The organism is Coleofasciculus sp. A1-SPW-01, assembly GCF_040217205.1.
Lineage (GTDB): Bacteria > Cyanobacteriota > Cyanobacteriia > Cyanobacteriales > Coleofasciculaceae > Coleofasciculus > Coleofasciculus chthonoplastes_A.
Genome location: NZ_JAVJNP010000063.1, coordinates 1 through 40,997, shown reverse-complemented (window position 1 = coordinate 40,997; position 40,997 = coordinate 1). Strand labels below are relative to the sequence as shown.

At 44.9% G+C, this 40,997-nt stretch carries 27 protein-coding genes; 15 read left to right on the top strand and 12 right to left on the bottom strand.

What is annotated here, in order from left to right; translation table 11 throughout:
* Nucleotides 1–137: 137 nt before the first annotated feature.
* Nucleotides 138–1,499 (bottom strand): DUF3370 domain-containing protein, encoded by a 1,362-nt coding sequence (locus RH949_RS10560; RefSeq protein WP_446352963.1) that lies wholly within the window; start codon nucleotides 1,497–1,499, stop codon nucleotides 138–140.
* A 137-nt stretch (nucleotides 1,500–1,636) separates the two neighbouring features.
* Here RH949_RS10560 and RH949_RS10555 point away from each other — a divergent pair, with 137 nt between their 5' ends.
* From RH949_RS10555 to RH949_RS10545, 3 genes are all read left to right on the top strand, one after another.
* Entirely contained in the window at nucleotides 1,637–5,365 is a 3,729-nt protein-coding gene (locus RH949_RS10555; RefSeq protein WP_446352961.1) for a two-partner secretion domain-containing protein, read from the top strand.
* 262 nt (nucleotides 5,366–5,627) lie between these two features.
* The gene (locus RH949_RS10550; protein ID WP_006106296.1) at nucleotides 5,628–6,533 is read left to right on the top strand and encodes a DNA adenine methylase; all 906 of its coding nucleotides are present in this window, start codon (nucleotides 5,628–5,630) and stop codon (nucleotides 6,531–6,533) included.
* Nucleotides 6,534–6,751: 218 nt separating this feature from the next.
* On the top strand, nucleotides 6,752–6,964 hold the full coding sequence (locus tag RH949_RS10545; RefSeq protein WP_446352959.1) for a hypothetical protein: 213 nt from the start codon (nucleotides 6,752–6,754) through the stop codon (nucleotides 6,962–6,964).
* Between the two features lie 6 nt (nucleotides 6,965–6,970).
* Here the strand turns inward: RH949_RS10545 and RH949_RS10540 are convergent, their stop codons facing one another.
* Nucleotides 6,971–8,017 carry a M28 family peptidase gene (locus tag RH949_RS10540; RefSeq protein WP_446352957.1) on the bottom strand — a complete coding sequence of 349 codons (1,047 nt, stop codon included), beginning with the start codon at nucleotides 8,015–8,017 and terminating at the stop codon, nucleotides 6,971–6,973.
* 146 nt (nucleotides 8,018–8,163) lie between these two features.
* Complete coding sequence (gene pedR, locus RH949_RS10535; RefSeq protein WP_006106304.1) at nucleotides 8,164–8,448, bottom strand: photosynthetic electron transport-dependent transcriptional regulator PedR; 285 nt, start codon at nucleotides 8,446–8,448, stop codon at nucleotides 8,164–8,166.
* Nucleotides 8,449–8,603: 155 nt separating this feature from the next.
* Here pedR and RH949_RS10530 point away from each other — a divergent pair, with 155 nt between their 5' ends.
* Nucleotides 8,604–9,578, top strand: a complete 975-nt coding sequence (locus RH949_RS10530; protein ID WP_446352954.1) for a carbohydrate kinase family protein — start codon at nucleotides 8,604–8,606, stop codon at nucleotides 9,576–9,578.
* A gap of 14 nt (nucleotides 9,579–9,592) precedes the next feature.
* Here the strand turns inward: RH949_RS10530 and RH949_RS10525 are convergent, their stop codons facing one another.
* The gene (locus RH949_RS10525) at nucleotides 9,593–10,087 is read right to left on the bottom strand and encodes a hypothetical protein (protein WP_006106317.1); all 495 of its coding nucleotides are present in this window, start codon (nucleotides 10,085–10,087) and stop codon (nucleotides 9,593–9,595) included.
* An 87-nt stretch (nucleotides 10,088–10,174) separates the two neighbouring features.
* Between RH949_RS10525 and RH949_RS10520 the strand changes: the two genes are divergently transcribed.
* Nucleotides 10,175–10,432: a hypothetical protein gene (locus RH949_RS10520; protein WP_446352952.1), complete on the top strand. Its 258-nt coding sequence runs from the start codon at nucleotides 10,175–10,177 to the stop codon at nucleotides 10,430–10,432.
* Here the strand turns inward: RH949_RS10520 and RH949_RS10515 are convergent.
* Nucleotides 10,402–11,895, bottom strand: coding sequence for an anthranilate synthase component I (locus RH949_RS10515; protein ID WP_446352948.1), 1,494 nt, complete (start codon nucleotides 11,893–11,895; stop codon nucleotides 10,402–10,404). The genes RH949_RS10520 and RH949_RS10515 overlap by 31 nt on opposite strands.
* Before the next feature lie 218 nt (nucleotides 11,896–12,113).
* Here RH949_RS10515 and RH949_RS10510 point away from each other — a divergent pair, with 218 nt between their 5' ends.
* The 9 genes from RH949_RS10510 to RH949_RS10470 all read left to right on the top strand — a co-directional run bounded on the left by RH949_RS10510 (nucleotide 12,114) and on the right by RH949_RS10470 (nucleotide 28,878).
* Nucleotides 12,114–14,198 (top strand): cation:proton antiporter domain-containing protein, encoded by a 2,085-nt coding sequence (locus tag RH949_RS10510; protein WP_446352940.1) that lies wholly within the window; start codon nucleotides 12,114–12,116, stop codon nucleotides 14,196–14,198.
* A 90-nt stretch (nucleotides 14,199–14,288) separates the two neighbouring features.
* The gene (locus RH949_RS10505) at nucleotides 14,289–15,062 is read left to right on the top strand and encodes a peroxiredoxin-like family protein (protein ID WP_446352938.1); all 774 of its coding nucleotides are present in this window, start codon (nucleotides 14,289–14,291) and stop codon (nucleotides 15,060–15,062) included.
* Between the two features lie 206 nt (nucleotides 15,063–15,268).
* Complete coding sequence (locus RH949_RS10500) at nucleotides 15,269–18,079, top strand: two-partner secretion domain-containing protein (protein WP_446352936.1); 2,811 nt, start codon at nucleotides 15,269–15,271, stop codon at nucleotides 18,077–18,079.
* A 203-nt stretch (nucleotides 18,080–18,282) separates the two neighbouring features.
* The gene (locus RH949_RS10495; RefSeq protein WP_446352934.1) at nucleotides 18,283–21,093 is read left to right on the top strand and encodes a filamentous hemagglutinin N-terminal domain-containing protein; all 2,811 of its coding nucleotides are present in this window, start codon (nucleotides 18,283–18,285) and stop codon (nucleotides 21,091–21,093) included.
* A 164-nt stretch (nucleotides 21,094–21,257) separates the two neighbouring features.
* Nucleotides 21,258–24,056 carry a CHAT domain-containing protein gene (locus tag RH949_RS10490; protein WP_446352965.1) on the top strand — a complete coding sequence of 933 codons (2,799 nt, stop codon included), beginning with the start codon at nucleotides 21,258–21,260 and terminating at the stop codon, nucleotides 24,054–24,056.
* 928 nt (nucleotides 24,057–24,984) lie between these two features.
* Entirely contained in the window at nucleotides 24,985–25,608 is a 624-nt protein-coding gene (locus RH949_RS10485; protein WP_446352932.1) for a DUF928 domain-containing protein, read from the top strand.
* A gap of 777 nt (nucleotides 25,609–26,385) precedes the next feature.
* Nucleotides 26,386–27,120, top strand: a complete 735-nt coding sequence (locus tag RH949_RS10480) for a sterol desaturase family protein (RefSeq protein WP_006106324.1) — start codon at nucleotides 26,386–26,388, stop codon at nucleotides 27,118–27,120.
* Nucleotides 27,121–27,271: 151 nt separating this feature from the next.
* A complete protein-coding gene (locus RH949_RS10475) occupies nucleotides 27,272–28,396 on the top strand; it encodes an AAA family ATPase (RefSeq protein WP_446352930.1) in 1,125 nt (374 codons plus the stop codon).
* Nucleotides 28,393–28,878, top strand: coding sequence for a hypothetical protein (locus tag RH949_RS10470; protein WP_446352928.1), 486 nt, complete (start codon nucleotides 28,393–28,395; stop codon nucleotides 28,876–28,878). Before RH949_RS10475 ends, RH949_RS10470 begins: the two co-directional genes overlap by 4 nt.
* Before the next feature lie 106 nt (nucleotides 28,879–28,984).
* Here the strand turns inward: RH949_RS10470 and RH949_RS10465 are convergent, their stop codons facing one another.
* From RH949_RS10465 to RH949_RS10450, 4 genes are all read right to left on the bottom strand, one after another.
* Nucleotides 28,985–31,039 (bottom strand): response regulator, encoded by a 2,055-nt coding sequence (locus RH949_RS10465; RefSeq protein WP_446352926.1) that lies wholly within the window; start codon nucleotides 31,037–31,039, stop codon nucleotides 28,985–28,987.
* Nucleotides 31,032–34,997, bottom strand: coding sequence for a GAF domain-containing protein (locus tag RH949_RS10460; RefSeq protein WP_446352924.1), 3,966 nt, complete (start codon nucleotides 34,995–34,997; stop codon nucleotides 31,032–31,034). The genes RH949_RS10465 and RH949_RS10460 overlap by 8 nt, the downstream gene beginning before the upstream one ends.
* A gap of 102 nt (nucleotides 34,998–35,099) precedes the next feature.
* Nucleotides 35,100–35,852, bottom strand: a complete 753-nt coding sequence (locus RH949_RS10455; protein WP_446352922.1) for a tetratricopeptide repeat protein — start codon at nucleotides 35,850–35,852, stop codon at nucleotides 35,100–35,102.
* A gap of 278 nt (nucleotides 35,853–36,130) precedes the next feature.
* Complete coding sequence (locus RH949_RS10450; RefSeq protein ID WP_446352920.1) at nucleotides 36,131–37,099, bottom strand: homogentisate phytyltransferase; 969 nt, start codon at nucleotides 37,097–37,099, stop codon at nucleotides 36,131–36,133.
* Between the two features lie 188 nt (nucleotides 37,100–37,287).
* On the opposite strand from RH949_RS10450, the gene RH949_RS10445 reads away from it, so the two are divergent.
* Nucleotides 37,288–37,965: a lecithin retinol acyltransferase family protein gene (locus tag RH949_RS10445; RefSeq protein ID WP_446352918.1), complete on the top strand. Its 678-nt coding sequence runs from the start codon at nucleotides 37,288–37,290 to the stop codon at nucleotides 37,963–37,965.
* A gap of 180 nt (nucleotides 37,966–38,145) precedes the next feature.
* Here the strand turns inward: RH949_RS10445 and RH949_RS10440 are convergent, their stop codons facing one another.
* From RH949_RS10440 to RH949_RS10430, 3 genes are all read right to left on the bottom strand, one after another.
* A complete protein-coding gene (locus tag RH949_RS10440) occupies nucleotides 38,146–38,835 on the bottom strand; it encodes a Bax inhibitor-1/YccA family protein (protein WP_006106279.1) in 690 nt (229 codons plus the stop codon).
* Between the two features lie 99 nt (nucleotides 38,836–38,934).
* Nucleotides 38,935–39,528, bottom strand: a complete 594-nt coding sequence (locus RH949_RS10435) for a hypothetical protein (protein WP_446352916.1) — start codon at nucleotides 39,526–39,528, stop codon at nucleotides 38,935–38,937.
* 535 nt (nucleotides 39,529–40,063) lie between these two features.
* Nucleotides 40,064–40,660 (bottom strand): reverse transcriptase-like protein, encoded by a 597-nt coding sequence (locus RH949_RS10430; protein ID WP_446352914.1) that lies wholly within the window; start codon nucleotides 40,658–40,660, stop codon nucleotides 40,064–40,066.
* Nucleotides 40,661–40,997: the final 337 nt, after the last annotated feature.

Genomic DNA, 40,997 nt, shown 5'->3' with positions numbered 1-40,997 from the left:
GGAGCAAGGGTACATTTTCCCTGAGCAAGGTGATGCCATACTTAGGAAGGATGCTACCCCATTTCCTGGCACTTTATCCACTGTCCATACGCCTCAAAGTATTGATGGATCAGGGTTTCCGGGTTGTGCAGTAAGCCCTACTTAACACCTAACGTTTCCACTGTTAAAACTTGTGGTGGCGTTGCATCGGGTGGATACAAAAAATCGAATTGCACTAATCTTTGACTGGATGGGGGCATTTTTAGCGTCACTAACGGTTCCCCCTCTTGTCCTCGCTGTTGAACTAAATGCCAATATCCTGTTCGCGGTACTCCTGCATCATCGTTATAGCGGAGTCGCACTGTTCCTCGGAAAAAGACTTGGTTGGCTGGAGGTTCTAGAAACCGTAATCCGTCCTCAATTTCTTCTTGTTTTAGAGGCGTTTGTAAGGATACGGTAACTGTTTTTGTCTCCTGAGTTGGATTCACCAACGGTAAGGTTAAACTATATTGCACCCCATAGTTTCCATGGGCAAAATAAGCAGTATCAGGATAACGTACCAGCATCCTCGCACTCTGGCTTTGATCAGTTCCTAAACGTCCACCTGCTAAGGTACTCAATCCATAAGAAAAGGCGTCTTCTGGTTCAGGAATCGTCAAAACCTGGGAACTCGGACTATCAGTTAACTGAGTTTGCCACTGTGATCCTTGAGCCACACCTGCAACCCGCCCATAGATGATTTTACCCGTTGTTGAGTCAGGTGGAGTCGGGGCGCGATCGCGTGGTCCGGCTAATTCCCCTTTATCCAATACCTGCTGCCATTCTACCAGGGTGGGGGCGCGTTCGTTTCCCGCCTCATCGGTGGGTGCATAACGCGCAAGACTGGCTAGATACACTTGTCCATCACTACGTAACCGCATCAACGTGGAACGCCCATTAATCGGCGGTTCTAAGGGTTTCACCGGAATCGGTAAATTGAGTAACAGGCGGCTTGATTGCGGCGGAATTACCACTTGCGGCGGAAACTCGGCTTGGCGATAGCCTCTCAAAATATCACTCATCACCCGACTACCAGGACCCGCATACACTGTACCTTGGGGATTCTCCACTTGAGCAGGTAATTGGATAAACGGTGCATCCGGTTGACTCAAATAACTAGCCGCTTGCAAAATATCAACGGTGACCGATTTTGTACTAGGATTATGTGCAAGTATTCCTAAATAAAGCGTCCGTAAATCATCAGGAGTTGGTGCTTTAGCAACATGATGGGCAAAGATATCAAAACGTCCCTGAAAGGGAAAGTTTAAGTGGGCGTTAGGCGTTGCTTTATTGTTTCCTGGAAACGTAGAGAGTAAAATTCCCTCGGTTTGAACCAGTTCGGGACTATTACTATTAAAAACCGGAACTTGATCCAGTTGTCCTGGTAATGGGCGCACTTCTTGTGGTTGAACAATTTCCACTGGGGGTGGGGGTGTTGGTGTAGCTTGGGCGAGGGGTAAAATAGGGAAAAATGCGAACATATAAGGGATGAGGACTGTTCAGGAATAGGGAACAAAGACAATAAGTATACTTCATATTTTGATAACTGCCAAATAATAGAGTATCGCAATTGGCGATCGCAAACACAAATCTTAACTGAGAGTGCAAAAGCCGAAACATGAACAACAAACGTGCAGCAGCGACAATCCGCCAATCCTGGTGCTGGTGGTTAATTGGGGGTTTTGGGGTGTTGAGTGCGATCGCCTCTTTCCCTGATCCCACCCTTGCTCAGATTACACCCGATGACACATTGGGGGTAGAACGTTCCATTGTGACTCCCTTTGGACAGATTGATATCATTCAAGGCGGTGCTATCCGAGGGATAAATCTCTTTCATAGTTTTGGGGAATTTAATATTGATGTTGACCGAGGCGTCTATTTTTTTAGTCCTGCTGATATCCAAAATATCTTAACACGAGTCACTGACCAAAATCCGTCTTATATTCTGGGTACACTGGGAACCTTTGGCGACTCGACTCCGAATCTATTCTTAATTAATCCCAATGGCATTATCTTTGGACAAGGTGCCAAGCTAGATGTTGGAGGTTCATTTGTCGCTACCACAGCGAATGGGATTGGCTGGGATAATCAGGGACAATTTAGCGCCTCACAACCGGAAACGAGTCAATTACTCACTATCAATCCCAATGCTTTCTTTTTTAACCAACTCTCGAACTCCGCCGAAATTGTTAACCGTTCTACTGGTACAGTTCCTGTCTTCGGGGGATTCTTAAATGGATCGCTACTTGAACAAGGACTTCAGGTTCTAGATGGCAAAAGTTTATTGCTGATTGGTGGTGATGTAAGGTTAGAAGCAGGAGGTCGATTAAATGCGTTGGGAGGTCATATTGAGTTAGGGGGTTTAGCCGTACCGGGAACTATAGACTTGCAAGTTGATGGAGATGTTCTGAGTCTAAACTTTACCCAGGATAGTCGGTTATCTGATGTCAGTTTAGCCGATGATGCCCGTGTGAGTGTGCGGGGTATCGGTGGCGGCGATATTATTGTGAATACTAATAATTTTAGGGCGACAAATGAAGGACGCTTAGTCGCAGGAACGGAAGGGATGGGAGATGGCGGCGATATTACGATTAATGCTAACGCCAGTATTGATTTAAATGGTTCAGGAACTGGCGTTTTTAATCAGGTGATTCAGGAGTCTACAGGGAATGGGGGAAATATTGTTATTAACACCAATTCTTTTTCCGCCACCGATGGTGCATCTGTTTTGGCTGGAGTACAGACGAATACGGCTGGAGATTCCGGTGACGTTTTCATCAAAAGTGATAGATTTACTGCATCATCTGGTGTAGATATTGGTTCAATAGTTTTCGGTGCTGGAGACGCGGGTGATGTCAGGATTAGTGCCAGTGAAGCGATTGAATTAACTGATGCTGATATTGTTGCTTATAAGGGTAGTTCATCTACGGGGAATGCCGGAAATGTTGCGATCAACGCTAAGATGATCCGCTTCTCAGAAGAGAGCGATATTTTTGCAGTTTCTTATGGTATCGGCAATGGTGGTAATGTCACCGTGCTGGCAAGTGAAGCTATCACCTTCTCCGAAAATAGTGATATCTTGGCTAATTCTATAGATATTGGCAATGGTGGTAACGTTACCCTGAATGCAGGTGACACTATCAGCTTTTCGGAAAGTAGCGATATTGTTACTGCTGGTGGTAGTATCGCCAATAGTGGTAATGTTACGATTCAGGCAGGTAATACTATCAGTTTTTCGGGAAATAGTGATATCGATACCGGAGTTTTGGGATTTTCAGAAAATAGCCCTATCTTTACAAATAATGAGTCTATCGAAACTATCGGCAAAAGTGGTAACGTTACGATAAAAGCTGATGGTCAAGTGATTTTTTCCGGAACCAGTGATATTTCAGCCGGTTCTATTATTCGGGGTGATGGTGGTGACATTAACATTACGGCTCATTCACTTTTATTAAGAGATGGCTCTGACTTGCTAACGTTTTCTGGTTCAGCATTGCCAATGGACATTGATTCTATTTTAATAGAAAATGGTTTACGAGGAAATGGTGGCGATATTACCGTGCGAACGACAGAAGTTATTACCTTAGATAATGACAGCCAAATATCTGCATTTAGTGGTGAGGATTCCGGAAATTCAGGTAAGATTTTGATAGAAACGGGTAGGCTAAGTCTCCGTAATGGTTCATCCATTAATGCTGCGGTTTCTGGTGATGAAGCAGCAGGCGATTTAACCATAAACGCGGCTGAGTCAGTGGAAGTCAGTGGTGCGAAGCTTGTGTCAGGTGAAACATCCAATGGTGAAATGTTTTCCTTGTTTTTTCCCAGTAATATAATTACAACTACATTCGGTGCTGGCGATGCTGGCGATTTAACCATTAATACTGACCGATTAATAATCCGAGATGGCGGACGAGTTGATGCTTCTGCATTAGTCGCAGGTCAAGGGGGAATCTTGGAAGTTAATGCTTCAGATTTAGTAGAAGTCAGCGGTTATATACCGACTGGAAGTATTGTTGATGGGATACAGTATAGTTGGTTAGGCACATCCAGTGCAGGAACGGGAATAGCCGGACAGACTCGAATTAACACAGGTCGATTAATTGTCCGAAATGGGGGAAAAGTTCTAGCTTCAACAATTGGCGAAGGTCAAGGAGGAATCTTAGACATTAATGCATCTGAATCTGTGGAAGTAATTGGTACTATTCCTGTCGATAGCACTATTTTTACTGGATTTTTACCCAGTCAGATTAGTACCGAAACATTAGGAACGGGAAGCGCTGGAATGATAACTATTGATACAGGAAAATTAATTGTTCGCGATGGTGCAGAAGTGTCGGTGCGAACCACTGGTGAGGGTCAAGGGGGACGCTTAACTATTAATGCATCTGAACTGGTAGAAGTGAGGGGAACAGCGCTTGATAACCCCCAATTAAGAAGTAAAATCACCAGTGAAACCAGTGGTGACCAAGATGCAGGGAATTTAAGTATACAGACGGGACAACTTATTGTAAGCGATCGCGCTCAAATTACTGCCAGTAGTCGCCAAGGAACCGGGAAAGCTGGAGATATTGAAATTGACGCCAATTCGATTCAACTCAACCAGCAAGGAGAACTGATTACTCAAACTGAATCCGGGGATGGGGGTAATATTCGTCTACAAGTTGATGACCTCTTACTCCTACGGAATAATAGTACAATTTCTACCACCGCTGGACAAGCAGGTGCGGGTGGTGATGGCGGGAATATTACCATTGAGGCGGGTTTTGTTACAGGTATTCCTACCGAAAATAGTGATATTACCGCGAATGCGTTTGAGGGAAGAGGGGGGAGAATTGATATCACCACTCAGCGTATCTTTGGGTTAGAGTTTCGGGAGAATCTGACACCCTTGAGTGATATTACGGCTAGTTCTGAATTTGGCATTGATGGTGACTATAATCTAGAATTATTGACCTCAATTGACCCCAATCAAGGCTTGATTGAGTTACCCACAGGGTTAGTGGATGCTGAAAACTTAATTGACCGTTCCTGTCATGCTGGAGGTGCAGCGTTAGCTAGTAGTTTCACGATTACAGGTCGCGGCGGTATCCCGGCGAGTCCGTTAGATTTCCTCAGTGATGATGTCATGGTTAGTGATTGGGTCACTCTAGATACTGATACTCAAAGTGAACTTAAGGAAGAACCCGTTACATCTACTCCTGTCCAACCTAAACCGATTATAGAAGCACAAGGATGGGTAAAAATGCCCGATGGAACGATAATTCTCACTGCTCAAGCTCCCAGAGCCACACTATCCACTATGCCAGAAATAAATACCTGTAAAATGGGTAAAAGGGTAGAAGACTAGACACAATATAATGACACCTCAACCAAATCTACCCTAACCCCAAATTAAGATATGTAGGGGCGACCCGCTGCACTAATGAAAAATTCCAATCCACTCAATTTGATCGGGTCGCCCTTCCTCAAACCTTGACAAAACTGTTTACTGGAAGTACGAAAATTTGGTACAAGATTGCTTTCATTATTTAGCAATTTGGTATACAATTGGACAGGTTTAATTATCGTATAAGATTTATAAGGTATCTCTCTAGTTAATGAAAAAATCCATGCGAGCCAGACCATTTTTGAAATGGGCAGGTGGGAAAAGCCAACTCATTAAAGAAATTGATAAACTTTTGCCTGAAGAGTTAAATCAGGGAAAAATCAATCGATATATTGAACCCTTTGTCGGTGGTGGCGCAGTATTTCTATATATTGCCCAGTTGGGTAAAATTGAAGAGTTTTTTATTTGTGATATTAATCCTGAACTCATTCTAGCGTATAAGACGATTCAGAAAAATGTAGAAGACTTGATTAAACTTTTGTCAAAACTTCAAGACAAATATTTATCCTTCGATGCTGAGGAACGAAAACAATATTTTTATCAAATTCGCTCTCAATTCAATCTACAGCGTCAACAAATAGACTTCCATACCTATTACCCAGACTGGGTTGAGAGAACCGCTCACCTTATTTTTCTCAACCGCACCTGTTTTAATGGATTGTTCCGAGTCAACTCCAAAGGAGAATTTAATGTTCCAATCGGTCGCTATAAGCAGCCCAAAATTTGTCATGCAGATAACTTGAGAGCGGTGGCTCAAATTCTGAAAAATACTCAGATTCATTACGGAGATTTTACCGCCTCTGAAGCTTTTGTTGATCATCGTTCTTTGGTTTATTTTGATCCTCCCTACAGACCTCTAAATAAAACGGCAAATTTTACATCTTATTCGCAAGAGATCTTTGATGATTCGTCACAATTAAGATTACGAGATTTTTTTCGAGTCCTGGATCACAAGGGGGCTAAGTTGATTTTGAGTAACTCTGACCCCAAAAATGAAAACTTAGAGGATAATTTTTTTGAGGTTGCTTATGCAGAGTATCATATAAAACGAGTAAAGGCACAACGCACTATTAATAGTAAATCAACTAGGCGAGGACGGATTTATGAATTGTTAATCAGGAATTATTAAATGTAGCGGTGTGGCACACCTAATTTGCTAGATTAGCATTGTAGGGGTGTACTGACGTGCGCCCGATTTAACCGTAGAATCTAGGGCTAAAGCCCTTGCTACAAGCCGAATCTAGGGCTAAAGCCCTTACTACAAGCCGAATCTAGGGCTAAAGCCCTTACTACAAGCCGAATCTAGGGCTAAAGCCCTTACTACAAGCCGGCGCGATCGCGGATAAAGTGAGGTGGACGCCACGAGACTGTGAACAACCGCCTGAGTCGGATGGATATGATGTGGTTAATTATAGTCCGGATGAAGTTGCTGATGCGGTTTTCTATGCCCGTCATCCTGAACTAAAAGGACGAAAGATTCGTCCGGGGGAAACGAATCTAGCTAGGGAATGGAGTGCGATTCAGAACCGTCTTCCTGAGTTTATCTGCTATAACCCTTGAATTTTGTTATCTAACTTTATTTCCTGCTAACTCTGTAATTACCTGCTCTAATCCTGCAACAACTCGCGCTAATCGTTCATAGTCTACTTTATCAGGTGTATCTTCGTCAGTATGATAGTAAGGATAACGAAAGGGGGCTGTATCCGTAACCATTACACCCGGATACCCCTGCTGCCAAAATGCCCACTGATCTGACCAACCCACACCCGGAATCTTATGGGGTAACGTCGCGCCCTCAGAGGGAAATTTGGCATGGCGGCGGAAGGATGCAACGACGTTGTGAACGAGTTTTCTTGACCCTAAATTACCAATAAACCCGATAAAATTTCCTTGTAATGGATAAATTCGGTCTAGGGGAAATGGATATTGCTGAGAACCAATTTTATCAGAATAGTAGCCCATGGTTTCTAAACTCAGCATCGCCACAATATTCTCCTTGCGATCGCGGCATTGTTTAGCATAAACTAGACTCCCCATATCATCTGTCTGGAAAAATGGCGGTTCTTCATTCACAAACTCCACAAACCGCAGCGTTCTGGCTGGCTGTTTTCCGGCAAATAAACGCGCTAATTCTAAGGTTGCGGCTGCGCCCGTACCGTTATCATTCGCCGCTGGACTGGTATAAACTGAATCGTAGTGACCGCCAACGACAACGATTTCCTGGGGTTTTTCAGTGCCAATAATTTCAACTTCAAGATTGTAATACGTTTGATTATCAATCTCGTATCCCTGTCGCTTGACTTTATACCCGGCTTGTGATAATTCTCGTTCCAAAAAATCCGTCGCCGCGATTAAACCGTCATAGTACAAATAGTTGCGCCGTCCAATTTCCCCCGCCAGTTTTTCCACATCTTGCTGAAGGGCATTTTGCAATGTGACTTCTTTCTGGGTTAGCGGTGGGAGTTCACCGTGATAACTTTCTCCAGGCATTCGGATCATCAGAAACCATGCGCCAAAAATGACAATCAAGAGAATGATACTCAGTATAGCGAGTCGGATGACTCCGGAGCGATTTAGTAGAGGAATTTTCCACCAGGGTTTGCTCAATAACATTTGTCAGGGAACAGGGAATACAACATAATTTAGACAGGGCGGGTTTAGTGACATCTGGGTGAAAACCTTCCCGTTAATCGTGAAACCCGCCCCTACACATAGATGGGTCATGGCGCGTCTCGTGATGGCTCCCCCGGCTCTCTGTTCTAGGAAACCACCTCATCATTACTATTGGGCTTGGGAGGTAAGGTACAACAGTTAATATCATTCAAACAAACTTTACCCCACTGCAACGCCCAACGCACCAGTGCGACTCGATTATCGGTATGGGTCTTCTGCAAAATATTACTAATATGATTATCGACGGTACGCTTACTGATTTCCAAGTCCTGGGCAATCTCCTGATTGGTTAAACCAGCGGCGACCAGGTCTACAATTTGTAATTCCCGGTCTGAGAGAGAAACAGACTTATCCGACTTGCCACCAGCCATAGGTATTTTGCCCTTGGTAAATCTACTTATGCCTTTTTAATTCTAACGAACTATGGGATACCTACACGCCATAACTCATCCTGGTTTGAGAGATTCTTTTTAACCAAAGGTTAAGCCTCTGGTAGTCTGAGGGAAACGTTGAGGTGTATATTGCCGTGACTAATCCTCGTGTTCTCTGCCTCGGTGAAATTTTATTCGATCGCCTAGCTAATCAGGTGGGGCGATCGCTGGAACAAGTCGAATCCTGGACGCCTTATCCTGGGGGAGCGCCAGCGAATGTGGCTTGTGCATTGGTTAAGTTGGGAACCCCGGCGGCGTTTATCGGAGCTGTGGGAGTTGATGAGCCAGGAAACCAGCTTGTCCAATTATTAGAGGATGTCGGGGTGGATAGTAGTGGTGTTCAGCGCCATCCTACCGCACCAACCCGACAGGTTTACGTCCTGCGCTCAGAAAAGGGCGATCGCGAATTTGCTGGGTTTGGTGATTTCGACACCTGCCAATTTGCTGACGTCTTCCTTGACGACTCGAAGTTACCCGAATCCTTATTTGAAGGAGCTGATTATTTAGTGTTGGGTACCCTGGAGTTAGCCTATCCCCAAACCCGACAAGCGATTTATAAAGCCTTGGATCTCGCCAATCGCTACGATGTCAAAGTTTTAGTGGATATTAACTGGCGTCCGATGTTTTGGTCAGATCCCAGTGAAGCGAAACCACTGATTGAGGAATTTGTCAAGCAAATCGATTTTCTCAAAATAGCCAAAGAAGAAGGGGAGTTATTCTTTGATACCTCGGATGCAGGGGCGATTACCCATCGTCTAGATTCAGTTGAAGGAGTTTTGGTGACGAATGGAGATCAAGATATAACCTACTGTCTCGGTGAACAGGAGGACACCTTCTCACCCTTTACTATGAATGTGCAAGATACCACAGGAGCGGGTGATGGTTTTGTCGCGGGCTTTATTCACCAACTTTGTCAGAAGGGGCTGACATGTCTAGCGACGCCAGAGTCAGCACGAGATGTGGTCAAATACGCCAGTGCTGTGGGTGGATTAACGACACTCAAACCTGGTGCGATCGCGGCTCAACCAACCCGACGCGAGGTGGAAGCGTTTCTCAAAGAAAACGGGTAACGGTTTCCCTGTGATTACCCCTGTTGTTGCGATCGCTCTGTCTGATTCAACTGATTTTCCTGCGATCGCTTCTTGCGTTCTGCATATTTATGAAAGTTCACAACTTGGGGATCAGAGGCGGGTATATCATCATTAGAGTTGGGTCGGGAAACTTCCGGTGGAATAGTTGGATCAATCATCGTAAAGTGCTGAATTGGAGGCATTTCAACTTTATGATACGTGACCCCACGAAATCGAAATGTTTTCACCGATGATGGCTGAGGTTGTCGTAGCTGAACCCCTTGATTCCGGCTAACACTATTACCGGAATTGGTAACACTCTGTTGAGTTATCGTGGTCAGCTTTCCGTTAACCATGGTTATTTTTTTCTGGTGTAATAAGTCTTTCAATGTGTCCCAATTTTCCTGAGGATGCTGTTTCAGCCAATCGTCCACTGCTTTCATGGCTGGGACAGGAGTAAGACTAAATTGCATCAAAAGAATGGCGAGAACTTTTCCTTCAGTTGTCATTTTTTTAAGGAGGTAAGGAAGCAATTAATTGGGACAGCAGATACAATTTACAGGATTGATATATAGCTCTGAAAAAAGAAAACCCTGATGCTAATTTTTCAGTTTGTTAAGAAAGTTATCTATAATTGTCTTCGGTATCCGGATGCGACTGCCTCAGCCATTTATCGTAACTTTTTCCAGCTATTTGGCGGATTGACAATATTCGTCATTCGTCATTTGTTGGCTCCTCTAGCTCCCAGACGTGCCATGGCACGTCTCTACATTGCTCCCCCAGCTCCCCCATCTCCCCCATCTCCCCCATCTCCTCTACACCTCTACAGTTGCAGATTCAGCGCATTGAGTTGAGCTTGGGCTTTTTGTAGAGATTCATACCATTCCTTTTGTGGATCACTGTCAGCCACAATGCCAGCACCCACTTGTCCCCAAACCGTTGCTCCAGGTTGAGAATGGCTCGATTTACTATACAGCAACGTGCGAATTAAAATATTTAAGTCCAGGTTTCCCCGCCAATCTAAATAACCGCAAGAACCATAAAATAAATTGCGTTTTACTGGTTCAAGTTCTTCAATAATTTCCATGCAGCGAACTTTCGGACAACCCGTAATGGTTCCCCCAGGAAATACACCTCGAATCAAGTCTATCGGGTCACACTTAGGACTAAGTGTTCCCATAATATTGCTAACCAAATGCATAACGTGGCTGTAGCGTTCAATAGTGAGAAGTTCATTCACTTTTACAGTTCCCCATTCACAAACTTTGCCGATATCATTGCGCTCTAAGTCAACCAACATGATATGTTCGGCTCTTTCCTTCTTATTCAGAATTAACTCTTTTGCTAACTGATCATCTTGAGTTGAATTAGCGCCACGTTTCCGCGTTCCAGCAATCGGTCGAGTCTCAACTTTTGTGCCAGATAACTGAATCAATCGTTCGGGTGAGCAGCTAATCATTGCTCCCCACGGAGTTTGCCAATAACTGGCAAAGGGGGAAGGATTAATCTGTTGCAATGCTCGATAAATTGACCAACTATCCAAAGCAGTATACGCTTCAAACCGCAACGATAAATTCGCCTGGAAGATATCCCCAGCTTGAATATATCGTTTCGCTTGCTGCACCGCCGCCATATAATCATGCTGAGAGATTTGGAAAATAGGAGTAATGGGATTACTTTTGTCCGGTTCTGGTGTATTCTTTACTCCTGTCTTCCTATCCACTTCCTCTAGCTGATGTTGTAGGGAGTCAAGTTGAGCCACATCCGTCGTCGCTAACCAAAGAAGTTGCTGATGATGATCCAGCACCGCAAAGGATTCGGGTTCATACCAGTAGGCGATGGGGAAAGGTAGAGGATCAGTGTTGAGGTGGGGAAGTTGTTCAATCTCCCCGGCTAAGTCATATCCCAGCCATCCTAACCACCCCCCTGTAAAGGGAAGTTCAGCAGGTACAGGCGATTCTGCCTTTTGCACTTGAAGCAGGCGGCGCAGGAAAGGTAGAATGTCTCCCACAGGCGGAGTCCATAGTTGAGGTTGATTCGCAATAAAGCGAGGAGAACCCGCACAAATAGAATATCGAGCCAGATGGGTATTATGTGGCGTCACTGGGCTTTCTAAAAGAGTGGCAATGTGATAATTTTTAGCCAAATTTATTCCCTGTGTCGAATCTCCTCTAGGATGGAGAAATAGCGCCTCAAAGACGTGTGAACCACTACGCTTAGCCAGAGGAAGCTTGCGCCAATGCCAAGGTTGTATGGGGTTGCAGGAAGATGGGGTGGGTTCAAATAACTCAGTCGCGATCGCGGTATTCACGTCCATTCTGTGGTAAATTTTTCCTGATGCTGTGCTTTTGGCTACAATATTTGTATAACATCAACCCTTTATAGACAATAACAATTTAGTCAATTTCCTGAGCGGGTGAATCTACCTATCCGTCTTCAAGATCCTAGGAATTCCGAAGCAATAGGTTTAAGCAAACTCGGGTAATTGAAGAATAGAGATCGATAAAATAGTGGCAATTTTTTAGCCAAAAGCTGATGAATGAATCGATAACATTTTTACAAACAGGGCTACCCGAAGGTCCAATTGTTGCGTTTACCATTCTACTGTTAGTCAGTTTAACCATTCCGCCGTTGTTCGAGCGCTTGGGATTGCCTGGGTTAGTCGGATTGCTGTTGGCAGGAGTCCTCCTAGGTTCCAATGGGTTGCAGCTATTGGATGCTGACAGCGAAACCATGAAGCTACTATCCGATATTGGCAAAATTTATCTAATGTTTGTGGCGGGGCTAGAAATCGACTTAGTGCAGTTTCGCAAGAAGAAACATCGCTCTTTAGTGTTTGGATTGATGACCTTTATCGTACCACTCGCTACCAGTATGATAATTGGGCGATTATTTGGGTTTGGTTGGAATACATCCCTGCTAATGGGGTCTTTATTTGCCTCCCATACTCTATTAGGGTATCCTATCATCCAGCGCTTGGGTTTAGTTGAGAAAGAACCAGTCATTGTTACCATTGGCGCGACAATTTTTACTGATATCAGTGCGCTACTCGTTCTAGCCATCTGTGTTTCGATTAATGCGGGAGACTTTTCTGTCTATAGTTTGTTTCAGCAATTGGTGGCATTAGCCATTTACACCGCCATTGTTTTATTTGGCTTTGATTGGGTAGGGAAGGAACATTTTCGGCGGACGGGAGATGATGAGGGCAATCAATTTTTGTTTGTACTCCTGGCGGTGTTTCTGGCGTCGGTGGGGGCGGAAATTATTCAGGTGGATCAGATTGTCGGTGCCTTTATGGCAGGTTTAGCGGTTAATGATGTGGTGGGAAACTCACCCGTGAAAGAAAAAGTGGAGTTTGTAGGTAGTGTTTTATTTATCCCCTTTTTCTTTGTAGACATGGGCTTACTTCTCGACATTCCTGTGTTTATCGAAAGCCTCACCACCAGTTTTTGGCTAACTCTAGCAATTGTCGTGGGATTGCTGGGGAGCAAATTCCTCGCCGCCGCGATCACAAAAGTCCTCTATCGTTACAGTTTTAACGAGATGATGGTGATGTGGTCTCTGTCTATCCCCCAAGTCGCCGCCACACTAGCCGCCGCGTTAGTGGGTTTGCAGGTAGGGTTAATCACAGACACCGTCTTTAACAGCGTCATTGTCTTGATGCTAATCACCTCTATTTTGGGTCCTCTATTAACCGGAAAATTTGCCCCGAAACTCCCTTTGCCGAAAGCCAGCCCGAAAATTAGCCAGTCCAAACTTTGGTGGGAAAATCATCGCTTTGAACGGTTAGAGGAACAAGAGCCAGCTCCGTTTAGGATAGTCGTGCCAGTTAGCAAAAGTCAAACCAAGGGGTATTTAATGGAAATGGCAGCCCTGCTAGCGCGTCACCAATCCGGTCAAATTATACCGTTGTCCATTTCTCCAGCCCATACCTACATGGACGAACCCCAGATGCAGGTTAACCTGCGTCAAAGTCGGCGACTCCTAAACAAAGCGCTAACCATTAGTTCAGAATTTGACGCCGAGGCAAAACCGATATTGCGGATTGGGAATGACATTGCCTCTGGAATTGTTCACACCGCCCGTGAACAAGATGCCAGTTTAATTGTTATGAGTTGGCGAAAAAATACCGGATTGCGGGCACGTTTGTTCGGCACAATTATTAACCGAGTATTTTGGGCATCTCACTGTCCAGTTGCGGTAATGCGACTCTTAGATGAACCCGTCAACCTGCGTAAAATTTTGGTACCCGCGAAGAATTTCTCGCCCCAGACAATCCGCACGGTAAGATTTGCTCAACTCCTGGCTGATACCCATCAAGGGGAGGTGAAACTGCTGCACGTTTGTCCGGCTAAAACAGCATCTTCTGACATAGCGGCGATTGAAGATGAGTATATCAATATGCTGAATGTCACGGGAGGGCAGGTAAAATCAGAGGTGCAAGTGATTAAAGCTGACGATGTAGCACTGGCGATTTTGAAAGTAGCTAAGTTAGCGGATATGGTAATTTTGCGCTCTTTGCGTCGCCGTACTATTGCGGGGTTAGGAGTGAGCGATATTACCACACAATTGATTAAAGAACTCACCTGCTCATTAGTGTTGTTTGGAGAACCGTATTAAGAGCAATGGTACTGAAAAACGTGGATTTTGGGATTGCCGAACAGCTTATCACGGGTACAAAAATCTTTACTCATCACAGTTTCATCTAACATGAATCCCTATACTATTATTCATCAAACTCAACGCCAACGAGTCAGCGATGGTATGACGCGATCGCTCCTGGAAAACTGCGAGAATGTGCCCCGCCTCCTGGTACTCGTTTGGTCTCAACTCGGTGACTTTGACACACTCGAATATACCTTCTGGTTACAGCGAGAGGCTGAACAGTTGCAAGCTAAGGGAATCGCCATTCGTGCAGTAGGGATTGGTAATCTCGATTCAGGAAAACAATTTTGTCACTATACCGGATTTCCGGCGGAGTGGTTGTTTGTTGATTCAGAGGCTCAATTGCATCGCCAGCTTAACCTCTATCCTGGCTTGGGTTTCAAACTTCCGGGACTTTCTACCACGCAAAGAGCCTGGTTGAATCTACTCTTAATGTGTGCGGGGATTGGTAGCCCTGGTACGCTTGCAGAAGTATTTCGTGGTTATCGGGGCGATCGCAATGCACCTCAGCTTATTGGCGATGAGGAAGTTGTCAAAGCGAAACCCTTACCCCCTCTCAAAGGCTCATTTTTTCAATTTGCTGGGGGAAGTGGATATCAGCGCCCCTTTGAACTCGCCACCTTAAGACTACGGAATATGGTAGAAGTGTTGAGTCATTGGAAAACTTATGTCCCCAATCCCGCCTACATGACACAGCGAGGTGCAACCTTCCTCTTTGACGCCGACGGGAAGCTACTATACGAACATCGCGATCGCGGAATACTCGGCTTTGCTGCCAACATGAGCCGCCCCTTATCATTTTTAGATGAAATAGGGTAAAAGGGTAGAAGGGTAGAAGGGTAGCGATCGCATCGATTCCGGAATAAAAGTACAGACAATTGGTGATTGAGTAAGAAAGAAAGTTTTATGTAGGGGCGGGTTTTACTATTATCATTTTTTACCTCACCCAAAGGTAACTAAACCCGCCCCGATGTAGAGACGTAGCATGCTACGTCTCTACACTCCTTCAAAGATATACCTGAATCATGAACTATTGTTTTCCCAAACCCAATTCCCCTTTCCTCTGGATTCCCAGCAATCTTCTCCTCAGCCTTCTCATCTTCATCAGCACAGCCAATGCCGAAATAATCCCCGATAACGATAACTTTTCAACCAACACCAACATTACCAATGGTGAGATTCAAGGCGGAATCCGCACCGGAAATCATCTCCTCCACAGTTTTGAAGAATTTTCTATTCCTACCAACTCCCAAGCCATCTTTAAACTGACCCCCCAAAACCTAGACATAGAAACTATTATTAGCCGCGTCACAGGCAACAAGACATCCATCATAGATGGCATCCTTGCCGCAGATGGCATCGCCAACCTAATCCTGATTAACCCCAACGGAATTATAGTTGGTGCGAATGCACAACTTAATATCAATGGTTCCTTTTTAGCCAGTACCGCGAATAGTGTTATTTTTGCTGATGGCAGTGAATTCAGCACCACCAATCCCCAACTCCCGCCCCTACTCACCATTAACGTACCGATTGGTTTACAGTTTGGTGAAAATTCAGCACCGATTATTCATCAAGCAAATAGTAACCTGTCGGTAAACCCCGGTCAAACCTTAGCCCTGGTGGGAGGAAATTTATCATTAAATGGAGCCAATTTAACAGCACCACAAGGACGAATTGAATTAGGGAGTGTGGCAAGTTTTGGACAAGTAACTCTGACACCTATACCCACAGGTTTTGCTTTAGACTATTTCGATATACAACGGTTTGGCATGATTAACTTAACCAATGCCACAGCCGTCAATACCAGTGATTTAGGTGCTGGTGGTGGTGGCACAATTCGGGTGCGGGGGGGACAAGTCACCCTGACTCAAGGCTCAAACCTAGTGGCAGAAACCTTCGGTAATGTGAACGGCGGCGGGATTGATATTCAGGCAAATCAGATAAAACTGCAACAAGGTTCCTTTGCTTCTACCTCTACATTTGGTGCAGGTGCAGGAGGTAATCTGACTATTCAGGCTGACCAAGTAGAGGTGACTGGTACAACCCCTCTAGAACCCTCACGGCAGATTTTATTCGCAACATTTAATCCACTCAATCTTAGTAATGGCTTATTTAGCTTTAGTGGTGGACAGGGTGATGCTGGACATTTAACCATTGAAACCGACCAATTGATTGTGCAGAACGGCGCGATGATATTAACCGCAGCCTTGGCTGAGGGTGATGGTGGCAATTTAACCTTAAACGTTTCGGAGTTAGCCGATTTAACCAATGGGTCTCTGTTACTAACAGGAACCACGGATAAAGGAAATGCCGGTGATTTCACAATTACGGCTAATCAATTGAGAGTGCTAGACGGTACATCCCTGAGTACCACGCCTGGGGGTACAAGTCAGGGTCAAGGGGGAAATCTAACCGTAACCGCTGAATTGGTGGAACTCAGAGGAACTCCAGCCAATGCGGTTGTTCCTGGCGGGTTGTTCACAACAACGCTAGGTGCAGGAGATGCGGGGGATTTTACCCTAAATACAGGTCAACTCATGGTGGCGGATGGGTCACAAATCTCAGCGTCGGCGGCGGGTGGGGGACGCGGGGGAAATCTGATGATTAACGCCGATACGGTGGACTTGAGGGGAATTTCTGCTGATGGTCGATTTTTGAGTGGGTTGTTTACCTCGTCATCGCTGTTAACCGTCGAAGGACAAGGAGGAACAGCACCCGCTGGAGATTTAAGGATTACCACACGACACTTAAGTGTGCAGGATGGTGCTCAGATTTCCGCCGCCACTGGGGGGGCGGGTACAGCCGGAACGTTAACGATTAATGCGGCTGAATCGGTAACCGTGGCGGGTGTGGCGACGGGTGTTGATCCCGCTGTCGAACGAGTCTCCTTTGGCATTATTGGGGATGGTATCGTACCCAGTGCGATTGAAGCGAATACGAGTGGTGCAGGTGGCGCGGGGGATTTGCAGATTCAAACAGGAGAGTTAAATGTGAGGGATGGCGCAGAAATTGGCGTCAGGGGGACTGCATCGGGTGCTGCTGGTAATTTGGATATTATCGCTGATTCGATTTGGCTGGACAATCAAGGGGGAATTAGTGCAGCTACGGTGGCGGGGACAGAGGGAAATATTCGACTCGACGCCTCGAATGTGTTGCTGCGGCGCAATAGTCAGATTACGACGAATACCGAGAACAGTGATGGGGGTAATATCCGCATCAATACCGATGCTTTAGTCGCGATCGATAATAGTGATATCACGGCTAATGCTCGTCAAGGTCAAGGGGGTCGTGTTAGTATTACAGCTCAAGGTATTTTTGGCACTCAGTTTCGGGATGAACTGACCCCCAATAGTGATATCACTGCCACATCAGATTTAGGACCACAATTTAATGGTCTGGTGACTCTCAATATTCAGGGGATTGACCCGAATCGGGGATTAGTTCGCTTACCGGAAAGCTTTACTGAACCCAGTGATCAAATTGCCACAGGTTGTGTCGCTGAAACTGGAAATTCCTTTGTCGTGACGGGACGCGGTGGATTACCCGAAGACCCCAGTCAAATTTTACGGGGTCGAACCCTTTGGCAAGATTTGCGTTCTTTGGATTGGAATGAAGAAAATCTGGAGGAGACGGGACGTGGAGAGAATCGACAGCAATTCCCATCGACAAGGGAGACAATACATCCAGATGAAAACCTGACCTCTCGCCGTTCTTCTATTGTGGAGGCTAAAGGATGGGTTATTGATGGCGATGGTAATGTTGAATTGGTGGCTGATATGCCGAATAATAGACTGAGGGGGTTGGAGTCATCCAGAAAATCTTATTGTTATTAAATAAAACAGTAGGTTGGGTCGAGGTACGAGACCCAACACAAGCCAATGCTGCAAGGGATAGAGCAGAAGGGGAAGCAGGGGCAGAAAAGGTTAAATTTAGAGGTTATCCGAGCGGTATGGCAACAGAAGTTAACTTGATACTGTTGGGTTTCACTCCGTTCAACCCAACCTACTTTAGTAATGACTTAAATTAATAATCACCTATGGGAAGTTTTATTCAGAAAAAATCATTTATATTACTTTTATTAACCGGGAATTTATTTGTTGACTTACTGGTTTCAAGTAAGATAGCTCATGCCCAGGTTATCCCTGATGACACATTGCCCCAAAATACAGTGGTCACTAAAGATGGTAATATTAGTGAGATTCAACAAGGGACAAGAGTAGGCGATAATCTATTCCACAGTTTTGAGGAGTTTTCTGTTTTTGAAGGTTCAACAGCATTTTTTAACCTGGAAATGATTAATCAGGATGTCCAAAATATTATCAGCCGAGTTACAGGCAATACCCCATCCAAAATTAATGGCACAATTAAAGTTAATAATGCCGCAAATTTATTTTTAATTAACCCTCAAGGTATTGTCTTTGGCGCGAACGCCCAACTCGATGTTGACGGCTCCTTTTTAGCCAGTACAGCCAATAGCATTCAGTTTCCCGATGGGCGGGAGTTTAGCGCCACCAATTTCTCAACCCCACCCTTATTATCAATAAATGTACCCATTGGTTTGCAATTTGGTTCAAATCCGGCTCCAATCAGCAATCAATCGACGGCTGGCTTACAAGTAAATTCAGGTCAAACCTTAGCCCTAGTCGGTGGCGAACTGCGGTTTCCGGGAGGACATTTGACAGCATCCCAAGGGCGAATTGAATTAGGTAGTGTTGGGGACAATAGTTTTGTCCAGATTACGCCAACGATGAATGGTTTTACGTTGGGATATGAGGGGGTAGATAATTTTCAAGATATAAACCTTTCTCAGCAATCTGTCGTCGATGTTAGTGGTGAAGGTAGCGGTTTTATTAACATCCAAGGGGGTCAGGTGAACCTAAGCCAAGCATCACAAATTCTGGCGAATACAACGGGTAATCGTGACGGTGGTGATATTACGATTCAAGCGGAACAATTGAACCTAAAAGAGGGCGCTTTTGTTTCGGCGTCTACCTTTGGTGATGGGGCGGCTGGTCGCTTGATGGTCAATGCTGCATTAGTGGAAATTATTGGCATAAGAAATCTACAAGAGGTATTAGATACACTTTTTGAGGAGAAAACAATTACCCTTCCGGAGTTGGGTACGGGTCTATTTTCGCTAAGTTTCGGTTCTGGTGCGGCAAATAGCTTAATCATTAATACGGAAACATTAAGTTTGCAAGAGGGTGGTTTTATCTCAACCTCTCCCTTTAGCACGGGTTCAGGCGGCGATATGATGGTGAGGGCGTCTGAATCGGTGGAATTGGTGGGTTCAGAACTATTTGCTGATAGTTATGGTAAGGGAGATGCAGGTCAAATAACCGTACAAACCCGACAGTTAAGGGCTAGCGAAGGAGGTGGAATATTTAACTCTACTTTTGATGCAGGGCGTGGCGGAAATGTACTAATTCAAGCATCCGATTCCATTGAACTAATGGGTACAACACCTGATGGTCGATTCAAAAGTTCTATTGCGTCTAATGCGTTTGAGGATGCGACTCAAGCCACGGGAAATGTGATCATTGAAACTCGACGCTTAACCATTCAGGATGGTGCGGGAATTGGCGGTGCTACATTAGGTGCAGCTCAAGGTGGAACGATAAAGATTCAGGCGTCAGAGAGTGTGGAACTAATTGGCACTTCGGCGAATGGTCTAGAATTGAGTAGTTTGAATACACAAAGTTTTGGCAAAGGCGCGGCGGGGGATATTGAGGTTTATACTAGGCGATTAGTCCTGCGTGATGGCGGAGTGATTTCAACCACCACGCAAGATGCTGGGCGGGCGGGACGAGTTGTGATTCGAGCCTCAGAGTCTGTAGAAGTGAGTGGTGTTTCCGCTGACGGCAAGTTTCCCAGTAGTTTGCGCTCAGATGCATCCTCTGATTCTGTTCCCAGTGGTTTTATTCCACCGCCTCAGACTGAGGTATTGGGAGAAGCGGGGGATGTGACGATTGAGACAGGACGTTTAATTATCCGAGATGGAGCAGAAGTCACGGTTAATGGGGAAAAGTTCGCCGCCGCAGGGAATTTGAGAGTTGATGCTGATTTAATTTGGTTAAAAAACGGTAGTCGAATTTCAGCGACAACGCGAGCGGGGACAGAGGGCAATATTACGCTGCAAACGCAGAATTTGTTGCTACAGAATCAGAGCCAAATCAGCACGAATGCGGAGAATGCTAATGGCGGTAATATTAGAATTGATACGGGTAATTTAGTAGCACTTAACAATAGCGATATTAGTGCTAATGCTCAAGCGGGAGCAGGGGGTCGGGTTACGGTTAATGCGTTTGGTATTTTTGGTACGCAGTTTCGAGAAGCGCTAACTCCAGAGAGTGATATTACGGCGACATCAGCACTTGGAGCTGAGTTTAAAGGGATTGTCAATATCAATATTCAAGCAATTGATCCCAATCAAGGATTAATCCGGTTACCAGAAAACTTTATTGAACCCAATAACCAAATTGTTACAGCTTGCGATGTGGAGCAAGGCAATTCCTTTGTGGTAACTGGACGAGGAGGTTTACCCGAAGACCCCACTCAAACCCTGCGAGGTCGAACCCTTTGGCAGGATTTACGGGTTCTGGCGTTGAATGAAGAGGAGGGGGATTATGTAGAGACGTTGCATGTACCGTCTGGGAGCGGGGCTAGTAGAGACGTGACTGTAGAAAGTCTGGGAGATAGGGGAGAATCTCCTTCTGAGCGTCGCTCACCTATCGTAGAAGCCCAAGGATGGATCATTAATTCCCAAGGTCAGGTTGAGTTAGTGGCTCATCTTCCTGACGTTACTCCCCACAGTTCCTGGTATAAATCAGCAACATGCTTAAATTAAGTTATAAGCACGTCCTCGAACGAAATTAAGCCCTGAACTAAAGTTCGGGCTAAAAGCTTAAACCCGTTAAAACGGGTTCATATCATGTCCTGACGATTGCCCATAATTGCAAAGCTGTAAAAACAAGGATTGCAGTGACTTTTTTGCCCCGCATCAGACTGAAAATGGCTGTAAGGCGATCGCGAACTCAAAAAATAGCGATATTCTCCTCACGCCTCAAGGTTTTCAGTCGCTGTATCGGGTTAGGATTACTCACATTGTTCCTGATAATGTGGGTGTTTCCCACCCTAGCGCAGCATCCGCCGATACCGCTTACGGGATCAACTCAGATTCAAGTCTTGAGTCGGGAACAGTATCACAGGGAACAGGATATAAACTCAGTTCAGGAGGATGACAATGCTTTAACTCAACTCGAACAAGGTAAAGCCCTCTATGCAGCGGGGCGCTTTTGGCAAGCGATTAGGGTTTGGCAACAGGCGATGCAAGGGTATCAAGATCGAGGCGATCGCATCCACCATGCCCTGAGTTTAAGTTATCTCTCCTTAGCCTATCAAGAGTTGGGACAATGGCAGGAGGCGGAACAAACGATTACCCAAAGCTTAAATCTAGTCGCTAATCTGCTCAAACCCACCCCCAATCATCAACGCCTTCTCGCCCAACTACTGAATACTCAAGCCAGTCTCCACTATGCCCAAGGACAAATGGAAGCGGCTTTAGAAACCTGGAAACAGGCAGAACAGGCGTATCAAGACGCGGGGGATCAAACGGGTATATTCGGGAGCCAAATTAATCAAGCCCAAGTTCTACAAGCGTTGGGACTCTATCGGCGATCGCAGATTACCTTAGAGCGAGTGCAAACCCAACTCCAAACTCAAGCCGATTCGTTACTCAAAGCCGCCGGATTACGGAGTTTGGGCGTCGCGCTGCAAGTGGTGGGTAATCTGGAGGAATCACAACAGGTTTTGCAGCAAAGTTTGGCAATAACTCAGCGCTTCGATTCAGCATCAGACCAAAGTGCGACGCTATTTAGCCTGGGAAATACAGCTAGAGCGTTACAGGAATTTGAAGAGGCGATCGCCTATTATCAACAAGCCGCCTCAACAGCAATCAGCCCTCTCACCCAAGTTGAAGCCCAACTTAACCAACTCAGCCTGCTGATTGAAACCCAAAATTGGACAGACACCCAAACCTTAGTCCCCCAAATTTACGCTCAATTATCCAACTTACCCCTAAATCGGGCGGCGGTTTATGCTCAAGTGAATTTTGCTGAGAGTTTGATAAAAATGGGGAGCAGAGGTGCAGGGGATCAGAGGGAGATGGGGGAGTTATCTCAATACTTAGTCAGGGCGGGTTTTGTAGACACGTTACCACCATCAATAGCTAACAGAAAGTCTCTAAACCCGCCCCTACACCCTCAAAACCATACCCTCGAAGATCATAAAGGGTTTCCCCGCGCGATCGCCCAATTGTTAGCTAGAGCGATCCACCAAGCCAGACAGCTTAATGATACAAGAGCCGAGTCTTACGCCTTGGGTCAATTGGGACATCTTTATATGGAGACACAGCAGTGGTTAGAGGCGCGAGGGTTAACGGAGAAGGCGTTAACTTTGGCGCAAGGAATACAAGCCACTGAAATCGCCTATCGTTGGCAATGGCAACTGAGTCAGATACTCCAACATCAAGGTAATCTGACAGGCGCGATCGCGGCAAATCGAGAAGCGGTTCATACCCTGCAATCCTTACGCAGTGATTTGGTGGCGATTAATCCTGATGTACAATTTTCCTTTCGAGAAACCGTTGAACCGATTTATCGCAATTTGGTGGAATTGCTCTTAAGAAATCAGCCGACGCCAGAGCAGCTCCAAGAAGCTCGTGAAACCATTGAATCCCTGAGATTAGCAGAATTAGAGAATTTCTTTCGGGAAGCCTGTTGGCAAGTGCAACGCCAAGCTATTGACCAGATTGATCCCCAAGCTTCGGTCATTTACCCGATTATTTTGCCCAATCATTTGGCGGTTATTGTCTCCCTACCCGGAAAACCCCTGCGCTATTTTCAAACTGATGTAACTGAGACTCAAATCGACAGCACCATTGAGCAACTCCTACAAGCCTTAAATCCCGTGTGGTCTACTAAAGAACGGTTACGCCTGTCCCAACAAGTTTATGATTGGCTGATTCGACCGATTGAACAAGAGTTAAAAGAGAATGAGATTAAAACCCTGGTCTTTGTTCTGGATGGTGCGTTGCGGAATTTGCCCATGGCGGCGCTCTACGATGGAGAGCAGTATCTGATTGAAAACTACAATATCGCGCTATCCGTAGGATTACAACTGATCGAGCCGCGATCGCTCCTTCCTCAGCAACTGAAAGCCTTAACTGCTGGACTCACCGAGGCGCGGGACGGTTTTCCGGCTCTCCCCGCTGTGGAATTGGAAGTGGAAAACATCGCCGCCCAAATTCCGACTAAGGTCTTTTTAAATCAACAGTTTACCCATCAAGCGCTGCAAGAGCAAATTGAAGCGACTCCCTTTCCAGTGGTTCATCTAGCGACTCATGGACAGTTTAGTTCCAAAGCCGAGAACACATTTCTGCTCACTTGGAATGGGCGGATCAAGGTGAAAGATTTGGATCAACTCCTACAAACCAGACAGCGACAGAATACCAACCCGATTGAACTGCTCGTTCTCAGTGCTTGCCAAACGGCGACAGGGGACAAGCGAGCGGCTTTGGGATTGGCTGGATTAGCCGTGCGATCGGGCGCTCGTAGTACTCTAGCAACCTTATGGTCAGTTAATGATGAATCGACGGCTCAGTTGATGGTTGAGTTTTATCGACAACTCACCCAATCTCAAGTGAGTAAAGCCCAAGCCCTGCGTCAGGCTCAACTCACTCTTCTACGTCAACCTAATTATCAGCATCCCTTTTACTGGGCGCCCTTTGTCTTAGTCGGAAATTGGCTTTGACGCAAAGCCTGTTCCCTGAATGACAGAAGGCAGAGGGGAACAGTAGTGCGAGCGTCTCGCTCGCTATTAGTCTCGCTCGCTATTAGTCTCGCTCGCTATTAGTCTCGCTCGCTATTAGTCTCGCTCGCTATTAGTCTCGCTCGCTATTAGTCTTGCTCGCTATTAGTCTTGCTCGCTATTAGTCTTGCTCGCTATTAGTCTTGCTCGCTATTAGTCTTGCTTGCTATTAGTCTCGCTCGCTATTACAGCGCTTCGCGCTGTCATGAAGTACAGTCAGTAGATCAAAGTCCCCCTTTTTAAGGGGGATTTAGGGGGATCGACAATGTACCGCATAGCAGAGCAAACTGCTGTAAGCTGTCATGCATTTAAATTGGGTATTAGTAGCGAGCAAGATGCAAAGCCTGCGGCATGGCTTCGCTAAACGCACTACAAGGCTTTCGCCATTATTGACATTAAGGTTTAAATGCCGAACAGCTTAGCTATTGGGTAGAATTTTTTATCTATCGAGGCTGAGAAGCTTGCACTAAATCAACTTTAATCGTCGTCAAAAGCTTTATTTTTAAGGGTTTCCGGTTTTTGCAGTAAGCCCTACCTATTGTCTAAGTATTGACAAACGTGAAGAATTTATGTTTATAGGCACGGTTCATTCCACGTTATGATACTATACTGGGTATTAATAATAATTAAGGGGTGTGACCCCACACTCCACGATAAAAACTAAGTGTTAACCGGGGCGACACATCCAGGGTTGTAGGTACTCTCTCATTCTTCAGTTGCTTTACTAGGGAATTGGTATGCTCAAAAATAAATAGACAAATTGCCATTAATTTAGTAAAATACCTGTTTTATTTGTCTGTCTGTTATGGGATGCCGCTTAAAATCCCTGTGATGCACTACAACTCATTCTTCTTCACGAGGGTTTTTTATCATGGCTTGGAAACATACACCTCAACCGCTTGCATTTTTGTCAGTAGGTCTTTTCCTAAAGCTGCTACTGGTTGGTAGTTTAGCTGTATCATTACGTGCTGAAACCATACCCCTGTCTGAAACAGCCAGTGCGACCTTTATTCCCGACAGGAAAGGAGCGCCCAAAGATTCAGCCGGGGGAGCCTCACGGGATGGTGGTGTATGCCCCAATGACACAAGTGAGCTGGGAACATCAGTTACACCGTTCCAATTAGCCACAAATCATGGATTCACGGTAGCCGAACGTCCCACATTCTTTGTTTACATCCCACCAACAGTAGCTCAAGACGCTGTATTTATTCTCAAGGATGAAACAGAAGAGTATTTCTACCAAAAAACCGTATCACTTCCTAACCAGAGAGGTTTGGTCAGCTTTAAACTACCCATTGATGCACCAACTCTGGAAATTGGCAAGACTTATCAGTGGTCGTTTTTACTCATTTGCGGACAATCCCTCCGACCCGATAGTCCTAAAGTAGAAGGGCAAATTCAGCGCATTCAACCTGATCCCGCCTTACTCAGCAAACTTCAGCCATGGTCTCCTGTCGATAGAGCCGCTTTTTATGGAGAGGAAAGTATTCAATAAGTAGGGCTTGCTGCATGAGTGTAGATGGTATACCACACAAGGGTGGAAAGCCATTTTTTGACCCAACCAGTGTTTTCGTTTTGATGCCTAAACGGTCAAAAACCTTGCCATGCAAGCTTAAAAAGGCGTTTTTATTAGGGGGATTTGACCAGACATGATACAGCGCTTTGCGCTGTAATAAAGTACAGTAGATCAAAGTCCCCCTTCAGATCCCCCTTCCGTCCCCCTATTAGATCCCCCTTCCGTCCCCCTATTAGATCCCCCTCCCGTCCCCCTATTAGATCCCCCTCCCGTCCCCCTTAAAAAGGGGGAAGCCAGCGGATGCTTCGCTTTTTGTTCCATGGGGGAAGCCAGCGGATGCTTCGCTTTTTGTTCCATGGGGGAAGCCAGCGGATGCTTCGCTTTTTGTTCCATGGGGGAAGCCAGCGGATGCTTCGCTTTTTGTTCCATGGGGGAAGCCAGGGGATGCTTCGCTTTTTGTTCCATGGGGGAAACCAGATGTTGCTTCGCTTTTATTGCACGGGGATTTAGGGGGATCGACAATGTACCGCATAGCAGAACAAACTGCTGTATCAAACGTCAATTTGAGGAAAGATGCCCAAAATCTATCTGTGGGCATTTTTTATTAATTAACTAGATGTGAGACCATAAGTAAGTCGTTGATGATAGCGTCAATGGCAATAGTTTCATTAAACATTAAATATGTACCTCTTTGAAAAAGCATCTGAGGGGAATTCAATTAGCTGAAGTCAGATTTAAAAATAAAAAGGAGGAAATTTGCAAATTACGAAGGAGTTAACAAACCACTCATTTGAGTATTATTACTTAGTCTTTTTTGGAATCACTCTTGTCCGATACTTTCTTATTGCTGGGGGAGCCTATTGGCTCTTTTATGTCGTTCTGGGAAAGTTCCTCGCCAACAACAGTTTGCGTCTGAAGCCACTGATGAATGATTCCATCAGAAATGATATCGTATTATCGATTTTATCGGCAACTGTTTTTGCTTTTTGTGCAGCGCTAATCTTATCAGAGTACGGTTTGGGAGTAACACTCCTCTATACTAACCCAGATGACTATGGACTGTGGTATATAGGAGTTAGTTTTGTTGCCGTGCTTGTGCTTCAGGATACATACTTTTACTTTATCCACCGCCTTTTTCACCACCCTTGGCTGTTTAAATGGATGCATTCTGGACACCACCGTTCGGGAGAACCAACGCCCTGGAGTTCCTTCGCCTTTGACCTTCCAGAAGCAATTATACAGTCACTCTTCTTTGTGGTTGTAATCTTTATCGTTCCGCTCCATTTTATCACCTTGGCTGCTGCACTAATTACGATGACAATATGGGCAGTAGTGTCTCATCTGGGATTCGAGCTATTTCCCTCATCATTTCTTCACCACTGGCTGGGGAAGTGGTTTATCGGGGCAACATATCATTCGATACATCATCGCCAGTACACTGTACACTACGGATTGTACTTTACGTTCTGGGATAAGTTGCTTGGTACTTAACTGCCTTGGATGTCCAGCCCCCACCTCCGTAAGTTAGGCGTTTGGCAAAAGAATAGCGTAAAAATCGGAATGTGGGTGAATCCATATCGTTTACAATAAGTACATTCGCTCACAAGTTCTTTCAATTTACACGGCTAAGAATCATTAGGTTATGCTGCAAAGACTATATGTACACAACTTCAGATGCCTAGAAAACTTTGAGCTAATCCTAAAGGGAATGCCATCTGCTCTGTTGATTGGAAAAAATGGTTCAGGTAAATCAACGATTGCCGATGCATTAGAAGTACTTCAGAAAATTAGTCAAGGTGTCAATAGAATACGCGACCTTGAACAATTAGACATTATTAGCTCGAAAGATTTTGCTCGAAGAAGATCTGATGTTCCGATTCGCTTTGAAATAGAAGTATTACTTGATCATAAATTGTACAACTATGTTTTAGCATTAGAGTTACCGGAAAAATTTAGCGAACTGCGAGTTTCTGAGGAGCAATTGCTAGTTTCAGGAGATCCAATTTACTCTCGAAAAGAAGCTCAAGTCACTCTTTACAGCAGCACCCAAAATCGTGAGGCTCAGTTTCGGTTGGATTGGCATCTGGTTGCCCTTCCCGTAATTCAGGAGCAATCTGAGACTGATCCGCTTCATATTTTTAAGACTTGGCTAGCTCAGATGATCATTTTAGCGCCAATCCCCAGCTTGATGACAGGAGACTCCAAGGGCGACACCTTGGAGCCAAGGCGAGATGGTTCAAACTTTGGGGAGTGGATTTCTGGATTACTCAGTCGCTATCCTGCTGCCTACACAAAGATTTATAGATATCTCCGAGACGTTATGCCAGATATTCAAGATTTTTTGAATCAACCAGTTGGCAAAGACTCCAAAAGCATGATTGTTCGGTTTGAAGCCAATAATGCGAATCTTCATATTAATTTTAAAGACTTATCTGACGGTGAAAAATGCTTTTTTGTTTGCGCTGTTGTGTTAGCTGCTAACGAATATTATGGTTCAATTTTTTGCTTTTGGGATGAACCGGAAAATTATCTTTCCTTATCAGAAATTGGTTATTTTGTAATGTCATTGCGACGTTCATTTAAGCAGAAAGGACAAATTTTAGCGACATCACACAATGAAGAGGCTATCCGAAAGTTTTCGGATGACAATACTTTTGTCCTTGATCGAAAAAGTCACTTAGAGCCAACTTTGGTCAGATTGCTCAGTGATATTCCTGTGACAGGCGATCTGATAAATACCTTGATTTGTGGCGACATAGAGCTATGAGTCCAAACCAGTATAAACCTCACATTCTTGTGTTACCTGAAGACGATGCTAATCGCCAGATTGCCAACGGATTTATTCAATCTCCCAACCTTAATGCTCGTGCTATTCAGGTTTTGCCACCCACTGGTGGTTGGCAAAGAACCGTGGAACAATTCACGAATGATTATGTGCGAACAATGCGAAAATTCCCACAAAGAATGATAGTGTTGCTGATTGACTTTGATAACCGTGAAAATCGGTTGAGTTACGCACAGAGTCAAATTCCAGATGACCTCAAAGAAAGAGTATTCATTCTGGGAGTGCAATCTGAACCTGAGAATTTAAAGCGAGATATCAACAAAAGTTTTGAGGAAATTGGAGACGTTCTAGCACAAGACTGTTCGGATAACACGAATGAATTGTGGGGACATGAGCTTCTCAAACATAACAAAACTGAGTTAGAGCGTATGATTTTATCTGTCAAACCCTTTCTGTTCAATTAAAAGTTACACCCTTTTGCCACGGCGATTAAAATCGTTGCTACATAAACATACAGCGCTTTTCAACTAAGTTATCAAGCAGGTTTTATGGGCGCACGTCGGTGCGCCCCTACAGTGTTGGTGCTTGGCGCAAAGGAATCATTTTAAAGACGCGAATCAAATCGGCTTGACGAATCGGTTTACTAATATAATCATCCATCCCCGCCTTTAAACACGTTTCTCGATCTTCCTGCATCGCATTAGCTGTCAACGCAATAATCCAAGGGCGCTGGGAGTAGTTTTGGCAAATATAACGGGTAGCGGTTAAACCATCCATTTCTGGCATCTGTACATCCATTAATATGACATCGTAGGATTGACGGGAGATGGCATCAAGAACTTCCTGTCCATTACTGACCAAATCAGCTTGATAACCTAAACGTTTCAACAGCAATAATTCTACCTTTTGATTGACTATATTATCTTCAGCCAAAAGAATCCGTAACGGCAACTGTTGGGCAAGAGGTGAATCTCCAGATTCTGGTGAAGCAGGCTGAGACTTAATAGCAGTCGCTTGCCTTCCTAAAACTTGAGTCAACGTATTATAAAGTTGCCCAAGTTTAATCGGTTTAGGTAAACAAGCAGCAAAATGACGCTCAATTAAAGACGTTTTAGTCGTCATTTTTCCTATAGGCGTTAATAATACCAAAGGCAATTCTTTGAAACCTGATTGGTTGTGGATTTGTAGACCCAGAGTTAGCCCGTTCATTTCGGGCATTTGCCGATCGATAATTGCCACATCAAAGGCTTCTTTCTGATTGAGCCAAGCCAAGGCTTCATTTCCCGATTGAGTACTTCGGGCAATCATGCCCCAACATTGGGTTTGCTGGGTTAAAATTTGGCAACTTGTCGGATTATCATCAATAATTAAAACTCGTTTACCTGCAAGCTGAGGTTGAGGAGTTGTTAAATTCGGTTCAGACGCATCTTGATCTACGCTTAAAACAACACAGAAGGAAAAAGTAGACCCTTCACCCAAGGTACTGTCTACCCAAATTTCTCCCCCCATCATTTCACTTAATTGTTTAGAAATAATTAAACCTAGTCCCGTACCCCCATACTGGCGAGTGGTTGAAGAATCCAGTTGACTAAAGCGTTGAAACAAACGGTTAAAACGGTCTTTCGGAATGCCAATTCCTGTGTCTTTTACCGAAAACAAAATACAAACAGTCGGCGAGGTATGGCTATCCTGGTTTTGAGTCGAATTGGTGACATAGCAATGTTCAACCTTGACTGAAACGCTAACTTCTCCCACATCAGTAAACTTAATTGCATTACTCAACAAATTGATCAGAATTTGGCGCAGGCGGGTGACATCTCCGACCAGAGTAGAGGGGACTTCTGGATCAATAAAATAAGTTAATTCTAATCCCTTTTGTACTGCTTTGGGCGCAAACAGATCAACAGCGGTTTCCAGACAGTCACGTAGATTAAAGGGTTTGAATTCAAGTTCTAGTTTACCCGATTCAATCTTGGCAAAATCTAACACATCATTAATTGTGATCAGTAGGGTTTCCCCACTTTGGCGAATCGTTTCTACCAAATCCTGTTGATGGGCATCCAGTTTTGTATTCTCTAAAATTCCGGTTAACCCAATCACCGCATTCAGAGGGGTGCGGATTTCATGGCTCATGGTTGCCAGGAATTCACTTTTCGCTCGGTTAGCGGCTTCTGCGGCTTCTTTTGCCTCTGCTAGGGTAGCGTTTTGAGCTTGGAGTTGCTGTTGAATATGGCGTAAAGTTAGTTGGGTTTTAACCCGCGCTATCACTTCTTCGAGTTGAAAGGGCTTTGTAATATAGTCTACGCCACCCACTTCAAAGGCTTTCACTTTATCCCAGACTTCATCAAGGGCGCTCAAGAAAATTACCGGAATTTCGGCGGTTTTCTCGTCAGCTTTCAAGCGTTGACAAACTTCATACCCATCCATTTCCGGCATTTTAATATCCAGCAAAATTAAATCTGGCGGATCAGTATTAACCGCATTCAGTGCCTGTTTCCCACTAATGACCCGACGAACTTCATAGCCTTGGTTCGCCAGCATGGTAAACAAAATACGTAAATTATCAGGGATATCATCGACAATTAATATGTCTCCCTTGATGGCTTGAGATTGACGTTCACTCATGAAGGAGGGGCTGTGTTAAATCCACTATGCGATCAAAACAAAGGGTGTTAACCCATTGGGTTAAGGTTTGAGCCAGAGATAGTTGCTCTTCTGGAATTTGGGCAATAAGCTGGATTATCACTTTCTCTCTAGCGCTGAGTGCAGCTTTGTGCAGTTGTGCCAGCCATTCAATCGGCATTTGTGCCAACGTTTCTTGTAAAGCAGTTTCCTGCAATGGTGCTGGCGACGTATCCGGCGATGTGAGAGAGAGAGGTTCAGCTTTTGCATACAAATAACGCACGCCTAAATGTTGCGCCATTTTTTCAAAGATAACCTCTTCCTGAAACGGCTTGCTAACAAAATCGTCGCAGCCTGCGGACAAAACAACCGATCGCTGTTTATCGAAAACACTAGCAGTCAAGGCTATAATTACCGTGGCTTGACCCTGCAACGATTGTCGAATTCGACGAGTGGCTTCATAACCATCCATCACAGGCATCCGCATATCCATCCAAATCAGGTGAGGTTGCCAACTCTGACAACGTTCAACAGCTTGCTGTCCATTTTCCGCTTCCTGCACCTCAAACCCCATCGGTGCGATTAGATTAACCAGCAACACCCGACTTTCCCATTTATCATCAGCAATCAGAATCCGATAAGTCGGTTGATTGGGGGCTAAACCAATCGCCCGTTTAGACTGTTGAATCTCAATGTCAGCCGCTTGAGCGGGATTAACCTTAATTGTAAACCGAAACGTTGTTCCTTGACCCAATACACTGCTGACGGCGATGGTTCCTCCCATCAGTTGGACAAATTTCTGGCTAATCGGTAAGCCTAATCCTGTACCTTCTTGAGATTTGCGCCCGGTTTCGGTTTGGATAAAGGCTTCAAATAAGGTATCGAGTTCGGCTGAGTCAATTCCTGGACCCGTGTCTTCGACTGCAAAGGTGATGAGGGATTGAGGATTGGGGATTGGGGATTGGGCAATTATATCCCGTTCCCCAAACAGGGCGGGTTTAGTGTAGAGACGCGCCATGGCGCGTCTGTGCAAGGGGGTAACCTTATCAGTCAAACCTGGTTCTACAGATTGGTTTCCCGACGTGCCTAGAGACGTGCCATGGCACGTCTCTACAGACAAGGTTACACTCCCTTCCCCGGTAAATTTAATTGCATTTCCCAATAAATTAATTAAAACCTGACGCAACTTACTCTCATCCGTCCGCACATATTGGGGAACGTCAGAATCACAATTAAAGATTAGCTGTAAGCCCTTTGATGCCGCTTTGAGCTGGAGCATTTCTTCTAAACTTTTGAGTAAGCGATACAGATCAAAACTGGTTTCATTTAATGTAATCCGACCCGCTTCTATTTTAGACATTTCTAGTACATCATTGAGCAGCGTGAGTAAATGTTCACCACTGCGAGCAATAATTCCTAAATACTCCTGTTGAGTTGAAGTTAACGTCGAGTCGCGGGTCATTACTTGGGCAAAACCCAGAATCGCATTCAAGGGAGTCCGTAGTTCATGGCTCATATTCGCTAAAAACTCACTTTTAGCCCGGTTCGCCGCATCAGCCGCTTCCTTAGCATCTTTGAGTTGAGCCATGAGAGCGGCTTGTTGTAGCGCCACGCCCAACTGATTACTCACCTGTGTCAGTAAACTAATTTCTGCGGCGTCCCAATGACGGGGACTGGAGTTTTGATACGCCCCCAATAATCCCCACAGCTTGTCACCGACAAAAACCGGGCTTAAACAGTAAGCTTTGATATGAAATACCTCTAACAATTTGACATGGCAGGTCGAGTAAATCCTTTGGTAAATATCATTAACGACAATATTTTCATGACTTTTGAATCGACCCCCTTGACTTTTTTGTAAACAGGTATCTGACCAAACCGATTTCAGCTCAGAACCGACTAAGGGCGACCAACCTGATGCTACTGATTCGGAGACAAAATCTCCACTCCAGTCCGGATTAAATTGATAAACTACGACGCGATCGCAGTTAAGAATTTGCCGTACTTCTTGGGTCGTCGTACTAAAAATCTGATCAATATCTAAGGTTTGGCGAATGCTTTCAATCACCCGTGCTAATGCCCGCGCCTGTTCAGCAGCCTTGGCTTGCTGGACGGCTTGAGCTTGCAATAACTCCAAATATTCCGACTGTTGCAATGCTACCCCTAATTGGGCTGCCACTTGCATAAGTAACTTAACTTCCCGTTCTTGCCAATGGCGGGGTTTACTATGTTGAAAAGCACTCAGCATTCCCCATAGTTTTTCCCCTTTAAATAACGCCACAACCGCAAAGGATTTAATCCCAAATGATTCTAAGGTTTCAATATGACAATCGGTTAAATTTGCTTTATAGATATTATCAGCAAAAAATGCTTCATTGTGGCGTAATCGACCACCTTGATGTTTACTTAAATAGGTATCATCCCAAGCACTCCCCACCAGTTTTGGTAAATCTCCTGCTTCCGATTCAAAAATAAAATCGCCGAAATAATCCTCGCGGAATTTATAAATGGCAATTCGTTCAACATCCAACAATTGCCGGACTTCGGTAGCCGCCGTTTGGAAAATTGTATCTAAATCTAACGTTTGGCGAATTTTATCGATAACCTGAGCTAACGCCCTTTCCCGTTCCGCTTCCTGGGCTAACTCATCCGCCCGTTGTTGTAATTGCGCCTCCAGTGTGGTTTGCAATTCTGCCGATCGCCGTTGGGCTTTTCCGAGGAGTTCAGCTTGTTGAATCGCTACCCCTAATTGAGCGCTAATTTGCACCAGAAAATTAATATCTGTCTCATCCCAGGATCGCGGTGCGGAATTTTGAAACGCGGCTAAAAGTCCCCAGAGGTTTTTACCTTTGTAAATCGCAATAATTGTGTATGCTCTTGCCTGATAGCGTTCTAAGCTTTGAATATAGCAATCCGAAAACCCGGCGGTATAAATATCACGACAAACCCGAAAGACTTCACCTTTGATAAAGTCCCCGCCTTCAGTTTGCTGGAGATAGGTATCAATAATTTGAGGATTGGCTAAGGATTTAATACTACAATTACTAATATTTTGGCATAACTGGGGATCTTGATATTGCCCTTGGACTAATGGTTTCCAGCCCTCAGCCACCGATTCAACCACGAATTCACCACTCCAATCGGGATTAAACCGATAAATTGCCACCCGATCCGCATTCAGCAACTGCCGTGCTTCTTGAGTTGTCGTCTGGAATATAGTATTAATATCGAGCGATCGCCGAATCTTATCAATAATAGCCGCAACTGCTTTTTCTCGTTCAACCGCTTGATTAACCGCTTTCGTCAATAACTCTGACTGCATCTGCAATTGCGCCACAAACTCCGCTTGCTGCAACGCCACACCTAAATGAATGGCAATTTGATGGACAAACTCGATTTCATTACTTTGCCATTGACGGGGGCGCGAACATTGGTGAATACACAACAACCCCCAAAGCTGATTCCCCTTGAGTAACGGCACAACCAAGTTGGCTCGAACTTGGAAACGTGATAAAATTATAATGTGACAATCGGGTAAATTCAAGGCATAAATATCTTCAGCCGCCCAAATCCGCCCCTGCTGATAATGAGTCGCATGTCTTTCGCCGAAACACTCATCCTCTATTTTGGTGGCGATGGCTGACGTAAACGGCGACACTACATCTTCAGAGACAACTTCCCCACGGCGACAGCCAGACTCTGGATCAAAGCGAAACATCCCCACCCGATCCGCATTCAGCAGTTGACGCACTTCTGTAGCGGTTGATTTAAAGATACTCTCCAAATCCAGAGATTCCCGAATTTTAGTCACCACAGCCAACAGCGCCTTTTGCTGGGCAACTTGAGTCGGTTCTGGCATTCTCATCGCGTCCAATTGTGCCACACGCGATCGCAGATAGGCTAATTCTGCTTGGAGTGACTCGTAGGTTTTGGCGTTGAGAACGATATCCTGATCAGACATGATAGGGTTTTGGGTGAGGGGGTGCGGGGGTGTAGGGGTGTAGAGGTGTGGGGGTGTAGGAAGATGGGGGAGAAAGAGGATAACTTCCTGAAAAACACCCTTTTACCCAAATTTACCTTGTTCTTTTAGCGCTTGTCGAATTCTTAACTGAGCTTCCTGATCATTAGGATAACGGACAATTGCCTCTCGCCAAACGCTGAGGGCTTCATCCAATTGACCCTTTTGTCTCAACGCATCTCCTAAATACCAATACGCTTGTGGCTTTTTAATATTAAGACGAATCGCTTCACGATACTCTTCTATAGCGGCTTCCCAGTTTTCTTGAATCATCAAGCTATTGGCTAGATTTAAACGTAAAATAGCTTTTTCCGGAGACTGCTGGCTCAACGTCTGATACGACTCAATTAGCGTGTCTAGTCGATTAATGTTGGATAGGATTAAACCGACGCTAAAAGGAATGTCTGTGTTTTGAGGATGGCGCTGGATCAACTCCTCAACAATAGGCATCGCTTGATCAGGTTTCCCTTGTTCAATCAAGGCTTGGGCTAACTTGACATACCCATCCACCGTTTTTGGCGATCGCGCGATCAGATCCTGGAAGACAGCTACCGCTTCATCCCATTTATTTTGTGCCAGGAGTGTATTACCTAGCAGTAAGCGCACCATATCATTACTGCGTTGTCGGTGAATCACTTGGCGAAATACCGTTTCCGCTTCTGGGTAATCCTGTTGCTGATAAAGGGCGATCGCCTTTTGAAACAACGACGCGATCGCGATCGTCTTACCAATCAAAAAAATAACCGTTACTAAACCGACACTAACGACTGTAGCCGCTATCCAACTTAAATTAAACACAGATTAGACAGATTAATTGAATAACACCGATTACACAGATTGAATGAGATAAGCAGAAAATGAGCGATTGAGTGACAAAGATTGACACAGAAAATTAAATAATCCCTCCGACAAGCTAATCATCCTCTTTCCATTGAAAACTAACACCTCCGTGTCATAGGGTGTGACTAACCGAATACCTCCCCACCATCATCTTCTCTTTAAATCTGAGAAATCAGTGTTACTAACATCCTACCTTCCCACCTCAGTCTCTCCCATAAATCCGTGTAATCAGTGTTTCAGGCTAATAAACAAGCGGCGGGAAACATCAGATATTCCAAAAAGAACAGTTTCCAGATAAATTGATAGAAACTGGCGATCGCGACTTTATCCTGCAAATCTACATTCTGACTACGCCACCAAACCAAAACTAACGCCGCCAAGTGTGTTATCCCCAAGACAAGGGGGTTAACCACGTCAAACAGTAGCACTCCACCGAGAATCATACCCAAATAGCAGACGGTAATAATCCATCGGGTGATGTTAAACACTGCTGGCTTACCCAGTCGAATCGTGAACGTGGTGATATTGTATAACTTATCTCCATCAATATCCGGGACATCCTTAAAAATCGCGATCGCGACAGTAAACACCAAAACAAATAACGTCAATCCCCACACCGCAGGCGTTGGCGTCATCGCTTCACCTTGTTGCCATACCCAGCTAAAATGCAAGAATAGTCCTAAATTGACCACAGCACCTCGCACTGAGAAGATACAAAGTGCTGCCCAAAAGGGAAACCGCTTCAATCGGATAGGTGGTAAGGAATACGCTGTACCAATGGCTAAACTGACGCTAACCATGAGAAATAACCAGCCTCCCAGTATCCGGGCTAACAGTAACGCACAGAGTCCAGCTATGGTAACAATCAGTTTAGCTTGTCTTCTGGAAAACTCCCCCGCCGCGATGGGAAGATGAGGCTTATTAATCTGGTCAATTTCCACATCTTCGAGTTGATTGAGTCCCACAATGTAGATATTACCGCAACAGCAGGATATCCAAGTACCCAAGAGTTGAGTTAAATTTGAGAGTGCGATCGCACCGTCGGTAATCGCTAAGGCAATCACATACAATGCCAATACACTTAGAGTAGTACCGATGATCGTATGAGGGCGAGAAAACTTCCACAAGGCATAAAACCAGCCTGTGGGTTGCTTAAGCGGGTTGAGAGGGGCAGAAGTCAAGGTTGATGGAGAAATTTGGCTCATTCTGGAGTGTAATAGGCTTTCCCATTCGATTTTACTCTCTTGAAGGACATCGAAACATCAATCTACACTCGTATACTCTTTTCTTGACGGTGAAATTCACAAAACAAAGAACGAATGACGTAGCTTGGTTCTGGCGACAGCGAGTATAACAAATGAAAAATGACGTAAACAAATAACAAAAGGCAAGTATGGCACGAGGCGATCTAATTTACGCTTATCGAGAATTGTTCAACCGACAAGGCGTCTACAAACATTATGGGATTGACTGTGGCGACGGTACGGTTATCCACTACCGCAAACCCAGTGAAACCATTGAACGCACCTCTTTACCGACATTTGCTAGAGGTGGAAAAATCTATGTCAAACAGTATCCCACTCATTTTATACCTGATGTAGTCATTCGCCGCGCTGAAAGTCGTTTAGGGGAACGAAACTATAATCTGCTATTCAACAACTGCGAACACTTTGCCGTCTGGTGTAAAACTGGCGTGAGTGAAAGTCCGCAAATTAAAAATTTTATTCCCATAATGACTCAGATGAATACTGAGAATTTATACGAACCGATTAAACGAGCGCTACAAGAGAAAGATCCGGACAAAGCCAATCGCTTATTAACCAAAGCCCTAGCCGAGATTAAAGGTGTTTGGAATACGCTGCAACCGCAGTACAATCAAGATGTCCGAGAGATAAGCGCTTGGCAGAAAGTCGCCATTCAAGCGCTAAAACAAAACCGGGAAGACTTAGCGCGGGCGGCAATTATTCGCAAGAAAGACTATGAGAAACGGGCGCAGGAGAATAAAGAAAAGTTAGATCAGCTTGCTCAGATGACGGAAAACTTGATCCGCAATCGGCTGAATGTGAAATAGATTTTGCCTTAAGTTTACTGAAACTATGACATCCATTGAATTAGTATTACTGATTCTCATACTATTTCTGTCTGTTTTTGTCCAACCAGATAAAAGTAAGCGTGACACTACTAATGAATGAATTTTTTTAATAGTAATCTCACGCTTAGCTATAGAATTAGGCTATAAGATAGAACAGGTTTAGCGACGAGACGATAGCGCCATCACAATCCGCAGCAAATACCAGAATAGCAATGCCACTGACGCAAATAATTCTAGTGAAGCTGCAACATAGTGATGGGATGAGTAATGATGCATCACCTTAGAAGTATCGTAGAGAATCGCGGCGGAAGCAAAAGCAACCATAACCACGGAAAAGAATAAGCCCAAGGTGAAACCAAAAATTACGCTACAGATAATTAGTCCCAAGGCTACTAATCCACCAACTTTTAAGATACCACCCAGAAAACTAAAGTCTTTGCCTGTAGTAAAAGCAACGGCGGTTAAACCAGCAAACATGAGAAGGGTGAGTATTCCCGCCGTTGGGATAACAGTGGGATCTGAGAAATAAGCTGCAATGTACAGAATCGGGGCAAAAATCAGGGCTTCCGCAACAACGTAAATCCCCAATCCAGCGTACTGAGTGTTGACCGAATCCGCCTTAGCCGCTAACTCTCTGGAGAACCAACCGAGTACCGCAAAACCTGCCAGAATCGCCAGCCAGCTAAACCGACTTGCCGTGACAAACTGGGTTAATAGGGCGGCTATGCCAGTTTGAAAGAGTATAAACTCTAAAGCAATAAACGCTCCCACCGCCCCAGCCAGATGCATGTAGGTTTTCTGAATAAATTGAGCGCGTTCACTGGGGGGTGCTTGTGCAACTGTAACCATAGATTTCCTCCTTACTTGGGTAAGTTCTCTTGGTCGCAAAGCTGATGTATAAATACTATTTTACTTGAGTCGTGAATTGCCATCCTACTGGAGAAGGCTTTAGGCGATCGCACTCGATAGATCTTGCCAGCGCTGATGCCACAATTGCTGCATCTTTTGGATAATCTCAGGTAAATCCTGAAACTCCTGACTTTGTTGATTGATTTCCCCGGCTAATCCCTGAAGTCGGTTAAACTCTCGGCAACAGTAGAGTACCCGTTCCCAAGCCCCATACCAATCCTGTCCGGCTTCCTGATGGGCGCGAATGGGTTTCAGGCGTTCTTCCTGGTTTCTCAGGTATTCAGCCTGTTTTGCCCAAGCTTGACGCCACGGTTGCACGGCTTCGGGTTGGTCATGCTGATCATACCAGTCGCGTTCCCTGCGGAGGATTGCGCCTAATTCATCAAGCTGGGAACGAGAGGTACAGCGCCCAATCGCGGTTAATCCGGCGTCAATCCACAGGGGCAAGTTGCGATAGCTGACGAAGATAGCACGGGATTCCACTAGCTTGACCCAGATTTGGTGTTGCCAGCATTCGACGCGATCGATGTGTTGGAGGGGAATGTTAAGAAATGTGGCGACTTGGAGGCGTACTTCGTCCAGAGAAAATTGGCGAGGATCAATTATCCCAGCCGTGATTAAGTTACGAGACATGGTGAATCACTCCTGATTTGGGTATGAGCGGTAGCGTTGGCTTGATTTAGGACAGTTGATGCTGGATTTGTGGCAATATCGGCTGTTTTGCCATAAAAACGCCTAAATCCTCAATCCTAAATCGATTGACCCAAAATCTTAGCCACCCCGCACAAATTGCCATAAAAAGTCGGAGTGGCTAGAGGAGTGTTACTATTTCTTCTAGCCTCCAGACTGCTTGTTCAGTTTGGGGGTTAGCTGCTCAGAGCTGCGCTAACAGCTTTGAGTAGCGCTAAGAGTTTTCGGTTTAATTTGGATTATTTTAGCAGATTGAAGGATGGATGCTCCAGAGTCAAGGCTTTGTTACAAAAGTTTATTTATACCTTATACCCTTCACTTCCGAATAAATTTCCTGCTAAAAGCTCAAGTAAGAATCGAGCTGACTGGGTAAGTATTTCAACCCGTTTTAACGGGTTTAATCTTTTAGCCAGAACTTTAGTTCTAGGCTGAATGCGTGCTTAGGGCGAAGACATCGCAACTACGAACATAGCTTCTGTCAGCTATTACTGGCAATACTCATCGCTGCTTTAGCGGCTAACTTGTGAGTGGCTTGATGGCACGCAAGTAATACTAGATTAAATCCTTCGGGTTGTATGTCTTGTAGAGATAGGATTTGACAGGGTTGCAATTGTAAGTAAAGATCGGCTAATTCTCGTAAGGGAAACTGTTCCATCCCTTTAGTGTAACGTTTGGCATTTTTGAGTCCTAACTCGATGACTAAAAGGTGGGTGGGAAGAGTGCTAACGGTGTAGTGATCACTAATTAAATGAATTCGTTTTTGTCCAGCCACTGATGCGACGATTTCTAAACCTTTGATGGCGGCTAAAATTTCAGCATCGGTTGAATTACTACAATTTTCTAGTGGATAGCTATAGTGTTGCCAATCAATGGAAAAATTTGCCTCAGATTGTTCCTCCTGCTGAGAGAGGTGTTTCAGGATAACCACTCCTGCCCCAGCACTATTCTGTGACTGTAGATAACTGCCATCGACAACTACCCAAATTTCCGGTTCAAATAATGGAAGTAATTTGATGCCTGTTCGTTCTTGAGGAGTGACAAAGTGTTCCTCCGCTTTTAATTCCTCAGAATTCATGAATGGTTATTTAGTCACGACAATTGCAAAAGGGCGGGTTTTGAAGCAATGTTATTATCAGAATTCGTAATGAAAGCCCATAAACCCGCCCCTACATGGGTAAACAATTAGTCACGACAATTGAAAAAGGGCGGGTTTTGAAGCAACGTTATTCTCAATAGCGTAATGGAAGTCCATAAACCCGCCCCTACATGGGTAAGCTGTCATGCATTTAAATTGGGTATTAGTAGCGAGCAAGATGCAAAGCCTGCGGCATGGCTTCGCTAAAGCCTGCGGCATGGCTTCGCTAAACGCACTACAAGGATTGCGCCATTATTGATATTAAGGTTTAAATGTC

Coding starts and splice junctions, on each gene's coding strand:
- RH949_RS10560 (WP_446352963.1), bottom strand. CDS start 1,499: ATGTTCGCATTTTTCCCTATTTTACCCCTCGCCCAAGCTACACCAACA.
- RH949_RS10555 (WP_446352961.1), top strand. CDS start 1,637: ATGAACAACAAACGTGCAGCAGCGACAATCCGCCAATCCTGGTGCTGG.
- RH949_RS10550 (WP_006106296.1), top strand. CDS start 5,628: ATGCGAGCCAGACCATTTTTGAAATGGGCAGGTGGGAAAAGCCAACTC.
- RH949_RS10540 (WP_446352957.1), bottom strand. CDS start 8,017: ATGTTATTGAGCAAACCCTGGTGGAAAATTCCTCTACTAAATCGCTCC.
- pedR (WP_006106304.1), bottom strand. CDS start 8,448: ATGGCTGGTGGCAAGTCGGATAAGTCTGTTTCTCTCTCAGACCGGGAA.
- RH949_RS10525 (WP_006106317.1), bottom strand. CDS start 10,087: ATGACAACTGAAGGAAAAGTTCTCGCCATTCTTTTGATGCAATTTAGT.
- RH949_RS10520 (WP_446352952.1), top strand. CDS start 10,175: ATGCTAATTTTTCAGTTTGTTAAGAAAGTTATCTATAATTGTCTTCGG.
- RH949_RS10515 (WP_446352948.1), bottom strand. CDS start 11,895: ATGGACGTGAATACCGCGATCGCGACTGAGTTATTTGAACCCACCCCA.
- RH949_RS10510 (WP_446352940.1), top strand. CDS start 12,114: ATGAATGAATCGATAACATTTTTACAAACAGGGCTACCCGAAGGTCCA.
- RH949_RS10505 (WP_446352938.1), top strand. CDS start 14,289: ATGAATCCCTATACTATTATTCATCAAACTCAACGCCAACGAGTCAGC.
- RH949_RS10500 (WP_446352936.1), top strand. CDS start 15,269: ATGAACTATTGTTTTCCCAAACCCAATTCCCCTTTCCTCTGGATTCCC.
- RH949_RS10495 (WP_446352934.1), top strand. CDS start 18,283: ATGGGAAGTTTTATTCAGAAAAAATCATTTATATTACTTTTATTAACC.
- RH949_RS10490 (WP_446352965.1), top strand. CDS start 21,258: ATGGCTGTAAGGCGATCGCGAACTCAAAAAATAGCGATATTCTCCTCA.
- RH949_RS10485 (WP_446352932.1), top strand. CDS start 24,985: ATGGCTTGGAAACATACACCTCAACCGCTTGCATTTTTGTCAGTAGGT.
- RH949_RS10475 (WP_446352930.1), top strand. CDS start 27,272: ATGCTGCAAAGACTATATGTACACAACTTCAGATGCCTAGAAAACTTT.
- RH949_RS10470 (WP_446352928.1), top strand. CDS start 28,393: ATGAGTCCAAACCAGTATAAACCTCACATTCTTGTGTTACCTGAAGAC.
- RH949_RS10465 (WP_446352926.1), bottom strand. CDS start 31,039: ATGAGTGAACGTCAATCTCAAGCCATCAAGGGAGACATATTAATTGTC.
- RH949_RS10460 (WP_446352924.1), bottom strand. CDS start 34,997: ATGTCTGATCAGGATATCGTTCTCAACGCCAAAACCTACGAGTCACTC.
- RH949_RS10450 (WP_446352920.1), bottom strand. CDS start 37,099: ATGAGCCAAATTTCTCCATCAACCTTGACTTCTGCCCCTCTCAACCCG.
- RH949_RS10445 (WP_446352918.1), top strand. CDS start 37,288: ATGGCACGAGGCGATCTAATTTACGCTTATCGAGAATTGTTCAACCGA.
- RH949_RS10440 (WP_006106279.1), bottom strand. CDS start 38,835: ATGGTTACAGTTGCACAAGCACCCCCCAGTGAACGCGCTCAATTTATT.
- RH949_RS10435 (WP_446352916.1), bottom strand. CDS start 39,528: ATGTCTCGTAACTTAATCACGGCTGGGATAATTGATCCTCGCCAATTT.
- RH949_RS10430 (WP_446352914.1), bottom strand. CDS start 40,660: ATGAATTCTGAGGAATTAAAAGCGGAGGAACACTTTGTCACTCCTCAA.